Below are 45,429 nucleotides of genomic sequence, written 5' to 3' on the forward strand. Positions count from 1 at the left end.
CCCCTCAGGGGGCCGGCCGCCTTGCGGCTGGCAAAGCCAGACCGCGGCTTCAACTGGTAAAGACGGGGCCTCGCTCGGGGCGGCTGCGGTCAGAGCTTGACCCCCGCACCCTTCACGGCGGGCGCCAGCACCGCGACCTGTTCCCTCACAAATCCGGTGAACGCGGCCGGGCTCATGGCCTGGGTGGTGATGCCCAATTCCAGCATCTTCTTTTTGATGTCCGCCGTGGCGAGAATCTCGTTGCACGCGGCGTTGAGCCGCGCCACCACGTCGGCCGGCATGTGCGCCGGCCCGCTCAGGCCGAAGAAGTTGTCCAGCACCAGCTTGCGGTAGCCGAACTCCACCACGCTGGGCACATCCGGCACCAGCGGCGAGCGGGCTGCCGAGGTCACCGCCAGCGGCACCAGCTGCCCGCTCTTGAAGTAGGGCACAAACGCCGTCAACACGTCGATGCCGATCGGGATCACGCCGGCGATCAGGTCCGTCGTCATGGGCGCGCCGCCGCGGTAGGGGATGTGCTGCAGGTTCACGCCCATGGCTTTTTTCATGAGCTCGCCATAAATGTGGCCTATGGAGGCCGGACCGCCGGACCCGAAATCCAGCCGCCCCGTCTTGCGCGCCTGCGTTTCCACGTCGGTGATGGTCTTGATGGGCGCATGCGGGTTGGCCATGACCACGCAGGGCGCGTTGCCGATCAGCGCGATGTGGGTAAAGCCATCGACCGGGTCATAAGGCTGCTTTTCCAGCGCGAAAGGGCCTATGGATACCGGCGTCGAGTTGCTCAGCATCAGCGTGTAGCCGTCGGCCGGCGCCTGCGCCACCACCAGCCCGCCCACGCTGCCGCCCGCGCCGGGGCGGTTGTCCACCACCACCGCCTGCCCCAGCTTCTTGCCGAGCTGCTCGGCCATCACACGCGCCACGATGTCGCTCGCGCCGCCGGCCGGGAAGGTCACGACGATCTTGATCGGCTTGTCGGGCCAGGCCGCGAAGGCGGGCAGGGCGAGGGAGGCCGCGCCGCCGGCGAGCGCCTTGAGCAGGCTGCGCCGGGGAAAGCGGCCTGCGGCCTGGGTGGCTGTCTGGAACATGGAGTACTCCTGCATACGATGGTGTGCAAGGTTGTATGCAAAATTTGTGCCCTTGTCCGAAACTGGCGCTGCGTGTGACGCGGCTTGCCGGTTTACCGCCAGAGATCCCCGCTGACGGGCACATCTTTGGCCATGCGGCTTTCCAGCCCGGCATCCTTGTGCGCGGCGCGCACGGCTTTCCAGGTTTCGCTGCCGGCGGGAAGATCGGTACGCGCGGAGATCAGGGCCTGGAACGAGATGTGGCCCACACCCGTGAAAGAGGCCTCGGCGCGCAGGATGCCGCTGCAATTGAGGGTCTCTCCCGGCTCGATAAGCCCCGCAGGGCAAACCTCGATGTGCACGTCGCCGGGTTTCAACGCCGACGGCCGCATATTCGGCAAAGGGTGGAGGTTCAAGGTGATGCGCGGCTGCGCAACGCGGATCGCGCGGCGGCCTGCGTTGGTGAGGGAAAAGGCGAAGGTGACGCTGTGGTCCATCCAGACGACCTTGGGGTCAAACCTGACCTGCAGCTTGGGGGCAAGCGATTCCGCCAGCTCATCCGCCGCGCGGGCCCGCTCCAGCCGTTTACGCTCCGCCGCCTGGGTGTCGTCCTTCGCGGGCGGCTTGGCGGCAGGCTCCGGAACAGGTTCAGCCACGGCGGCCTTGGCCTGCAGGTTCTCCGCCTTCAGCTGTTCCATGTTGGCGCGAAGTGCCTCGGTCTGGGCTTTCGCCTCGGCCAGGCGCAGCTCGAGTTGCTGCTGGTTTTTCTGGTTCTCCTCCATCAGCTTTTGCATCAGCAACCGGGACTCTTTCTGCGCCCTGGCTGCGGGCCGGTCGATGTAGACGTACCGCGCGACGCCGCCTCCCGCGAAGATCAACAGGCACAGCAGGAGCAGGAAAACAATGGTGTCATACCTGCGGGATCCACCGGCGGTTTTGCGGGGAATGGGCGGCATGCTTTTGTGGGGCGAGGCAGGTCTGGGGCTGGGCATGAAGGGGTACCGCGCAAAGGAGATGGCAAGAGAAAAGAGGGGAGGAGGAAGGCAGGAGGGCGGGCAATACCGTAGCAGGTGCCGCTCACCACTTGCTGCGCACGCCCATCTGCAGGGCCAGGTTGCGCCGGCGCGCGTTGTGCTCGGCCTCGAGGTCCGCGAAGAGATCGAGCGTGTCCTGGAGGCGGCCCGAAACGCTCACCCCCGCCACCAGGGTATTGGCATTGAGCGCCACGCCCGCGATCTGGAACGGATAGGCCGCGCCGGCGCCCTGCAGCTGCGCCGTCATGGGCGTGTTGTAGTTGCCGAACTCATGAATCCACACCAGCCGCGGCTCCACGCGCAGCCCGCCCACGTCAAAACCGGCTTTCAAGCCCAGCAGCGACCTGGCCGAGCCCACGCTTTGCGCCGACACCGCCAGATTGAGCGCGCCCGCGCCTTGTTCGGTAAAACCATCGGTGCGGTTCAGGCTCAGCGACAGCGCCGCCGTGGGCTGTAGCGTCCAACCGGGCAACTCGATGCCGTAGCCCACTTCCCCATATGCCGTGGCGGTGCTGCTGTCGAAGTCGGACGACGCGATGCGGCCGATGGGCCCCACGACAATGCCGCGGTCCATGTGGTTGCTGTGAAAGGCCAGGCTCACCAGGCCGTTCACGCGCCACGCTCCCTCGGTATAGCCGGCATACATCGCCAGCGCGCCGCTGCGGGCCCTGCCCTGGTCATAAGTATCGAAGCCGACTCTGGATGTGCCCGCCGTGAGGGCGCCCCCCACCATCAGGCCGGGGCTCACTTCGGCGTCATAACCCGCGCTTATGCCGGTGCTGTCCAGGCGGCTGGCCATGGCGTTGCCGTCGCTGTCGGTGGCTTGCCGGCCGCCGTAAGCGCGCAGCCAGAAGCCGCAGCCGTCCCCGGCGGCCTGGAAGCGTCCGCCCAATACGGCCCCGCGCGAAACGTCGTCACCACCGCAGACGGGGTTGCGGCTGTTTCGGCCCACGCGTGACTGCAGCTGGTCGCCGAAAGCGGCGGCAAAGCCCGGGCCGGCGCGGCGCAGCGCCACCAGATTTGCTCCGCCGATGGCGTCAAACGCGGCGAGCGCCTGGGCCACCGACAGGCTGTTGACGGCGCCGAGCACCGTGGCCATGTCCCCGGCCGCGCCGCCGCTGGCGTTCTGCAAGGCGCCGGACGCGGACTGCTGGTTCGGCGTCGTGCCCGGCAAGGCGTTGTAGGGCACCTCATTGCGGGCCAGCGTCAGGAAGACGTTGTCGGCATCGTAGGTGAGCGAGGGCGCAAGAAACGCCAGGTTGGTGCTCACGCCGGCAAAGGTGCCGGTGCGCCCGCCCGCGGCGTTGAGGATGGTGTAGCGCGTGGCCAGGGAGTAGGTGCCGGCGCTGGCCAGCACGCTCACCGCGCCGCCGTTGATGGTCACGGTGCCGGTCGCATTGGTGCGGTCGTTGCCGCCTGCTGGGTTGACTTCAACGCTGTAGGTGGAGCCGGCCTGGAAAGTGAGGTTGCCGTTGACGGTCAGGGTGCCGATGGAGTTGCCGGGCGCCAGTGTGCCGCCGGCCTGGATGTTGGCGTTGCGGACCGAGCCCGTGCCGCCCAGCGTGCCGCCGCTCATCACCTGCACGGTGGAATTGGCCAGCGTGCCGTTGATCGACAACGTGCCGCCTGTCACGGTGGTGCTTCCGCTGTAGTTGTTGGTGCCGGAAAAGGTGACGTTGCCGCCGCCGCTTTTCAGCACAGGGCCGGCGCCGCTGATGGCGCCCGCGAACGTCCCGTTGCCTGCCTGGGAAAACTCCAGGCTTCCGTGGTTGGTGATCAGGCCCTGCAGGCTGGCGGTGGTGCCGCGCAGGCCGCCGCTGGTGATGATGGTGCCGCCGCTATGGGTGTTGGTGCCCGACAGCGTCACCGTACCGCCGCCTTGCTTGATCAGGGAGCCGTTGCCGCTGATGGACCCCGCGTAGCTGCCGTTGCCGGACTGGTCGAAGGTCAGCAGGCCTTCGTTGCTGATGTTTCCCTGCAGGCTGGTGGTGGTGCCGGTCAGTTGGGCATTGCCTCTTACAAAGGTGCCGCCGGTGTAGCTGTTGGCGCCCGTGAGTATCGTCGCGGCGGAACTGGCGCCGGTCACGTCGACCGACCCGACGCCCGAGATCGCGGCGGAAAAGGTGTAAGGCGTGCTGTCGTTCTGGTTGAACAGGACGGTGGAGCCTGCCGTACCCAGCACCACGGCATCGGCGTCCAGCGTGCCGCTGGGACCCATGTTGCCGATGCCCAGCGTCCCGTTGCCCACGCGGCCCAGGTGCAAGGTGCGCGTGCCGCCGACAGTGACGGTCGCGCCGGACCGGATACTCAGGAGCCCGTCGCCCTGGTTGCCGACCACAAACTGGTCGCCCGCGGCCAGGCTGGGCGGCGCAACATGGAGCGTGGCGCCCGCGCCGCTGATGATGATCTGCGCTCCAGTCGCCGCGTCGCCCACGCTCACCCGCGTGGCCGTCACGGCCCCGTCAATCAGCAGTGATGCCGTCGTGCCCGGCGTTGGTGCCGTGCCCAGCCGGACAGTGCCGGCGGCAAGGGTGCCTGCGGGATGGACGACAACCTGGCCATGGCCCTCGACCTGCAGCGTGCCCGCCTGGGCCGCCCCGCCGATATCAACCTGTTCGTTGGTCGGGACCTGTACCGTGCTGGCGCCGGTGGGCGTGCCGCCGCTCCAGTTGTTCGCGTCGTTCCAGTCCTGGTTGGCGGCTGGGGTAAACACATTCGTTTGAGCCCGGCCTGTGCCCGGCGCCAAGCCGGTCAATGCCAATGCCAGACAAAGCGGAGTCAAGTGTGAAGGAAACTTCGGGCAGGAATTCATGCGGGCGCAGTCGTCGTTGTGTGAGGGTCAAGCCACGACTGCGCGGGCGGAAATCCGGAAGACGTCCGCACAAGCCATGAGCCCGCTTTTTTTGATACGAGTACATGGCTTTGACTTTGCTTTACGTTACATATTTTTGCAAGTAAGGCGTTTGGCCGAAATCTCGCATGCGGCCATGCCGATAGCGGAACGAAAGAATTAATCTGATCGCGCTACGCCAGCCGGGCCTGCGAGCGTCCGCAAATTTTTAGTCCATGACCTCGCGCACGGGGAGTGCCGGGCCGCGGCTTCACCGTGCCTACCAGCGGCTGCGCAAGCCCACCAGCACAGCCAGGTTGCGCTGCGCCGCGTTGAACTCGGCCTGCACGTCCGCAAAAAGATCAACGCCTTTGCCGATGCTGCCGGTCGCGCCCAGGCCCAACACCAGCGTGTCGCGCTTGAGGGCTGTGCCGGCAATCTCAAACGGGAAAGCCGTCGCGGCGCCTTGAAGCTGTGCCGACATGGTTTTGTTGAGGTCGCCGAACTCGTGCGCCCAGACGACCCGGGGTTCAAAGCGGATGCGCCCCGCGTCGAAGCTGGCCGTCGCGCCCAGCAGGGACTTGCCGGAGTTGACGGTTTGGCCCGCGACCTGGAGGTTGAGCGCACCGGCTCCGGTTTCGGTAAACCCGTCGGACTTGCTGCGGCTCAGCGACAGGCCCGCCAGCGGGCGCAAGGCCCAGCCGTCCATGGCGATGGTGTAGGTCGCCTCGCCGTACGCCGACAGCGTGTTGCTGCCGAAGTCGCCGCTGGCGATGCGGTTGACCGTGCCGAAGGCGATGCCGCGGTCCATGTGGTTCTTGCCCCAGCTCATGCCGGCCGAGCCGCTGAAGGTCCAGGCGCCGGTGACGTAGCCGCCATACACCGCGACAGCCGTGCCGCGGCTCTTGCCGCTTTCGTTGTTGTCGGTAGACAGGCGCGAGGTGCCGCCGGTCACGGCCGCGCCCAGGCGCAAGCCCTCCTTGACGTCCCCATCAAAGCCGACGCTCAGGCCTGAGCTGCGCAGGCGGCTGGCCGCCGCGTTGCCGTCCGTGTCGGTATTGCCGTAGCCGCCGTAGCCGCGCGCCCACAGGCCGCTGCCCGTGTCCGGCGCGGCGGGCATCGCCGCCGCACTGCCGGCGAGCGAGAACTTCTGCCGGGGCGCATCGGAGGCCGGCGCCATCAGCTCGGGCAGTGTGTCGTTGGCGGCCAGCAGCAGCGGCCGGTCGCTGAAGGCATTGGCCAGGGTGCTGTTGTCGCGGCCTTGCACCGCCGCCAGACGGGCCTGCAAGCGGCCGTTGAAGCTGGCGGCAAAGCCGGCGGCGGCGCGGCGCAGCTCCACGATGCCGGCGCCGCTGGCGGCGTCAAAGGCGGCGCGCGCCTGCGGGGCGGACAGGCTGTCGACGGCGCCCAGCACCGTGCCCATGTCCCCGCTGGCTCCGGCCACCGCATTCTGCAGGGCCATGCCGGCGGCAATCTGGTTCGGCGTGATGCCGACGCTGGCGTAACTGACGCTGTTGCGTGCCAAGGTCAGGAAGACGTTGTTGGCGTCATAGGCCAGCGACGGCGTCAGGAATGCCAGGTTGGAGGTGGCACCGGAAAAGACCCCCGTCCGGCCGCTGGCCGCGTTGAGGATGGTGTAGCGGGTGCTCAGCGAATAGCTGCCGGCGCCGGCCTGCACGTCGACAGTACCGCCGTTCAGTGTGGCGCTGCCCGTGGCGTTGATGCGGTCGTTGTTGCCGGCCGGGTCGACTTCGACGCGGTAGATGGACCCGGCCGCAAACGTCACGTTGCCGTTGACCGTCAGCGTGCCGATGGAGTTGCCCGGCGCGAACACGCCGCCCGCGGCGATGGCGGTGCTTCCCACCGTGCCGCTGCCGCCCAGCGTGCCGCCGTTGTTGACGGTCACGGCCGAGTTGGCGATGCTGCCGTTGACCGACAGCGTGCCGGCATTGACGGCGGTGGCGCCGCTGTAGCTATTGACGCCGCTGAGCACGAGCTTGCCGGCGCCCGTCTTGGTGAGGGAGCCTGTGCCGCTCATGGCGCCGGCGTAGGTGCCGGTGGCCGCCTGGTCAAAAGTGACGGCGGCGTTGTTGCTGATGTTGCCCTGCAGGCTGGTGGTGTCGCCTTGCAGTGTTCCGCCGTTGACGGTGGTGCCGCCGGTATAGGTATTGGCGCCCGTGAGGATGGTGGTGCCGGCCCCGGTTTTGGTGAGGGAGCCGTTGCCGGATAGGGCCGCTGAAAACGTCGTGGTACCGGTGTGGTTGAACTGCACCGAGGAGCCCGCCGTGCCCAGGATCACGCTGTCGGCCGTCAGCGTGCCGGCGCCCGCGCCGCTGCCGATGAAGAGCGTGCCGTTGGCCGTGTCGCCCACATGCAGGGTGCGCGTGCCGTTCACGGTGACGTTTGCGCCCGCATCGATGTGCAGTTCACCCGCGCCGTTGCCGCCTATCTCAAAGCGCTGCGCCTGCCCCAACCCGAGCGGCGCGAGCGTCAGGCTGGAACCCGCGCCGGTGACCGTGACGATGCCCTGCCGGGGTGCGTCTCCCGCGAAAAGGTGGGCGGCCGTCACCGTTCCGCCCGCCTGTATGGTGAGCCTGGCGGCACCGGCGCCGGTGGTTGTTCCCAGGTTGATGATGTCGGTGATAACCAGAGACCCGCCCGTGGTGACGATGACCTCGCCGCTGGTTTGCACTTCCAGCGTCTGCGCCGTGCCTGCGCCGCTCAGCGTGACCTGGTCGCCGGCATTGGTCAGGCGCGCGGTGGTGGCCGCGGTGGGAGCCCCGCTGGTCCAATTGCCGCCAGTGGTCCAGTTACCTCCGGCGCCGGCACTCCAGTCGGTGCTCTGGGCGAAGCCTGTGCCGGGCGCCGCGAACAGGCCGGCAAGAACAAGGGCCGCGCTCAGCGGGTGCAGGTGGACATTCAGACGTGTTTTTTTCACGAAGCGATCCCTCGGGGTTGCATGGTTCTTATGACCGCGCTCCGCGGAACGGGCGGCGCCAGCTTAGCCGATGTGTTGCCGCGCGCGCAACCGTTCCATGTCATCCGTAACGGGGGCTGCTCAGGTGGAAAACGCCTTTTCGGCGGCGCGCAGCACCGCCTGCCGCAACCAGATGTGGGCGCTGCGCTGCTGCGAGCGGCGGTGCCACACCGCGTCCACGTGCACCGGCGCCACGTCGAAGGGCAGGGGGCGCAGCACCAGTTGTTCGGCGATGCCGGTCACGCGCACGAAATGCCGCGGCAGCACGGTCAGCAGGTTGGAATTGGCCACCACGCGGCCTGCGGTGAAGAACTGGTTGACGGTCAGCACGACGTGACGCTTGCGCCCCAGCGAGGCCAGGGATTCGTCGATGAAACCATAGGGCCGGCCTGAAAAACTCACCAGCATGTGGCGCGCGGCGCAAAACTTGTTGAGCGTGAAGGGGCCCGTGGCCAGCGGGTGGTCCCTGCGCATCGCGCAGACGTATTCGCCGTCATAGAGCCGCTGGTTCGAAAACGGCAGGGGTTCGCCGCTTTGCTCGCTCGCCGTCAAATCGGCCACCAGCGAGGGAAAGTAGCCGACGGCCAGGTCGCAGGTCTCTTCGTCAAGCAGGCGCCGCGGGTCGCGGGTGGTGAGCGGCACCACGCGTATGGACACGCCCGGGGCTTCGCGGTCCAGTGTTTCGACCAGGCCGGGCATCACTTCGGCCGCCGTTGCGTCGGCCATGGCCAGCACAAAGGTGGTGTTGGCCGTGCCGGGCACAAACTCGTTGGGAACCAGCGACTCCTGCAGTTGCCGCAACGCTTCGCGCACGGCGGGCCAGATGGCCAGGGCGCGCGGCGTGGGCGCCATGCCCTGCCCGCTGCGTTGCACCAGCTCGTCGCCCAGGGTCTCACGCAACCGGCGCAAGGCGTTGCTGACGGCCGGCTGCGTCAGCGACAGGTTGCGCGCCGCCCGCGTCAGGCTGCGCTCGGCCATGACCTCGTCGAACACGCGAAGCAGGTTCAGGTCCAGTGTGCGGAAATTGAGGGGATTGAAGGTTTCGGCGGCCATGGTGGACGTGGTGGGTGTCGTTGAAGGGGCGAAATACCCAGGTTATCACTGGTATGAATGAATCACATCATAAAGATAAAGTTGAATAACATCAGTGATAACCCTAATATCCCCTTACCCGCTGCAAATTTGAATCAGCGGTAACAGTTAACCAACGGGAGTCCACCATGACCAGCTTCGTCAATATCAAATATTCCACACAGCATCCCGGCGTTGTCCGTGCTGAGTCGGCCTTTGGTGCCGTACGCCAGCTCGGTCAGGCCTTCTCCGGCACGCGCGGCCTCGCCACGCTGCTCCTGTCCGCCGTGGCCGCCGCCATCATGGTGGTCGCTTACCAGGTGATGGACAGCGTCACCGAAGGCCATTTGCTGGTGATGTGGATTGCGTTGTGGGCCGTCGCCTTCGCCGCGCTGGCCATCTTTGCCGGCACCGCGCGCAACGTCGCCGCCCGCGTGAAAGCCGGCCTGGACGGCTGGTCGCGCAGCCTGGCTGAAGCCCGCGCCGACCAACGCCTCTGGCAAGCCGCCAAAAGCGACCCGCGCGTGATGGCCGACCTGCAAATGGCCCTGCAACGCTCAGCCGACGCTGAAGTGGTGGCGCCTGCCGCTCCCGCCTTCAAGGCAGAGCTTCCCGAGTCTTCCAGCATCCCCTCGTTGGCGCGCGCCTATCACCGCGGTTATTACATCTAAGCCTTACGCGCTGGAACGGCGCGCCGGCCAGGCGTCGCCCACAAAAAAGCCACCTTGTCAGGTGGCTTTTTTTTGCCCTGGCGCCGGCTGGCCCGGGGGCATCAGGCGCGGCGCAGGTCGTGCGCCGTGCCCGCATGGTCTTGCCGGTCAGGCAGCCAGGCGGCGCTCGATCGCGGCTTTGGTCTCCCCCAGCTCTTTCGGCAGGTGATGTTCGAGTTGCTTGAACAGTTCGGCGTGCAGTTCCAGTTCCTTGAGCCAGGCGGCCTTGTCGATGCTGGTCACGGTGTTGAACTGCTCGGCGCTGAAGTTCAGGCCGGTCCAGTTCAGGTCTTCGTAGGCGGGGCTGATGCCGGTAATGTGCTCGGAGCCCTTGCCCGTGCCCTCTATGCGGTCGATCATCCACTTGAGCACGCGCATGTTCTCGCCGTAGCCGGGCCAGACGAACTTGCCGTCATCGCCCTTGCGGAACCAGTTGGTGGTGTAGATCTTCGGGATCACCGCGCCCGTGGCTTCGAGCTTCTTGCCCACATTGAGCCAGTGCTGGAAGTAGTCGCTCATGTTGTAGCCCATGAAGGGCAGCATGGCAAACGGGTCGCGGCGCACCACGCCGGCCTGGCCGGTGGAGGCGGCCGTGGTTTCCGAGCCCATGGTCGCGGCCATGTACACGCCTTCGACCCAGTTGCGCGCCTCGGTGACCAGGGGCACGGTGGTGGAGCGGCGGCCGCCGAAGATGAAGGCGTCGATCGCCACGCCCTTGGGGTCGTCCCAGGCGTCGTCGAGCGCCGGGTTGTTGATGGCGGCCACGGTGAAGCGGGCGTTGGGGTGAGCGGCCTTGGCGCCGGTTTCCTTCGCGATCTGCGGCGTCCAGTCCTTGCCCTGCCAGTCGATCAGGTGATCCGGCTGGCCGCCGGTGTCCTTTTCCATGCCTTCCCACCACACGTCGCCGTCGTCGGTCAGGGCCACGTTGGTGAAGATGACGTTTCTGTCCAGGCTCGCCATGCAGTTCGGGTTGGTGTGGAAGTTGGTGCCCGGGGCCACGCCGAAATAACCCGCTTCGGGATTGATGGCGTAGAGCTTGCCGTCGGCGCTGGGCTTGATCCAGGCGATGTCGTCGCCGATGGTGGTGACTTTCCAGCCGTCAAAGCCGGCCGGCGGCACCAGCATGGAGAAATTGGTCTTGCCGCAGGCGCTGGGGAAGGCGGCCGCCACGTGGTATTTCTTGCCCTGGGGGTTGGTCACGCCGAGGATCAGCATGTGCTCGGCCAGCCAGCCTTCGTCGCGGCCCATGTTGGAGGCGATGCGCAGCGCGAAGCATTTCTTGCCCAGCAGCGCGTTGCCGCCATAGCCGGAGCCGTAAGACCAGATTTCGCGCGTCTCGGGGTAGTGCACGATGTATTTGGTCTTGTTGCAGGGCCACTTCACGTCTTTCTGGCCTTCAGCCAGCGGCGCGCCCACGGTGTGCACGCAAGGCACGAAGTCGCCGTCCACGCCCAGCACGCCGAACACCGCCTGGCCCATGCGCGTCATGATCTTCATGTTGACCGCCACGTAAGGGCTGTCGGAGAGTTCAATGCCGATGTGCGCGATCGGCGAGCCCAGCGGGCCCATGCTGAAAGGCACCACGTACATGGTGCGGCCCTTCATGCAGCCGTCAAACAGGGGCTGCAGCGTCTGGCGCATTTCGGCGGGCGCCATCCAGTTGTTGGTGGGGCCCGCGTCTTCCTTTTTGGCCGAGCAGATGTAGGTGCGGTCTTCCACGCGCGCCACGTCGCTGGGGTCGCTCTGCGCCAGGAAGCTGTTGGGGCGCTTGGCTTCGTTGAGTTTTTTGAAGGTGCCGGCGTCGACCAGCTGCTGGCACAGGCGCTGGTATTCGGCGTCGCTGCCGTCGCACCAGTACACGTCGTCGGGCTTGCACAGGGCCACCATGTCGGCGACCCAGGCGATCAGCTTCGCGTTCTTGACGTAGCTGGGTGTGTTGAGCTTGAGGCCTTGCATCACGGGTTGGTTCATCGAAAAAACTCCAAAGTTAAAAAGCGTTATTTCGGGAAACGTCGCGCGGCAACCAGGCGGGTGACATCGAGACGTTTGTCGGAATAAGGCTTGGGGGCTTACCGGGGGACAGCTCACACGCAACAAACAAGTCCCGGTCGGCGGGCGGAGCCGCAAGCTGAAGATGCTGCGGCGCAAGGTCAAAAAAAGCGGTTTATCGGCTGCTTTTTCGTCTTCCACGGGTCGGCCAGAGAATTCATTTTAAGAACATAGTCCCGAGTTACCTCGCAGTTACCGTCAAAAGTTATGCATAACCTGCATGAGGTTATGCATAGACCATACGGGGGTTCCGGCAGTCGTGACAAGGAGATGGGGAATGCCGCGAAGGGCGCTTTTGCCGCAGTTTCACGGGCGCTTGGCGGGTGAAAGGGCCGGAGAAACTGACGATCGGGGCGCGGGGCCCGGAAACAAAAAAGTCCGCACGATGCGGACTTTTGGGGTGGAGGCGGAAGAGCCTCAGGCCATGTAGATGGCGATAAAGGCCAGCAGGAACATCAGCACGCCGCCAACGACCGGCAGAACAATGGGGATCATCGGGACGATGGCGTCAACGGCTTCCTGCTCCTGGGCGGGCGTGGCGCTGTCGTGGGCGGCATTGGTGGTGTGGTCGGCTGGACTGGACATGGGGGGTTCCTGAATTGCTTGAAAGTCTGGGCAGATTTTACCTGCATGCCGCGCCCCGGCGGCAAAGAACTCGCCGCCGGCAGTTGCGTTACCCTTTGGCCATGCCTTTTTGTGGAAGGAATGCATGAAATCCCCAGCCTTATTTCGACTCCTGCCGGCCGCCGTGTCCGCGCTGGTCCTGCTGTCCGCCTGCGCCACCGGCGGGCCCAACAGCGCCTCGGCCAGGCCGGTGCTGTACCCCAACGCCACGCTGAACCGCGTCGGTGATGCCCAGGGCAAGGCCGAGGCCAATGCCTGCATGTCGCGGGCTTCGGCCGCCGGGCTCAGCCCGACGCAGAGCGGCAACGAAGTCGGTCGCCGCGCCGGTGAGGGCGCGGCCGTCGGGGGCGTGGCTTCGGCCGTGGGGGCGCTGATCACCGGGCGGGGCGGGGAGGGCGTGCTGCGCGCCGGCGTGGGAGGGGCGGCGGTGGGCGGCTCGGCGGGCGCCGTGTCGGGTGCCTTCCACAACGACAAACCCAACAGCACCTACCGCAGCTTTGTGCAGCGCTGCCTCAGTGAAAAGGGCTTTGAGGTGATTGGCTGGAACTGAACCGCCGCAGCATCGCGCTCAGTGCTGCTCCGAGGCCTCGAAGCCGGCGGCGTTGACCGCCGCCAGCACCTGCTGGATGTGGTCGCGCCCGCGCGTCTGGATCACCAGCTCGATCTCCACGTTCTGCACCGAGAGCATGGTGAAGGCGCGCTGGTGATGCACTTCGTCGATGTTGGCGCCGGCGTCGGCCACGGTGGCGGTGATCTTCGCCAGTGAACCGGGAATGTCGCGCACGCTGACCTTGATGCGCGCCAGGCGGCCGGCGCGCACCATGCCGCGCTCGATGATGGCGGCCAGCAGCAGCGGGTCGATGTTGCCGCCGCACAGGATCAGGCCGACCTTTTTGCCGGCAAAACGCTCGGGGTACTTGAGCAGCGCCGCCAGCCCGGCCGCGCCGGCGCCTTCGACCAGGGTTTTTTCAATTTCGAGCAGCATGACCATGGCCTGCTCGATGTCGCCTTCGTCCACCAGCACCAGGTCGTCCACCAGTCTGGCGATGATGGCCTGCGGAATGATGCCCGGCGTGCCGACGGCGATGCCTTCGGCAATTGTGCTGGTGCCCTGCGGGTGTTTGGTGCCCTTGATGGCGTTGACCATGCCGGGAAAGCGGGAAGTCTGCACGCCGATGATCTCGATGCCGGGCTTGATGGCCTTGGCCGCCGTGGCCGTGCCCGCGATCAGGCCGCCGCCGCCCACGGCAATCACCAGGGTGTCCAGGTCCGGCACGGCGTGCAGCATCTCCAGCCCCACGGTGCCCTGGCCCGCGACGATGGCTTCGTCGTCGTAGGGGTGCACAAACACCAGGCCTTCGCGTTCGGCCAGCAACAGGGCGTGGGCGCGCGACTCGTCCAGCGAGTCGCCGTGCAGCACCACCTCGGCGCCAAAACCGCGCGTGCGCTCTATCTTCACGCCCGGCGTGAAGCGCGGCATCACGATCACCGCCCGCAGGCCCAGGCGCTGCGCGTGGTAAGCCACACCCTGGGCATGGTTACCCGCGCTCATCGCGATCACGCCGCGGCGCCGTTCGTCGGCAGACAGTTGCGCAAGCTTGTTACAAGCGCCACGCTCCTTGAAGGATGCGGTGTACTGCAGGTTCTCAAACTTGAGGAAAATCTGCGCGCCCGTCAGCTGCGACAGCGTCCTGGATTCCACACAAGGCGTATCCAGCAAATGGCCCTGCAGGCGCTGGGCGGCCTGTTCGATGTCGGTAAGGCTGAGCATGAAGTTCCTCTGCGGCAATGATGAGATGGGTGAGATTGTGCCGGGCCATTTTCCACGCGTTCGGGGCCGGTTCTGTGGCGCATTACAAACGGCCGCTTTCAAGTAGTGTCTTCCATGATGCTTCAAGCTGCGTTATGGTGGAGTCTCATTGAACCCCTTGGCGCCCCGGCGCTCATAGCAGTGTGATGAAACAAGGTTCCAGCATGTCAACCAGCGGTGTAGTTGCAATAGGTGCGATAGGTGCAATAGGGAGGTTTGTCCATGAGCAAGCGTTCCGTTAGCGAGCAGCAGTGGCTGCTGTCCCCCGGGCTCAAGGAAGCGCCGGTGCTGGACATGATGTGCTCGCATTTCGTGCTGACGCTGGCCGCCCGGCAAGGCGCCAAGTTCAACGTTCGGCGCGACCTCAACAGCCTGCTGTCGCTCTCGGGCCGGCACCTGGTCTGGCCGCTGCCCGCGCTGCAGCGGCTGCGTGAATTCCTGGTCCGCCGCTGCAAGGACAACGAATTCTGGCGCGGCCACGAAAGCCTGACCGACGCCGAATTCATGGCGCGCCACGGCGCCTGGCGCGGCCCCTACGAAGAGGGCACGCTGTTCTTCTACCTCGATGAACACGCCAAGGACCAGCCCAAGGACCTGCTTTCGGTGCTGGCCGCCACTGGCGAGTGGCTCACGCAGGCGCTCAAGAAACAATCCACCCTGGTCGAAAAAAACATCGACGCGCTGGCCAACCTGCTGCAGCTCAACCGCGCCGAGCGAGCGCTGCTGCTCTACGGCACGCTGGCGCGCTACCAGCGCGACCTGCGCTCCCTGCTGGTCGAGTTCAAGGTCAACAACGCCCCCGAAGCCTATGCCGCCATCGCCGACGTGGCCGGCGTCAAGGCGCCTGAAGTCGCCGAGGCGTTGCGCGCCGGCTCGCGGCTCGAACGCATAGGCATGGTCGAGAACCTGATCTCCGAGCACAACATCACCGACCTCGCCGACTTGATGAAAGTCAGCGAGAAGCTGCCGCCCGTGCTGATGCGCGAATACCGCGACCAGAACGAACTCATGGCCGTCTTCACCCGGCCGGCCGCGCACAGCAGCCTGGGCCTGGCCGATTTCGCCTTCGTGCAGGAAGACGCGCAGGTGCTGGTGTCCCTGCTGCGCAACGCGGTGGCCGGCAAGGAGCAGGGCGTCAACGTGCTGCTCTACGGCCCGCCCGGCACCGGCAAGACCGAGCTGGCCAAGGTCGTGTCGCAGGCCGCCGGCCTGGACCTCTTCGAGGTTGAATACGCCGACCGTGACGGCAACTCGCTGAGCGGGCGCGACCGCTACCGTTCGCTGCAGATCGCGCAGGTTTTCCTCAAAGGCAGCACGCACTCGGCCCTGCTGTTCGACGAAGTCGAAGACGTGTTTCCGCCCATCTCCAGCGAAGCCGCGCAGTTGATGGCGCGCTCCGAACAGATGCCGGTGCCGGCCAGCGGCTCGGTCAACGGCAAGGCCTGGGTCAACCAGATCCTCGAATCGAACACCGTGCCCACGCTCTGGGTCACCAACCGCATTGAACAAATCGACCCGGCCTTTCGCCGCCGCTTCGCCTACCACCTTGAACTGAGGTCACCGCCGCCCGGCGCGCGCGAGGGCGTGGTGCGCAAGACGCTGGAAGGCGTTCAGGTGAGCGACGCCTTTGTGGCCAAGCTCACGGCGCGCAAGGGCCTGACGCCCGCGCAGATACGCACGGCCGTCCGCTTCGCGCGGCTGGCCAGCGCGCCCGAGGACAAAATCGACGTGCAGGTCGACGCCGAAGGCATGGGCGCCATCCTCGCCGGCGGCCGGCCGCTGCTGATGGAGTCGCTGATAGAGCGGCAGCTCAAGAACGCCGACGTCGCGCTGGGCAACAAATCCGAGACGGCGGGGCGCCGCAGCGTCACCACCTACGACCTGTCCATGCTCAACGTCGAGTCGCGCTTTGAAGTGCCGCGCATCGTCGAGGCGCTCAAAAGCCGCGGCCACGGCAGCCTGTGTTTCTACGGCCCGCCCGGCACCGGCAAGACGGCGCTGGCCGAACACATCGCCAAAGCGCTGGACCTGCCCCTCATCATCAAGCAGGCCAGCGACCTCATGAGCAAGTACGTCGGCGAGACTGAGCAGAACATGGCCGCCATGTTCCGCGAGGCCGAGGCCGAAAAAGCCGTGCTGCTGCTCGACGAGGCCGACAGCTTCCTGCAGGACAGGCGCGGCGCCCAGCGCACCTACGAAGTGACCGAGGTCAACGAAATGCTTCAGGGCATGGAGCGCCACAACGGCATCTTCATCTGCACCACCAACCTGTTCGACAGCCTGGACCAGGCGGCGCTGCGGCGCTTCACCTTCAAGATCAAGTTCATGCCGTTGACCCGCGAACAGCGCGAGAGCATGTTTGTGGTCGAGGCACTGGCCGGTGACACCGCCTTGTTGACCGGAACCCTGCGCGAACGCCTAGGCAAACTCACGCAGTTGTGCCCCGGCGATTTCGCGGCGGTCAAGCGCCAGGTCGACATCCTGGCGGCTGAGTTCTCGGCCGAGGAATTCCTCGCGCAGCTGGAGGCCGAGCACCGCATCAAGCCCGAGGTGCGCGAAGGGCGCAACATGGGCTTCCTGCAGTAGTCGCTGCGTCCCGTGGTTGCGGGTTCACCGCGAACCCATCATTTCCAACTATCTTTAACCGGAAAGCTTCGTTCGCAAGCGGGTCCGGCCTGCCTAGAGTCGGCACTGGCGCATTGCAGCTTCAAGCAAGCAGATGCAAGGGCGGAACTTCAGGAGCAGGCAATGGGAACACGCGATTGGGATTTGCAGCAGCTGTCGAACGCGGCAGGCGCGGTGCGGCACGAGGTGGACGTGCTGGTGATAGGCGGCGGCCCCGCCGGCGCCTGGGCCGCCATCAGCGCGGCGGCCACGGGCGCCTCGGTGCTGCTGGCCGACAAGGGTTACTGCGGGACCTCGGGCGCCACCGCGCCTTCGGGCACCGGGCTGTGGCATGTCTCGCCCGACGGCGCCGCGCGCGAAGAGGCCAAGGCCAGCCGCCTGGCCATGGGCGGCCACCTGGCCGAACACGCCTGGATGGACCGCGTGCTCGCGCAAACCTGGGCCAATGTGGACCTGCTCACCGAATGGGGCTATCCCTTCCCGGCCGATGCCGACGGCCGGTTGCGCCGCACCTCGCTGCAAGGCCCCGAATACATGCGGCTGATGCGCAAGCAGGTCAAGGCGGCCGGCGCGCGCATCATCGACCACAGCCCCGCGCTCGAATTGCTGGTCGATGAGGGCGGCACGGTATGCGGCGCCACCGGCGTCAACCGCCAGAGCGGCGAGACCTGGGTGGCGCGCGCGGGCGCGGTGGTGATTGCCACCGGCGGCTGCGCTTTCCTCAGCCGCGCGCTGGGCTGCAACGTGTTGACAGGCGACGGCCACCTGATGGCGGCCGAAGTCGGCGCCGAGCTCTCGGGCATGGAGTTTTCCAACGCCTATGGCCTGGGCCCGGCGTTCTCGTCGGTCACCAAATCGCTGTTCTACAACTGGGCGACCTTTTATGACCAGGACGGCTCGCCGATTGAAGGCGCGGGCTCCTCGCGCGGGCGCAGCGTGATCGCACAGACCCTGCAGACCCGGCCGGTCTATGCCTGCCTGGACAAGGCCGACGCCGACATACGCGCCTGGATGCGCACGGCCCAGCCCAACTTCTTTGTCTCCTTTGACCGGCAGGGCATCAACCCTTTCACCCAGCACTTCCCCGTCACCTTGCGGCTTGAAGGCACGGTGCGCGGCACAGGCGGCCTGCACCTGGTGAGCGAGAGCTGCGCGACCACGGTACCCGGCCTCTATGCCGCCGGCGACGCGGCCACACGCGAACTGATCTGCGGCGGCTTTACCGGCGGCGGCAGCCACAACGCGGCCTGGGCCTTGTCCTCGGGCTTCTGGGCCGGTGCGGGCGCGGCCGACTTCGGCCGCAGTGCGCGCAGCACGGCGCAGCGCGTGGCCTTGCGCGCGGGCGGCGTAGCCCTGCAAGGCCAGGGCAGCCACGCGCCCGACAGCGCCGAAGTCATACGCGCCGTACAGGCCGAAGTCTTTCCCTACGAACGCAACTGGTACCGGCGCGGCGACCTGCTCGAAGATTCGCTGCAGCGGCTCGACGCCCTCTGGCATCGCCTGCGCGCGGGCGCGCCCGCGGCCAATACGCAGGAGGCGGTGCGCGCCCGTGAAGCCGCGGCCATGCTGGCCACCTCGCGCTGGATGTACCGCAGCGCCCTGCAGCGCACCGAAACGCGCGGCATGCACAGGCGCAAGGAACACAAGGCCAGCGACCCGGCGCAGCGCCACCGGCTGGTCAGCGGCGGGCTCGATGAGGTCTGGGTGCGCAAGCATGCGGTGGACGACGCGCCGTCTGCGCACGCGCCGCTCGCCGCGCAGACCGTACAGGGAGTGGCGGCATGATTGAAATCGTCAGCGCCACCCGCTGCACCGCCTGCAACATCTGCGTGCATGCCTGCCCCACGAATGTGTTTGACATCGTCCCCGGCGGCCCGCCGGTGATCGCGCGCCAGGACGACTGCCAGACCTGCTTTATGTGTGAGCTCTATTGCCCCGAGGACGCGCTTTACGTCGCGCCGATTGCCGACCACGCCTCGGCGGTCAACGAACATGCGGCGGACACGCAGGCCCTGATGGGCAGCTACCGCAGCGCCATAGGCTGGGGCAAGGGCCGCCAGTCCACTGCCCGGGCCGACGCGAGTTTTGAACTTCTACAACGGGCGCACTGAGGCGCCGACCCAACTGATATGACCGACCTGAAATTCCCATTGACCCGTTTGAAGACGCCGCGCCGCCGCCTGCTGGGCGCCGCGCTCGCGGCGGCGGCCTCGCTGGCGCTGCCCGTCCTGGGCCGCGCGCAAGCCGCCTCCCCTCAAACCTTGCGCCTGGGCTTTATCGGCCCCGGCAAAAAGCCCGCCTCGGCCACAGGCTGGGCCTTGCAGCAAGGCCAGTTGCAGCGCGAACTGGCGCCGCTGGGTTTTGGCGAGGTGGTCACGCGCGTGTTCCCCAACGGACCCGACCTCAACGAAGCCTTTGTCTCCGGCAACCTCGACGTCGGCATCTACGGCGACACACCCGCCGTCGTCGCGCGCGCCCAGGGTTTTGAAGGGCGCTTGCTGGGCTTTGACAACGTGGGCATGAACGTCTGGCTGCTCACGCCGCGCGGCGGCGTCAAAACCGTCAGGGAGCTTGAAGGCAAAACCGTGGGCGTCGCGCTGGGCTCCTACATGCATCGCTACGTGCTGGGCCTGCTCAAGGAAGCGGGCCTGCTGAAAACCGTCAAGGTGGTGCACATGCTGCCGCGTGACGGCGAGCCCGCGCTGGAGCGCGGTGCCGTGGCGGCCTTTGCCGCACCGATCAACACCGGGCCGCTGCTGGCGTCACGCGGCTACCCGGTGATCGACGAAGCCGAAAAGCACCCGACCCTGCGTGGCACCTCGGTCATCATTGCCTCGCCCAAATTGCTGGCGGCGGCGCCCGGCCTGCCGGCGGCCTGGGGCCGCGCGCGGACGGTGGCGCTGCAGGACATACGCCGCGACAGCGCGGCGTATTACGCCTTTCACGCCGAAGCCAGCGGCTTTCCGGTGGCGGCGGTGAAAGACTCTTATCCGCTTTCGCATTTCCCCGACACCGCTTACCCGGCCGAAGGCCTCAAGCTGATCGAGGAAGTGAAACGGTTTTTGCTGGCCGAGAACCTGATACGGCGGGACTTTGCCGTGGCGCAGTGGGCTATCGCCGGAAACGACTAAGCCGGTTTATACACAGGCCAGGCTGGCCTCGTGTTTCTTGCGGATGGCCTCGCTGACCTGCAGCTGCGCCTGCCGCACGATGCGGCCGTCTTCCATCCACAGCAACTGGCCCGGCTGCATCTGCTGCCAGTTTTCGTTGCGCGTCAGCGGCTGGGTGGCGACCACGCAGAGGCGGTCTTCCGGGTTGTTGGTCTGCGCAAAGTCCATGCTGAGGTCGGCGTCCACCAGGCTGGCATTCGAGAACGGCCATTCGCGCACCAGGTACCACAGCTTTGTCGAGCAATGCGCGTACAGCGACTGGCCGTTGGACAGCAAGTAGTTGAAGACGCCGAACTCGGCCGTGCGCTCGCTCATGGAACACAAGGTGTCGAACACGATGTCGGCCGAACACGGTTCGCGCGGGCTGATGCGCTTGAGTTCTTCCATCAGCGCGCAGAAGGCCCGCTCGCTGTCGGTGGTGCCCACCGGCTGGTAGTTGCCGGCGGATTCGGGCTGGTAGTCGATCAGGTCGCCGTTGTGGGCGAAGAGCCAGTGGCGGCCCCAGAGTTCGCGGGTGAAGGGATGGCAGTTTTCCAGCCGCATCGGGTCGCCCTGCGTGGCCTTGCGGATGTGCGAGACCACGTTGCGTGACTTGATGGCGTAGTGCTTGAGCATTTCCGCGACTGGGGAACTCGATGCCGGCTGGGCATCGACGAACAGGCGGCAGGCCTTGTCTTCAAAAAAGCCGATGCCGAAGCCGTCCGCATGGTGGTCGGTCAGGCCGCCACGCGCGGCGAATCCGGTGAGCGAGAACCGAAGGTCCGCCGGTTTGGCCGAATTCATTCCCAGGAGTTGGCACATGGGGATAGTTTAGTGCCCCAGAATCTTGGACAGGAAATCCTGGGCCCGGTCGGTCTGCGGATGGTTGAAGAACTCGGCGGGCGCGTTCTCTTCGACGATCTGCCCCTGGTCCATGAAGATCACGCGGTCGGCCACCGCCTTGGCAAAGCCCATTTCATGCGTCACGCACAGCATGGTCATGCCCTGGTTGGCCAGCTCCATCATCACGTCCAGCACTTCCTTGATCATCTCCGGGTCCAGCGCCGAGGTGGGCTCGTCGAACAGCATGATCTTGGGCGTGAGGCACAGCGCGCGCGCAATCGCCACGCGCTGCTGCTGGCCGCCCGACAGCTGCAGCGGGTATTTCTGCGCTTGCTCGGCGATGCGCACGCGCTCGAGCTGGTGCATGGCGCGCTCGATCGCGTCCTTCTTGGACAGGCCGGCGACCCAGGTCGGCGAGAGCGTCAGGTTTTCCAGTACCGTCAAATGCGGGAACAGGTTGAACTGCTGGAACACCATGCCGACCTGGCGGCGCACCGCGTCGATCGCCTTGATGTCGTCGCCCAGCACCGAGCCCGCGACGGTGAGCTTGCCTTCCTGGTAGTCTTCCAGCGCGTTGATGCAACGGATGAGGGTGGACTTGCCCGAGCCCGACGGCCCGCAGATCACCAGGCGCTCGCCTTGCTTCACTTCCAGGTCGATGTCGCGCAGCACATGGAAATTGTTGCCATACCATTTGTTGACCTTGTCAAAGCGGATGGAGGGATCACTCATGTTCTTGTTCCTGTTCAACGGGCTTTGCCCACGGCGAGACGGCGTTCTATCCACAGGCTGTAGCGCGACATCGCGAAGCAGCAGGTGAAATAAATCGCGGCAATGAAAATATAGGCTTCGATCTTGAAGGGCCGCCAGTTCGGGTCCGAGCCCACCGCCAGCGACAGCGCGCCGGTGAGCTCGTACAGCGACACGATGGTCACCAGAGAGGTGTCCTTGAAGAGCGAAATGAAGTTGTTCATGATGCTGGGCACCACGGTGCCCAGCGCCTGCGGCAGCACGATCTTGATCTGCGTCTGCCAGTAGCCCAGGCCCAGGCTGGCCGCCGCCTCGGTCTGGCCCTTGGAGAGCGACTGCAAGCCGCCGCGCACGATCTCGGCCATGTAGGCCGCGGCGAACAGCGTGATGCCGACGATGACGCGCACCAGCACGTCGGGCGACTTGCCGATGGGCATGAACAGCGGGAACATGAAGCTGGCCATGAACAGCACGGAAATGAGCGGCACGCCGCGTATCAGCTCGACGTAGATGACGCACAGCGTGCGTATGGCCGGCATGTTGGCGCGGCGGCCCAGCGCCACCATCACGGCGATCGGGAAGGCGATGGTCATCGAGATCACCGTGAGCATCACCGTCAGCGGCAGGCCGCCCCACTGGTCGGTCGTCACCTTGGTCAGCCCCAGGACGCCGCCGCTCATCAGCGTGAAGAAGGCGGCCAGCACGGCCGCCCACAGCAGCACCAGCCAGGGCTTCCAGAACCAGCGCACGCAGCTGGCCACCACCAGGCCCAGCAGCAGCACGGTCGCCAGTTCCGCGCGCCAGTGCTCGGCCTGCGGGTAGCGGCCCAGCAGGATGATGCGGCCTTTTTCGCGGATCACGCCCCAGCAGGCGCCCACGCCGCGCGCGGCCTGGCAGGCGTCCGGGTCCGCCGCGGTGACGGCATGCAGGATGCCCCACTGCACGATGTTCGTGGCCGCCCACACCAGCACCGCGAGCACGGTGAGGGAAATCACCGAATTGCCGATGCTGGAGAACAGGTTGTTGCGCAGCCAGGGGCCGAAGCCCTCCATCTTGACGGGGGCCGGGCGCGCCGCGATCGGCACAAAAGTGTTGTTATTGCTCATCGCTCAGCGCTCCTTGATGGCGGCACGGCTGTTGAACCAGTTCATCAGGCCGGACGTCGCCAGCGAGGTGCTCAGGTAGATCAGCATGATGATGGCGATGCACTCCACGGCCCGGCCGGTCTGGTTCAGCGAGGTGTTGGCGATGGAGACCAGGTCCGGGTAACCCACGGCGACGGCCAGCGAGGAGTTTTTCGTGAGGTTGAGGTACTGGTTGGTCAGCGGCGGAATGATGACGCGCAGCGCCTGCGGCAGCACCACCAGCCGCATCGAGTGGCCGCGCGACAGGCCCAGTGAGGCGCTGGCCTCATGCTGGCCCAGCGACACCGAGGCAATGCCGGCGCGCACCACCTCGGCCACGAAGGCGGAGGTGTACAGCACCAGGCCCAGCAGCACCGCGAGGTATTCGGGCGACAGCGCGCCGCCGCCTTCCACCTGCGATTCGGTCAGCAGCGGCAGATTCCATTCGTTGGGCGCGCCGCCGGCCAGCCAGCCGATGAGCGCGCCGCCCACGACCAGCGCCAGCGACACCCAGAAAACCGGCCGGGGCTTGCCGGTCAGGTCGAACTGCTTGCGCGCGCTGCGCGCGTACAGCACGCTGGCCGCGACACCCACCAGCGCGCCGGCGAGCGCCAGCGTCTGGCCCAGGCCCCACACGGGCGAGGGGTAGGACAGGCCGTTCTTGCTGACGTAAACCCATTTGCCGATGTGCAGGGCCTGGTCCACGGCGGGCAGGTATTCGGTGAACAGCAGGTACCACATCAGCAGCTGCAGCAGCACCGGGATGTTGCGGAAGGTCTCGACATAGCCGTAGCACAGCGCCCGCACCAGGGCGTTGCGCGAGAAGCGGCCCACGCCCAGCAGCGTGCCCAGGATGGACGTCAGCACGATGCCGACCACCGCCACGCGCAGCGTGTTGACCAGCCCGACCAGGAAGGCCTTCCAGTAGGGGTCAATGGAGTCGTAATTGAGCCAGCCTTCGCCGATGTCGAAGCCGGCCGGCTGCAGCAGGAAGTCGAAGCCGCTCTGGATGCCGCGGGTCTTCATGTTGGACATGGTGTTGCTCACCAGCAGCCAGACCAGGAAGACGATCAGGCTGACGGCGGCTACCTGGTAGACGATGGCGCGCGCCTGTTTGCTGCGCCAGGAAAAATGCTTGCGCCGCAGGGCGGGTGCCGGGCGCGGGGGAATCAGGGAGTGCTCGGACATAAAGGCGGTACCCAAAAAAAGCGGGCCGCTCGACCACGGTTGGTTGCGAGCGGCCCGTTGCGTTAGCGCATCGGAATCAGGCGATCAGGTCAGCGCACCGGCATGGCGTACATCTGGCCGCCCTTGTTCCACTGGTTGTTCTGGCCGCGCGGCAGCGCCAAAGGCGTCTTGGGGCCGACGTTGCGTTCAAAGATCTCGCCGTAGTTGCCGACGGACTTCACGGCGCGCACCAGCCATTCCTTGTCAAGGCCCAGCAGCTTGCCGGTGTCCTCGCCGCTGCCGGTCAGGCGCATGACCACGGGGTCCTTGCTGTCCTTGGTCATGGCATCGACGTTGGCCTGGGTCACGCCGTACTCTTCGGCCTCGACGAGGCCGTAGATCACCCACTTGACGATGGCGAACCACTCGTCGTCACCGCGGCGCACCATGGGGCCCAGCGGCTCCTTGGAGATCAGCTCGGGCAGGATCAGGTGGTCGGCGGGAACCTTGGCTTCCTTGTTGCGCACCGAGGCCAGGCCCGAGGCGTCGGTCGTGTAAGCCTGGCAGCGGCCCGAGAAGTAGGCGGCGTTGACGGCCTCCTGCTTTTCAAACACCACGGGCTTCATGTTCAGGTTGTTGGCTTTGGAGAAGTCGGTCAGGTTCTTTTCGGTCGTGGTGCCGGACTGCACGCAGACCGTGGCGTTCTTCAGCGACTTGGCGCTTTTGACCTTGCTCTTCACGGGAACCATGAAACCCTGGCCGTCGTAATAGGTCACGGCGGTCATGTGCAGGCCCAGCGACGCGTCGCGGGTCAGCGAGAAGGTGGTGTTGCGCGAGAGCACGTCGACTTCGCCGGACTGCAGCGCGGTGAAGCGCTGCTGGGCGTTCAGGGGAACCCACTTGACCTTGTTGCCGTCGCCCAGCACGCTGGCGGCAATCGCCTTGCAGACGTCGACGTCAAGGCCGGTCCAGGCGCCGTTGCTGTCGGCGGAGGAAAACCCCGCCAGGCCGACGTTGACGCCGCAAATGACCTGTCCGCGCGCCTTGATGGCGTCCAGTGTCTTGCCGGCATGGGCGGGTGCCATTGCCGCGAGGGTGAGGCTGGCGACAGCCAGCGTGGCAAGTCCATGTTTTTTAGCGATTTTGATCACGGGATTCTCCAGTCAGTGAAACTTTTGTGGTGCAGCACGATGCGTGCCAGCGTCGAAATGCTAACCCAAGCATTGCGCGCCCCAAGGGGGTGCAATCGCCTATTCGCTCGGGATAAACCCTTGCGAAAAATGCGTCATGAGCTTAAGAACCTGTTCACGGTCTAAACGGGGCCGCGCAAGCCCCGTCTCGGGATGGGATGCTAGGCGCGGCGCGCCGCCCATAGCATCGCTATGGGCCAGCGCCGCAACACCGCAGACCGCCCGAGAAGGCGCTTGCCCTCCGGGTTGGGATGAAATCGGGCGATTGAGCCACCCGGTCCCCTGCATGGGCATTAGCCCATGCGGCGTGCCCGGTCGGCCCACTCATCCCGATTGCATCCCAACGCGGCCCCGTTTAGACCGTGAACAGGTTCTAAGGACATGTACGTATGCCGGCCTTGCATGGATGCAGCGGCGTCGCCAAAAAATCGGCCGTGCGGGAACATGGTGGCGCCGGTTGGGTCGCCCCAAAACCGGGCGCTTGATGCCCCCGGAACAGACACACCTGCGCCAAACCCATGCGGTTTTTCAGCGGGCCAAGGGAAAACCCTTGCCCACTAAAGCGAGCCTAGCTTGTCGCCGCGCACACCCGCAGCACCTCGGCGCCGTAGGCTTCCCGCTTCTTGACGCCTATGCCGCTGATGCCGTCCAGGTCGTCCAGGCTTTGCGGCGCGCGTTCCGCGATCGCGCGCAGCGTCGCGTCGTGGAAGATCACGAAAGCCGGCAGGTTGTGCTCGCGCGCGACTTCGGCGCGCCAGGCTTTGAGGCGCGCCAGGCGTTCCAGCGCGCCGGCGTTGAGCGCGGCTTCGGCCAGGCCCTTGACCGAGGTCTTGGTCACGCGCTTGCCGCGGCCGCCGGCCTTGGCGCCCGCAGCGGCCTGCTCGCGCAGCACCACGCTGACTTCGCCCTTGAGCACCTGGCGCGCGTCGGGCAGCAGCTGCAGCGTGCTGAAGGCCTCGGCGTCCACGCGCACCATGTTGCGCGCGATCAGCTGGCGCAGCACGCCGCGCCACTGCGCTTCGGCTAAATCCGCGCCTATGCCGAAGGTGCTGAGCTTGTCGTGCCCGTACTGCGTCATCTTCTCGGTGGTCTTGCCGCGCAGGATGTCCATGATGTGGCCGGCGCCGAAGCTGATGCCGCTGGCCTGCTGCACGCGGTAGATGCAGCTGAGCATCTTGCGCGCGGCCTCGGTGGCGTCCCACACGGCGGGAGGGTTCAGGCAGTTGTCGCAGTTGCCGCAGGGCTGGCTGTCCTCGCCGAAGTAGCCCAGCAGGCTGACGCGGCGGCAGCGCGTGTCCTCGGCCAGCGTCAGCAGCGCGTCGAGCTTGCCGCGCATCACCTGCTTGAAGTCCTCGCTGGCGGCCTCGCTGGTGTCTATCATGCGGCGCTGGTTCACCACGTCCTGCAGGCCGTAGGCCATCCAGGCGTCGGCGCTCTGGCCGTCGCGGCCCGCGCGGCCCGTTTCCTGGTAATAGCCTTCGATGTTCTTGGGCATGTCCAGGTGGGCGACGAAACGCACATCGGGTTTGTCGATGCCCATGCCGAAGGCGATGGTCGCTACCATGACAATGCCGTCCTCGCGCAGGAAGCGGTCCTGCCGCTGCTGGCGCAGGGCCGAATCAAGCCCCGCGTGGTAGGCCAGCGCCTTCAGGCCCGCGTCCTGCAGCATGCCGGCGATCTCTTCCACGCGCTTGCGCGACTGGCAGTAGACGATGCCGGCCTCGCCCTCGTGCTCGGTTTCAATGAAGCGCAGCAGCTGGCGCGTCGGGTCGGTCTTCTCGACGATGGTGTAGCGGATGTTGGGCCGGTCGAAGCTGCTGACGAACTGGCGCGCGTCCTCCAGCTTGAGGCGTTCGATCATGTCCTGGCGCGTCAGCGCGTCGGCCGTGGCCGTCAGCGCCATGCGCGGCACGTCGGGGAAGGTCTCGTGCAGCAGGCTCAGAGAGCGGTATTCCGGCCGGAAGTCATGGCCCCACTGGCTCACGCAGTGCGCCTCGTCGATGGCGAACAGGCTCAGCAGCCCGCGCTCGTGCAGCGAGGCCAGCAGGCCCTTCATGCGCGGCGTGTTGATGCGCTCGGGCGCGGCGTACAGCAGCGTCAGCTCGTTGCGCAGCAGCTGCTTTTCAAGCTGGCTGCTTTCGTCGAAGCTCTGCGTGGAGTTGAGGAAAGCCGCCGACACGCCGGCCTCGTGCAGCGCGCCCACCTGGTCGTGCATCAGCGCAATCAGCGGCGAGATCACGATGGTCACGCCGTGGCCGGCCTGCTGCCGCACGATGGCCGGGATCTGGTAGCACAGCGACTTGCCGCCGCCCGTGGGCATCAGCACCAGCGCGTCGCCGCCGCGCACCACGTGGTCCACGATGGCTTCCTGCGGGCCCCGGAAGCTGTCGTAACCGAAGACTTCGGCCAGCACATGCAGCGGGGTGGAGGCGGAGGAAGGGGTAGTGACGGGGAGTGAGGACAAGGTCGGAATAGGAATTGATGCGGTGAAAGCTGTCGCCGGACGCGGGAATGGCGAAGGCTACATCTGCTCCCAGGGCAGGCCGTCAAAGCGCCAGCCCGAGAGCGAGGAACGCCGGAACTGCTCGTCGAGCTCACCCTCGAAGCCGTGCACCACATGCTGCACGTCGCTGAAGCCGGCCGCTTCCAGCGCCTTGCCCGCGTCCAGCGTACGCTTGCCGGAGCGGCAGATCAGCAGCACCGGCTGCGCCTTGCTGGCGGCCTCGCGCGCCACGGCGTCGGCGAACTTCTGCGCGTCGGGCTGCAGGTCGGGGTACTCGTACCAGGGCACGTTGACCACGCCCGGCGGTCGGCCCACGTACAGCGACTCGATTTCCATGCGCACGTCCACGAACAGGGCGTCGGGGTGAGCCTGCAGCCAGGACCAGGCTTCTTTGGGTTGAAAATTTTTCATGATGGTGAACCCTCGTATTGTCGGCGAAAGAGGGGCGGCTTCACCGGCGGGCAGGCAGAATGCCGCATCCGGAAAATAACAGGGACAAATTCATGAAAAGGCCAAAAAGGATTGCAAGGTGTGTGGCCGCCTGCCTGGCTGTGTGGTGCATGGCGGCGGACAGCCATGCATTCGACACGCCGCCGCAGATGGAGCCCAAGCGGCGGCAGCTGTTCGAAATGATGCAGTTCACGCCTGCGTTCCGCGAACATGGCATTGCCCACGCTCAGGCCCTGCAGGTGGCGAAAGAGATTTTCCGGCGGTTCGGAATGCTGAATCGCTGTCCAGTCGCATTCACCTCTGTAGACGGAATGCTTTCCCCCAAATACCGCCAGGCCGTTGAGCAAACAGCGGCGAAAACCCGGACACTCGTGACCGGCGCGAACCAGGAGAACTTTGCCTATCTGGCAGGCGCCCCGATGTGGGCGTTTGACCAGCTGTCGGAACAGGAGGTCGACGGCTTCCTGGCGATCAGGGCTGCCGAAGGGGCGACCGAAGCCTTTGCATCCCTTGCGCGAGCCACATTCCTTCAGCAATTTCATCTGATCAGCTCCGACATTGAAGCGGGGATGGCCGAGCCCGCTTCAGTGATCTGGCTGAAAGACTATTTCCGGCGGGAAGGCGCACTGGACCGCCTGGAAGCTCTCGTCGACGAGCTGGTGCCCGCAGCGTCGGTAAATTTCAGGCGGGCCGGCAATTTCAGCGACCACACGCCGGCAGATGCGCAATGGCTTCGTGCGCTCGCGCTCCAGATCAGGTACGCAGCGCCGCAGCTGGCCGAGCGGCTTTTTGCGCAGGAGACGCCCGGTACCCGGCTCATGGTGGCAACCATCCAGGCTCAGCGCCCCTTTGTGTTGCTGGCCAGTGCGGAGGAGCATGAAGCCGCCGGCATGAAGTTCCAGCTCAGGGTGATGGCCGCACTGCAGCTGGTGCGGCCCGATCCCTCATCGCCCCTGGACAGCGCCATCGAGCGGCAGGCGCCGGCAGGCGTGGCCGGGGCTTATCCCGAAGCGCCGGGCTTTCTCGACGGCGTGATCATGCCGATGGGCCCGCGCCAGATGGTCGGTGACCTGGGTTACAAGCTATGCGGCGCAACGCCGCCCCAATGACCATGCCGAAAGGCAGGCTAGGCATGGTTGGTAAAATCATGGCATGAAGCCGATCATCTACACCCGCGGGCAGCAACTGCCGGCCATCCTGGAACAACGCATCGCCATCCTTGACGGCGCCATGGGCACCATGATCCAGCGCTTCAAGCTCAACGAGGCCCAGTACCGCGGCGAACGCTTCAAGGACTTCCACAAGGACGTCAAGGGCAACAACGAGTTGCTGAGCCTCACGCGGCCCGACGTGATCCAGGACATCCATGAAGGCTACCTGGCCGCGGGCGCCGACATGATTGAAACCAACACCTTCGGCGCGACCACGGTGGCGCAGGGCGACTACGACATGGCCGACCTGGCCGTGGAGATGAATTACGAGTCGGCCCGCATCGCGCGCGCCGCCTGCGACAAGTTCTCCACGCCGGACAAGCCGCGCTTTGTGGTCGGCGCCCTGGGCCCCACGCCCAAGACGGCCAGCATCAGCCCCGACGTGAACGACCCCGGCGCGCGCAACACCAGCTTTGAGGAGCTGCGCAAGGCCTATTACGAGCAGACCGAGGCCCTGGTCAAGGGCGGCAGCGACGTGCTGCTGGTCGAGACCATCTTCGACACGCTCAACGCCAAGGCGGCGCTGTTCGCCATCGACGAGTACTTCGACAACTCCGGCGAGCGCCTGCCCCTGATTATCAGCGGCACCGTGACCGACGCCTCGGGCCGCATCCTGAGCGGGCAGACCGTGACCGCCTTCTGGCACAGCGTGCGCCACGCCGCGCCGCTGGCCATAGGCCTGAACTGCGCGCTGGGCGCCACCCTGATGCGCCCCTACATCCAGGAGCTGGCCCGCGTGGCCGGCGACACCTTCATCAGCTGCTACCCCAATGCCGGCCTGCCCAACCCCATGAGCGACACCGGTTTTGACGAGACGCCCGACGTCACCTCGCGCCTGCTGCGCGAGTTCGCCGACGAGGGCCTGGTCAACATCGTGGGCGGCTGCTGCGGCACCACGCCCGACCACATAGGCGCCATCGCCCACGCCGTGGCCCCGGTCGCCGCGCGTTCGCGCCAGCGCGGCGCTTTCTACAAGGAAGCGGCCTGAACTCCCGTTAAGCCAAGGGGCTTAACCGTGGGCGCCAACATCCCAAAGCGCTTAAGCGCTAAGTGTTCACGCGGCCGGCGCCTGGTGAAATACCCGGCGGCGCGTCACATTTAACGGCTATAGTCAGGCCCGTTTTTCCATCATCCGGCACCGCGTCTGCGGCCGCCTCGTGGCTGAACACTCACATCAATAACAAAGGAAATCATGAACGTGCGTTCATTCATCAAGCTCGCCGCGGTAGTTGCCGTGGCTACCGCGGCCCTGGCCGCCCAGGCGCAACTGGTGCCGCAAAAGCCGGTCACCCTCATCGTCCCTTACCCCGCCGGCGGCCCGCTGGACAATGCCGCCCACATCCTGGCCGCCCAGCTGCGGCCCCTGCTCAAGACCGAAGTGATCGTCGACAACCGCCCCGGCTCGGGCGGCAACGTGGGCGCGGCTTTGGTCGCCAAGGCCCCGGCCGACGGCCACACGCTGGTGATGGGCGCGGTGGCCACCCATGCCATCAATCCCTGGCTCTACCCCAACATGCCCTATGACGCGCTGAAGGACTTCACGCCCATCACGCTGGTGGCCCGTGTGCCCAATGTGCTGGTCATGAACGCCGAGACCGCCAAGCGCCTGAACATCAAGGACACCAAGGACCTGATCGCCTACGCGCGCAAGAACCCCGGACGCCTGACCTACGCCTCGGGCGGCAACGGCAGCGCCGGCCATCTCGCCGGCGAGCTGTTCAAAAGCCTGGCCAAAATCAGCGTGGTGCACCTGCCTTCCAGCGGCTCGGCCCAGGCGCAGGCCGGCCTGCTGAGCGGCCAGGCCGATCTGCTGTTCGACAACCTGGCGTCGGCCAGCGCCAACATCAAGTCGGGCAAGCTGGTGGCTTTCGGCGTGACCACCATCAACCGCTCCAGCAGCTTCACGGAAATCCCGACCATCAACGACGTGCTGCCGGGCTTTCACATCAGCACGTGGTTCGGCATCTTCGGCCCCGCCAACCTGCCCAAGGCCACCACGGACCAGTTGCAAAAGGCCTTCGCCGCCGCGCTCAACACGCCCGAGACGGCCGAAAAGTTCGCACGCATGAGCGCCACCCCCAGCCCCATGACTTCTGCGGATTTTGCTTATATGGTCATGAAGGAACATGCTGACTACGGCCGCCTGATCAAGGTCGCCAAGATCAAGCTGGACTAAGCGCCACTCAAAAAGCCCTCCTGGCGTTGTTGCAGCCGCCTTGCCGTGCTGGTGCACTGTCTGCGGCGTCGCGCCTAGCCAGGACCGCTTCGCTGGGCTTTGTGAGTGGCTCCGGCAGACACCCCGATTCCCCGGGCATTTGTCGCGGGGAATGGCACAGGACGCTTTCAGCCCTTAAAATAGCGGCAACCCAAGGAGCGTTGCAGCGGACCTTAGCGTCCGTCAGGCTTGGGTTACGGGCGGCCCTTTCGGCGCGGCCTGCTGCAACGACGCTCACCTTGGCCATAAGGTGAGTCCGTGTCCCAAATCGAAAATTCCGTCTCCGTTCCCCCCATGAAGCTGTCCGGCCTGGAGCCGGTCGCCATTGGCGCGGGCACCCTGTTCGTCAACATCGGCGAGCGTACCAACGTCACCGGCTCCAAGGCCTTCGCCCGCATGATCCTGAACGGCGAGTACGAGCAGGCCCTGGCGGTCGCCCGCCAGCAGGTGGAAAACGGCGCGCAGATCATCGACATCAACATGGACGAGGCCATGCTGGACAGCCAGGCCGCCATGGTGCGATTCCTGAACCTGATCGCCAGCGAACCCGACATCGCCCGCGTGCCCATCATGATCGACAGCTCCAAATGGAGCGTCATCGAGGCCGGCCTGCGATGCATCCAGGGCAAGGGCATCGTCAATTCGATCTCGATGAAGGAGGGCCTGGAGCCCTTCAAGCAGCAGGCCAAGCTGCTCAAGCGCTACGGCGCGGCGGCCGTGGTCATGGCCTTCGACGAAAAAGGCCAGGCCGACACCTACGAGCGTAAGGTCGAGATCTGCGAGCGTGCCTACCGCGTGCTGGTCGACGAGCTCGGCTTTCCGCCCGAAGACATCATCTTCGACCCCAACATCTTCGCGATCGCCACCGGCATCGAGGAGCACAACAACTACGCGGTCGACTTCATCAACGCCACGCGCTGGATCAAGCAGAACCTGCCCGGCGCCAAGGTCTCGGGCGGCGTGTCCAACGTGTCCTTCAGCTTTCGCGGCAACGACCCGGTGCGCGAGGCCATCCACACCGTGTTCCTGTACCACGCGATCCAGGCCGGCATGGACATGGGCATCGTCAACGCCGGCATGGTCGGCGTCTATGACGACCTGGACCCGGTGCTGCGCGAACGCGTGGAAGACGTGGTGCTCAATCGCCAGCCGGTCTACAAGCCCGGCGAGGCCGAGCTCACGCCCAGCGAACGCCTGATCGAAGTCGCCGAAACCGCGAAGAGCGGCGCCAAGGACGACAGCAAGCGCAACGAATGGCGCGCCTTGCCGGTGCGCCAGCGCCTGTCGCACGCGCTGGTCCACGGCATGAACGAACACATCGTGCCCGACACCGAAGAGGTCTACCAGCAGATCCTGGCCGAAGGCGGCCGGCCGCTGCACGTCATCGAAGGCCCGCTGATGGACGGCATGAACATCGTCGGCGACCTGTTCGGCCAGGGCAAGATGTTCCTGCCCCAGGTGGTCAAGAGCGCGCGCGTGATGAAGCAGGCGGTAGCCCACCTGCTGCCCTACATCGAAGCCGAAAAGCTGCTGCTCGAAGCGGCCGGCGGCGACGTCAAGACCAAGGGCAAGATCATCATCGCCACCGTCAAGGGCGACGTGCACGACATCGGCAAGAACATCGTCACGGTGGTCCTGCAGTGCAACAACTTCGAAGTCGTCAACATGGGCGTGATGGTGCCCTGCCATGAGATCCTCGCGCGCGCCAAGGTCGAGGGCGCCGACATCGTCGGGCTGTCCGGCCTGATCACGCCCAGCCTGGAAGAGATGCAGTACGTCGCCGCCGAGATGCAGAAGGACGACCACTTCCGCATCAAAAAAATCCCGCTGCTGATAGGCGGCGCCACCACCAGCCGGGTGCACACGGCCGTCAAGATTTCGCCGCACTACGAAGGCCCGGTGGTCTATGTGCCTGACGCGTCCCGCAGCGTCAGCGTGGCGCAAAGCCTGCTGTCCGACCAGGCCGCCAAATACATCGAAGACCTGTACACCGACTACGACAAGGTGCGCACCCAGCACGCCAACAAAAAGCAGGTGCCCATGTGGCCGCTGGCCAAGGCGCGCGCCAACGCCACGCCCATGGACTGGGCCGGCTACACGCCTCCCGTACCCAAGTTCATCGGCCGGCGCGTGTTCAAGAATTTCGACCTGGCCGAACTCGCGCAGTACATTGACTGGGGCCCCTTCTTCCAGACCTGGGACCTGGCCGGCCCTTTCCCGGCCATCCTCAAGGACGAGGTCGTGGGCACCGAGGCCGTGCGTGTGTACGCCGACGCGCAGCGCATGCTCAAGCGCCTCATCGAAGGCCGCTGGCTCACCGCCAACGGCGTGATGGCGCTGTACCCCGCCAACAGCGTGGGCGACGACATCGAGATCTACACCGACGAGACGCGCAGCCAAGTCGCCATGACCTGGTACGGCCTGCGCCAGCAGACCGAAAAAACCGCGATCGAGGGCGTGATGCGGCCCAGCCGCTGCCTGGCCGACTTCGTGGCGCCCAAGGGCATTGCCGACTACATCGGCGTCTTCGCCGTGACCGCCGGCATAGGCGCCGAGAAGAAAGAGAAATACTTCCTCGACGACCACGATGACTACTCGTCCATCATGCTCAAGGCCCTGGCCGACCGCCTGGCCGAGGCCTTCGCCGAAAGCCTGCACCAGCGCGTGCGCAAGGACTTGTGGGGCTACGTGCCCGCCGAGTCGCTGGACAGCGAAGCGCTGATCGCCGAAAAGTACCAGGGCATACGCCCCGCGCCGGGCTACCCGGCCTGCCCGGACCACAGCGTGAAGAAAGAGATGTTCGAACTGCTCAAGGCCGAAGACATCGGCATGGCGCTGACCGAGAGCCTGGCCATGACGCCGGCCGCCAGCGTCAGCGGCTTTTACCTGAGCCACCCGCAAAGCACTTACTTCAACGTCGGCAAGATAGGTGACGACCAGCTGCAGGACCTGGCACAGCGGCGCGGGCTGAAGGCCGATGAGTTGCAGCGTCTGCTGGCCCCCAATCTCTAGGCTGCGCGCCGGCCGTTTTCAATCGTGTTTACCGCAGCTTTGCCGGAAAACAAGCCGCGTTTACATAAATACACCGTTGCCTGCAAAAGCGTGTTTACCTTCGCGGCATGGGAAACGTTGAACAGGCACTGCGCAACGTTGCGCCAGCGATTTGATTTCACCTGAGGGAATTACCATGAACACATCCACCGAAACGCTCCAGCCCGGCCAGCAGGCCTCGTCGGCCAGCAAACCCTTGTGGGCCGCCGTCGGCATCCTGGGCGTCGCTGTCCTGGCCATGGGCGGCACCATGATTTACCAGATGCGCAACCCGGCTGTTGCCACGCCGGTGGCGCTCGCGGCCCCGCAGGCCGCAGCCCCGGTGGCGCCGCCGCCGCCCGTGGCCGCAGCCGCCACCGCGGCCGACGACCTGGCTGAAAAGCCCGCCGCGGCCCCCGCCAAACCCGCGCCCGTGCCCGCCAAAAAAGTCGCCAAGCCCACGCCCAAGCCGGCGCCCGCGCCAAGCTATGCCGGCGTTTCACCCGCACCCGGCGCCTATCCCGCACCCGCCTATCCTGCGCCGGTTCCCGTCGTTTCGATCTGCCATGTGTGCGGCTCCATCGAGTCGGTCACGCCGGTTGAGCGTTCCACCAAACCCGCCGGTGTCGGCATCGGCACCGTGGCCGGTGGCGTGCTGGGCGCCGTGCTCGGCAACCAGGTCGGCCATGGCGGCGGCCGCACCGCGGCCACCATCCTGGGCGCGGTGGGCGGCGGTTTTGCCGGCAACGCGATTGAAGGCCAGGTGCGCAAGGAAACGGTTTACCAGGTCGGCGTGCGCATGGAAGACGGCTCGCAGCGCCTCGTCGAAGTGGCCCGGCCCCCCAGCGTGGGCAGCCGCGTGACGGTGGAAGGCAATGTGCTGCGCACCAATGACGGCGCGACCTACGGCCCCAAGCCACCGCCCGCGCCCGTCGCCGCCCAGCCCGCGCCTTCGCCTTATTACGGCGGCCACTGACCCGGTAGCCTTTACCGATCAAAAACCCCGCAACGCCGCCCCGGCATTGCGGGGTTTTTGCTTTGCGCGAGCCCGTGACGGGTCGATGCCATCCCGCAGGCTTGGCGCTATGATGACCCGGCCCAATCACAAGGAGGATCGCATGCGGCACTTTCTTCTGGTTCTTCTGGCCCCGCTCACTTTTTTTGCCGGCGCTCAAGCCCTTGCGGCCGGCCCCAGGGCCGGCCTCGACAATCTGGACTTCGCCGGCGCGCGCGACCAGCACACCCCCGTCCTGCTCAGCGCCGCTTCGCGCCCCGTGCCTTTTCGCGGCGCCGACGGCCGCGTGCACATCGACTATGAACTACAGGTGACCAATGCGCGCGCCGTGCCCGCCAGGCTGGTGTCGCTCGAAGTGCTGGACGGCGGCTCCGGCAAGGTGCTGGCCACGGTGTCCGGCGATGAGGTCGCCCGCACTTTCTCCCTGTTGGGCGGCACCGCCACCGAGAGCGTGGACGCATCGCAAACCGGCTTTTTCTGGATCGACGTGGTGCTCGAGCCCGGCCAGCCTCTGCCCAAAACCCTGTCGCACCGCGTGGTGACCGCCGGCTCCGAAGTCAGGCTCACGGCCGCCGTCAAACCCGCGAACGAAGGCATTGTGCAGACAACACAAACCGGCGGCAGCGTGGCCCTGAGCGCGCGGCCGGCGCTGCTGATAGGCCCGCCGCTGGAAGGCCCGGGCTGGGTGGCTTTCAACGGCTGCTGCAAGGAAGCCCCGCACCGGCGCGCCGGCATTCCCGTGAACGGCAATTTTTACGTGGGCCAGCGCTTCGCGATCGACTGGATCAAGCTGGACGCCAACGCGCAGCAAAGCAACGGCGACAGCAACAAGAACGAAAACTGGCCCACCTACGGGCAAAAAGCCATCGCCGTGGCGGACGCCAAAGTGGTCTCCGTGCTCGACGGCCTGCCCGAGCGCGTGCCCAACGCCTTGCCGCCCGACACCACCATGCAGAACGCCACGGGCAACCACGTGATCCTGGACCTGGGGCGCGGCTACTACGCGTTTTATGCGCACCTGCAGCCGGGCTCGCTCAAGGTGCGCGCCGGCGACCGCGTCAGGCGCGGCCAGGTGCTGGCGCTGCTCGGCAACTCGGGCAACACCACCGCGCCGCACCTGCATTTCCATGTGTCCGATGGCATGGCCCCGCTGTCGTCACAGGGCCTGCCCTACGTCATCGATTCGTTCATCGTCAAAGGCGTCGCTGTCGACGCGACCGAGCAGGGCAAGGTGATCGTGAAGCCGCTGCCCCAACAAGGCCCGCAGCGCGCCGCCTTGCCGCTGGATGCCTACGTCGTCGATTTCCCCTCCTTGAAATAAAGCCCGGCCGCGCCGCGCCGGGGCCGGCGGCGCGTGCCGATGAAGCAGAAGAAATATGTTCAGACTTGCGTTGATTCTTTTCGGTGGCGATGCGCTGGTCAAGCGCTGGAAAATCTTCATGGCGGCGGGTGTGTTGACCGCCCTCTTCGGTGCGATGTTGCTGATCGACCTGGTCGACGGCGTGGCCGACGTCGCCACCTGGGTACTGGGCGCGGTGCTGCTGGCCCAGGGCATCGCCGAGATGGTGGTGGGCGCCACCCACACGCAGGTGCGGCGCCGCTTCGAGATACTGCGCGGCGCGGCCATGGTGGTGTTCGCCTGCCTGGTGCTGGATTTCCCCTGGGACAATTCGATCGCCGCCGCCATCCTGTTCGCCGGTGCCTTCACCTTCAACGGCCTGGTCCGCATCGCCTCCAGCTGGCTGATCCGCTATCCGAGCTGGCGCAAGTCCAACCTCATGGGCTGGGGCTACCTGCTCATGGCCTTGCTGCTGCTGACCGACTGGCCAGTTCCCTCCAGCATGAACGTGTCCCTGTGCACCGGCCTGGCGCTGCTCGCGGGCGGCTACATCCTGATGCGCGGCGCCTGGCGGCTCAGGCGCCTGCCGCGCGGCTCCCGGCTCGCGGCCGTCGAACTTTACAGCGGCACCCGCGTGCTGCAGCCCGATGCGGCGCCGCCCAGCGCCGCGGTGCTGGCCGCCAACGCCGCCGCCGGCCACATGGTGGTGCACGTCTGGACGGCGGTCGATGCGGTCGAAGGCGACCAGGACCGCATACGCCTTCCGCTGATCGAGCGCTACATCGCCTCCATGACCAAAAAAGGCCGCGTCTCCACCGGCCACGTGGCGCTGGAATGCGAAGACGGCCTCTACATCAGCCACCACCCGCGGGTGCGCCTGGCCATCACGCAGGCCAACCTGGTCGAGCACCTGCGCGCCACCTCCGGCAACGACCACCCGGGCGTGTGGCTGCCCGGTTATGCCGAGGAAGCCGCGGCGACCCGGCCGTCCACGCACAAGATTCTTTTTCGCGTCTACAACCGCGCCTACCTGCAGGCCTTCTGGGACGCCTACCGCCAGGACGACACCTATAACCTCACTTCCCGCAACTGCTCCGTCGTGGTGACGCAGGCCGTGGACGCGGCCATGGAAGGCGTGTTCGCCGGCAAGCCGTTCTGGCGCACCCTGCTGCGGCTGGCCCTGCACCCCGACGTGTGGATGGCCGGCGGCGCCCGCGTGCGCGCCGAGGCCATGGCCTGGACGCCGGGGCTGGCGCTCGACTACGTGAGCGCGATCAGGCGCATCACCCACCCGCGCCACGACCTCAAGGTGCACCTTTCGCGCTGGTGGAAAACGCGCAAGGCGCGCAAAGCGCGCGCGAACTGAAGCCCCAGGCTCCTAGCCGCCGCCTTCCGGCTGCCCCGGGCCGGCCGGCTCGGACAGCGCCGCCTTCGCCGCCGCGGCGACCTCCTGCAACGGAGCCAGGTAGCGCTTGACCGCCTCCTCGTCGCTCATGGTCGAGCTGAACCAGGTCACGCCCACGCTGGCCACCACGCGGTGCGCATCAAAGACCGGCAGCGCCAGGGTGTTGGACACCGGCCGCACTTTCGGATCGCGCAAGGCATAACCCTGGCGGCGTATGAGTTCCAGCGTCGCATCCAGCGAGGCGCGGTTTTGTGCCGCGATGTTCTCCGGGTTGTCGGCCACGTCGAGCAGGGAGATCAGCGCCTCGCGCTCTTCGTCTTCGCAAAACGCGAGGTAGGCCCGCCCCAGCGCGCGTGTCAGCAGGCCCAGGCGCATGTCGATGCTGGAGTGCAGCAGCGCCAGCGGTGAATTGGGAATGGTGCTGTAACGAATCACTGCCGCGCCCTCGTCCGGCACCGCCAGCGCGGCCGGCCACTTGATGGCCTGGGTCAGCGCGTCCAGCAGCGGCGCCACCACCTCGACGATGCGCGGCTCGCTGTGGTAGCCGCTGGCCAGCATCCGGACTTTCGAGGTCAGCAAATAGCCGCCGGCCTTGGGCGCGCGCCGCACGTAGCCCAGGCCCTCCAGCGTCTGCAGCAGGCGCACCAGCGAGGGCTTGGGGACGTTTGTCTCAGCGTGCAACTGGGCAATGCTGCTGACCGGGTGGCGGTTCAGGCATTCGAGCAACTGCACCGCGCGCACCACGGCTTCGACGGGGGGGAAAGAGGCCATGCCCGCATTCTCGTCCATGGGCGGAGGGAGCCGCCACAGGGAGTACCCGTCTCGGGCCCGGAGCGGCTCTTACTGGCGGATCTTGCCCGTGCCGCTGATGATGCTCAGCTCCACAAACTTCGAGCCCGTTCGGCTGCCCGGTTTGTAGCCCACCACATAGCCGCCCATGTCGAAGCGGTCCATCGCGTCCAGGGTTCGGGCCATGCCTTCACGGGTGGGCTTGGCGCCCTGGCGGCGCACTGCCTCGACGATGACCTTGGCGGTGATGTAGCCCTCCATCATGGCGTAGCTCATGGGCACTTCGAGGGTCTTCTTCGCGGCGGCGGCCTCCTGGAATTCCTTGCTCAGCCGGTTGGCGATCTTGTAGGGGTTGGGCGTGACCTGGGCGATGGACACGCCCTGCATCTGTTCTTCGGCCAGCCGCTTGGTCAGCTGCTCGATGTCCACGCCGGAGTGGGCAAACAGCTGCGCGCCGGCGCGGCCGTAGTTTTCAATAAAGCCCGCGGCGGCGGCGCCCGTGGAGACCATGAAGATGGCTTGCGGCGCGGCGGTGGTCATCGTCTCGACGGCCTTGGCCACCTGCGAGGTGCGGGCCGGGTAGCTGGCTTTCGCGACCAGCGTGAGGCCGGCTTTTTTGGCGGCGGCTTCGGCGGCCGCCAGCAGCGCGGCCGCGCCCGGGCCCTCTTCATAAAAAAGGCCTATGCGCTTGATGCCCACGGTGGCCACGTGCTCGACGAAGCGGTCGAGCTCGTCCTGCAGCCCGGCGCGCACGTTGTAGAGGTAAGGGGTGTCGGGGCGTATCTGCGTGACGCGGTAGCCGATGAGCGCGATCTGGTTTTTCTCCAGCACGCCCGAGGCTGCCAGGTCTTCGATGTTGCTGTTGCCGAAGTAGCCCGCCAGCACCATGGGGTTGTCTTCGGCCAGCACCTTGCGGGTGAGCGCGACGGTCTCCGTCGGCAGGCCGCCGTCGTCCTTGCGGACCAGCGAGAAGGTGTGGCCGTTGACGCCGCCGCCCTTGTTGACGGCGTCGAAATACAGCTGCATGCCGGTGCCGTAGGCGCGGCCCTGGTTGGCTTCCAGGCCCGACATGGCGCAGACCTCGCCGACCACGACCTGCACCGCATGGGCCAGGGGCGCGGCGAGAGAGGCGAAGGCCAGGACGGCGGCGGGAAAGATGGCGTGAATGTTTTTCATGCGGGTCTCCTCAGGTTGTTGTTCGTCTGCCGGCCGTCGCATGCCGATGCGCGTCCTGCCGGTGTTGCTCCCAGCCGGCATGCTAACTCACGGAACGGCAGTCTGTCTGGCACCAAACGCGTCAATGGCGCCTTTGCGCAACAGTCCCTGGTCGGTGCCCACGACAAACCATTCGGCGCCGCGGGCGGCATAGCGCTCGCGCTCGGCCATGTTGCCGACCGCGATGGCGACCATCTTGCCGGCCGCTTTGGTCACCGCGATGATGTGGTCCACCGCGCGCTCCACCGCGGGCTCGGCCGTGTTGTCGAAACCCATGGACAGCGCCAGGTCGGCCCGGCCTATGAACAGCGCGTCGACCCCTTCGGCGGCGGCGATGGCCTCGGCCTCCTCGACCGCCCGGGCGCTTTCGATCTGGCACAGCAGCATGGCGCCGTCGCCCTGGGCCAGCGCCTGCTTCATGCTCAGGCTGCCATAGCCCGCCGAGCGCGGCGAGCTTGAAAAGCCGCGCTGCCCGCCGCGAAAACGCACCCTGGCCACCAGCGCGCGCGCCTGCTCCGCCGTGTCCACGTGCGGCACCACCAGGCCCGCGGCGCCCAGGTCCAGGGCGGACAGCAGCGTGGCCGCCTCGCTGTCGGGAACCCGCACCGCGACCGGCAGCCCGCTGGCGCGGCCCGCCAGCACCATCAGGTCGATGTCGCGGCGGTCGAAAGGCGCGTGCTCCGCGTCGACCACCACAAAATCCAGCTGCGACATCGCGAGAATTTCAATCACGTGCGCTGAAGCCGTCTTCACAAAGGTACCCACGTGGCTGGTGCCCGGCGCCGGGCGCACCAGGCGCGTGTGTGCATTGACCGTCATGCCGCGGCCGTTTCAGGCGCCGCGTAGTCGCCGGAATTGGCCACCCAGCCCTTGGCGATGAAGTCCGCGCGCGGCGGCGAGAACACGTCGATCAACAGGTGCCGGCCCGGGCCCACACCTTCGCTGGTGTGGATGGTGTGCACCGGCACGACCATCAGCGAGGGCGAGCCCAGCCGCGCGTGCTGGTCGTCCTGCCAGGCATCCGCGTCCGGGCCCCATTCCACCCGCAGGTGGTGCACGAAGTCGCCGGCCAGCGCCAGCGAGCCCTGCTCGAACGAGGTGTGCGAATGCGGGCTCAGCGCATGACGGTCGCGCGGACCTTCGTATTCGACCCAGTTGATGGACAGCGTCGCGGTCTGCAGCATCTTCAGGCGCGGCTTGTCCTTGGGGGCCGCGATCGAGTCGATGGAAAAAATGCGCACTTCAGCGGCATTGCGCAGCGCGCGCCAGGGCGGCCCCACGGGCGCGATGCGCGGGTCGGGCTCGGCATAGGCGGTCTCGTTGAGCGCGCCGGCCGCAACACCTTCGCGCAACGACGACAGCACCACGCAGGTCGCACCGGGCCGCAGGTCGAGTTGCCAGGCGCCCGGCGGCAGTATGCAGATGGAGCGGGCCGGCGCCTCGGCATCCGTCCCGGCGCCCGCAATGCCCACGGGCGCATCGAGCACGATGAGCAGGGCCTCGTCGGCCGATTCAGACGCGGCGCTGCTGCCGGCCGGCCCGGCCTGGTGCCAGGCGACGGCGAAATTCTGCGCGCGGCCCGTCCACTGCCGGGCGACCGTGGGCGTTGCGCCTGGAGGCTGGGCCAGGTCCAGCAGGCTGGGCGGGCGGGCCGCGGTGGGGGAGAGGGTTTCCATGGGATTGCTTTCAGGGGGTTGGCGAAGCCGGTGGTGCGACGGCGGCTGTCAGCCCGTGGTCGGGGTGCTGCTCTTGAACACGGCCTTGATGGTGCGCGACACGTAACGCCAGCGGCCGTCGGCGCCGCGCCGGCAGACGTCGTGCACGTCGGCGATCATGATGGCCGGCTCCGAAGGCAGCACCGGCTCGCCGTCAGCCGCGTGCAGCAGCAAAATCCAGTCGCCCGTGGCGTTGTCCGCGTCGTGCACGACCACGCGCTGGTTGGTGATGACGTGGCGCGCGGTGCGGGCTTTTGGGCGCGCCTGCCGGCCCTGGTAATACGCGAGGATGGCGACGCGGCCGCTGCGCTGTTGCAGGCTGGTGGTGAACACGCCGTCCTCGACGAAGAACTCATGCGCCCGCACGCCTTTTTGCCGGTCCACCTCGTACCAGTACTCGGCGTTCAGCGCCGCGACCTCGGTGGCTATGTTCAGTTTTTCCTGGGGTGTCATATGCGAGTGGAAGAGGTGTGATTAAAAGGATGTGGAAGAGGCGGCGGCCACCGGCGTAAAACCGAACAGCCGCGCCGGGTTGTCGCTGAGGACTTTGCGGCGGTCCGCCTCCGAGGGAAGCCAGCGCTCAAGCGCCGCCAGCAGCGTCGCGTGGTCCATGCGCTCCTTCGCGTGCAGGTAAGGCCAGTCGGAACCCCAGACGCAGCGCTCCAGCGTGAAGGCGTCCATCAGCGCCGCCACATAAGGGTCGGCGTCCTCGTAAGGAAAACCCTCCGAAAAACGGAACACGCCGGACAGCTTCACCACCGCCTGGCCGCCGCGCCCCAGTTCCAGCAAGGCCTTGAAACCCGGCTGGTCCAGCCCCGCGTTCAGGTCCGGGCGCCCGCAGTGGTCGACCACGATGGGCAGGCCCGCGCGCTGCAGTACCGCAAGCGCATCGACGAGGGTGTCGCCCTCGTAGTGCACCTGCGCGAACCAGCCGTGGTCGCGCGCGAGCCGCAGCGTGCGCTGCGCGCCGGACGCCGTCAGCGCCGGGCTGGACGGGAAGTTGAGGTTAAAGCGCAGCCCGATCACTCCCGCGTCCGCCATGCGCGTGAACTCCTGTTCCGGCGTGCCGTGCGCCACCACGGCCACACCCTTGAACTTGCCGGGAAAGCGCGCCAGCGTGCGCATCAGCGCGCCGTTGTCGGTGCCGTAGCCGCCCAGCGGGTTGACGAGCAGGCCGTGCGTGAAGCCGTGCGCGGCCAGCACGCAGGCGAACTGGTCGGCCGTGCCGACCTCGCAGGCCAGCGCATCGAAGCCGCGCGTGCCGTGAAAGGGGTGGTGCTTCAGGTCGTACACATGGGCATGGCAGTCGACACGCAGGGGCTTTGCGGCGCTGGAGGCTTGGGGCGGGCGTGTCAGGGTCTGGGACTGCATGGAGGGTTCAAGGCGGGCATGGGCTGGACGATAGGGGCGGCACCTGGCGGCGGCAAGGCGCTTGTGGGGAGATTTCGCTGCGCGAAAAGATGTGAAAAAAGTGCGAGGCCGGGGCCTGGGCGAACGGCGGCAGGCCCTCAGCTTTTGACCGTCGCCACCAAGGGCCCGAAGCGTGCGCTCTCTTCGGCAAGCACACGCGTCAGCACCTCGGCCGGCAGCACGTCCACCCGGGTGCGCGTCGCTTCCAGGGCCTGGCGGAAGGCCGGGTCCGTCGCCGCATCGGCCAGCACCGAGGCGAGCCTGGCCGCGACGGGCGCGGGCGTGCCCCTGGGCGCGTAAAAGGCAAAGTGGGTGGACACGTCCAGGTCTATGCCGGCCTCGGCCAGGCTGGGCACGTCGGGCGCCAGCGGGAAGCGGTCCTTGCTCACCACCACGACGGCGTTCACCGTGCCCGCCTCCACCTGCGGCATCACGGTGCTGGGCGCGCCTATCAGCGCGTCGACGTGCCCGCCCAGCAGCGACTGCATGGCCGTGGCGACGCCGGAGAAAGGAATGTGCGTCACGCTGCTGCCGAGCGTGCGCGCCAGCGCCTCCATGCCCAGGTGCGGCGCGGAGCCGAAGCCCGGCGAGCCGTAGCTGAGCGCGCCGGGACGGCTCTTGATGAAGTCGACCAGCCCGCGCAGGTCGCGTATCGGCGAACCCTTCTTTGTCGCGATGAGGTAAGGGATGGTCACCAGGTTGAGCAGCGGCACGAAGTCCGCCGCCACCGGCGCGCCCGCCTGCAGCCGCGGCGCGATGGTCAGCGCGCCCGAGCCGCAGAACAGCAGGGTGTAGCCGTCGGGCGCCGCGCGCTTGACCTTGGCCGCACCCACCGTGCCGCCGGCGCCGACGAGCGACTCGATCACCAGTTTCACGCCATGCTTCTTCTCCAGCGCCGGCTGCAGCGGGCGGATATAGCTGTCGGCCCCGCCGGCCGCATAAGGCACGATGACCTGGATGGGCCGCGCGGGAAACACGTCGGCGGCCAGCGCTTCGCGCCAGCCCAAGGGCAGGGCCGCGCCCGCGGCCGCGAGGGCAAAACTTCGTCTCCTCATGGGATGCTCCTGTTCAATCTGTTCGGGAGGGCGCGGGGCCGGCCGGTTGATAAATCAATTGGCCGCCAGTCCACGCCGGGTGTTTGCGCGCGGATCAGGCGCGAAGTGCTTCGTCGAGGACCGAGGTGTCGATCAAGGTCGCCAGCTGGCCGCGTCCGCGCGGCGCGCGGCCCGTCTCGCGCGCGACCCACACTTCTTCCTCCACCAGCACGTCGAGCAGGTTGCCCAGCAAGGTGCCGGGGTAGGTGTGGTGCGGCCACGAGCGTTCGACCGACTGCAGATCAAGGCGCGCCGCGCGCGCCACCAGCGGCCAGGCCTCGCGCGGGTCGCGCCGCAGCTGCTCCGATGCCACGATCAGCGACTTGACGAAGGCCACGATCCTGGGGCGCAGCGCACGGTCGGCCAGGTTGGCCTGCGTGCTGTAGAGGCTGAACTGCTCGCGGTAGCTGGCCGCGTCGAAGAACTCGACGGCGTCCTTGCCCAGCGCGTCCTTGCAGCGCTGCATCTCGGGTTCCCAGATCGTCACGGCATCGATCTCGCCCGCGAGCAGCGCCTGCCGCATGGCCGCCAGCGGCTTGCTGGTGCCCGAGACGAAGGGAACGATGCTCACGTCCTTCTCGCCGACGCCGGCGGTGGCCAGCATGCGCATCAGGTAGTAGGCCGACGAGGTGCGGGGCATGGTGCCTATGCGCTTGCCGCGCAGGTCGGCCAGCGTGTTGATGCCGGCCGACCTGCGCCCCACGATGCGGTACACGCCTTCGGCCACGGTGAAGATGATGCGCAGGTCCGGGTTCGCGAGCGAATAGCGCAGGCCCTGCGTTTCGGAGTTGGTGGCCACGTGCGAGCGGCCTTCGGCCTTCAGGTTGGGCAGGTCGCCGTCCTTGCCGTAGAGGCTCAGGATGCCGCCCTGCACGACCACCAGCTTGTTGCCGGCATCGCGGCGCTCGGCCGCCAGCAGCACGGGGGCGAACTCCAGCGTGTCCAGGTTGCCGTAGACGCGCAGCGCGGCCGGGTCTGCCGGTGCAGTGCCTGCGCCGCGTTGCGCCACCGCGCAGCCGCT

Annotated in this window: 36 protein-coding genes and 1 riboswitch; of the genes, 13 read left to right on the top strand and 23 right to left on the bottom strand. The window is 66.7% G+C overall.

Annotation, left to right across the window (positions count from 1 at the left end; genetic code table 11):
- Positions 1-89 precede the first annotated feature (89 nt).
- The 5 genes from ACLV74_RS14475 to ACLV74_RS14495 form a co-directional block, all read right to left on the bottom strand.
- Positions 90-1,085: a Bug family tripartite tricarboxylate transporter substrate binding protein gene (locus tag ACLV74_RS14475; RefSeq protein WP_411880095.1), complete on the bottom strand. Its 996-nt coding sequence runs from the start codon at positions 1,083-1,085 to the stop codon at positions 90-92.
- 92 nt (positions 1,086-1,177) lie between these two features.
- A complete protein-coding gene (locus tag ACLV74_RS14480; protein WP_411880096.1) occupies positions 1,178-2,020 on the bottom strand; it encodes a hypothetical protein in 843 nt (280 codons plus the stop codon).
- A gap of 121 nt (positions 2,021-2,141) precedes the next feature.
- Positions 2,142-4,811 (bottom strand): autotransporter domain-containing protein, encoded by a 2,670-nt coding sequence (locus ACLV74_RS14485; protein WP_411880097.1) that lies wholly within the window; start codon positions 4,809-4,811, stop codon positions 2,142-2,144.
- A 397-nt stretch (positions 4,812-5,208) separates the two neighbouring features.
- A complete protein-coding gene (locus ACLV74_RS14490; protein ID WP_411880098.1) occupies positions 5,209-7,866 on the bottom strand; it encodes an autotransporter domain-containing protein in 2,658 nt (885 codons plus the stop codon).
- A 120-nt stretch (positions 7,867-7,986) separates the two neighbouring features.
- Positions 7,987-8,958, bottom strand: a complete 972-nt coding sequence (locus ACLV74_RS14495; RefSeq protein WP_411880099.1) for a LysR family transcriptional regulator — start codon at positions 8,956-8,958, stop codon at positions 7,987-7,989.
- A 167-nt stretch (positions 8,959-9,125) separates the two neighbouring features.
- Between ACLV74_RS14495 and ACLV74_RS14500 the strand changes: the two genes are divergently transcribed.
- Positions 9,126-9,647 (top strand): hypothetical protein, encoded by a 522-nt coding sequence (locus ACLV74_RS14500; RefSeq protein ID WP_411880100.1) that lies wholly within the window; start codon positions 9,126-9,128, stop codon positions 9,645-9,647.
- 147 nt (positions 9,648-9,794) lie between these two features.
- Here ACLV74_RS14500 and ACLV74_RS14505 read toward each other — a convergent pair whose 3' ends face one another.
- Both ACLV74_RS14505 and ACLV74_RS14510 read right to left on the bottom strand, forming a co-directional pair.
- Positions 9,795-11,657, bottom strand: a complete 1,863-nt coding sequence (locus ACLV74_RS14505; protein WP_411880101.1) for a phosphoenolpyruvate carboxykinase (GTP) — start codon at positions 11,655-11,657, stop codon at positions 9,795-9,797.
- Positions 11,658-12,152: 495 nt separating this feature from the next.
- Positions 12,153-12,320: a hypothetical protein gene (locus ACLV74_RS14510; RefSeq protein WP_411880102.1), complete on the bottom strand. Its 168-nt coding sequence runs from the start codon at positions 12,318-12,320 to the stop codon at positions 12,153-12,155.
- 124 nt (positions 12,321-12,444) lie between these two features.
- Here ACLV74_RS14510 and ACLV74_RS14515 point away from each other — a divergent pair, with 124 nt between their 5' ends.
- Positions 12,445-12,909 carry a glycine zipper family protein gene (locus ACLV74_RS14515; protein ID WP_411880103.1) on the top strand — a complete coding sequence of 155 codons (465 nt, stop codon included), beginning with the start codon at positions 12,445-12,447 and terminating at the stop codon, positions 12,907-12,909.
- Between the two features lie 18 nt (positions 12,910-12,927).
- On the opposite strand, the gene ACLV74_RS14520 is transcribed toward ACLV74_RS14515, so the two are convergent.
- Positions 12,928-14,130: a threonine ammonia-lyase gene (locus tag ACLV74_RS14520; RefSeq protein WP_411880104.1), complete on the bottom strand. Its 1,203-nt coding sequence runs from the start codon at positions 14,128-14,130 to the stop codon at positions 12,928-12,930.
- A 261-nt stretch (positions 14,131-14,391) separates the two neighbouring features.
- On the opposite strand from ACLV74_RS14520, the gene ACLV74_RS14525 reads away from it, so the two are divergent.
- The 4 genes from ACLV74_RS14525 (at position 14,392) to ACLV74_RS14540 (ending at position 19,925) form a co-directional block, all read left to right on the top strand.
- Entirely contained in the window at positions 14,392-16,755 is a 2,364-nt protein-coding gene (locus ACLV74_RS14525) for an ATP-binding protein (RefSeq protein WP_411880105.1), read from the top strand.
- A 162-nt stretch (positions 16,756-16,917) separates the two neighbouring features.
- Positions 16,918-18,579 carry an FAD-binding protein gene (locus ACLV74_RS14530; protein WP_411880106.1) on the top strand — a complete coding sequence of 554 codons (1,662 nt, stop codon included), beginning with the start codon at positions 16,918-16,920 and terminating at the stop codon, positions 18,577-18,579.
- Positions 18,576-18,905, top strand: coding sequence for a 4Fe-4S dicluster domain-containing protein (locus ACLV74_RS14535; protein WP_411880107.1), 330 nt, complete (start codon positions 18,576-18,578; stop codon positions 18,903-18,905). The genes ACLV74_RS14530 and ACLV74_RS14535 overlap by 4 nt, the downstream gene beginning before the upstream one ends.
- An 18-nt stretch (positions 18,906-18,923) precedes the next feature.
- Positions 18,924-19,925, top strand: a complete 1,002-nt coding sequence (locus ACLV74_RS14540) for an ABC transporter substrate-binding protein (RefSeq protein ID WP_411880108.1) — start codon at positions 18,924-18,926, stop codon at positions 19,923-19,925.
- 6 nt (positions 19,926-19,931) lie between these two features.
- On the opposite strand, the gene ACLV74_RS14545 is transcribed toward ACLV74_RS14540, so the two are convergent.
- The 7 genes from ACLV74_RS14545 to ACLV74_RS14575 all read right to left on the bottom strand — a co-directional run bounded on the left by ACLV74_RS14545 (position 19,932) and on the right by ACLV74_RS14575 (position 27,931).
- A complete protein-coding gene (locus ACLV74_RS14545; RefSeq protein ID WP_411880109.1) occupies positions 19,932-20,765 on the bottom strand; it encodes a class II glutamine amidotransferase in 834 nt (277 codons plus the stop codon).
- 9 nt (positions 20,766-20,774) lie between these two features.
- Positions 20,775-21,518 carry an amino acid ABC transporter ATP-binding protein gene (locus tag ACLV74_RS14550; RefSeq protein ID WP_411880110.1) on the bottom strand — a complete coding sequence of 248 codons (744 nt, stop codon included), beginning with the start codon at positions 21,516-21,518 and terminating at the stop codon, positions 20,775-20,777.
- A 14-nt stretch (positions 21,519-21,532) separates the two neighbouring features.
- Positions 21,533-22,642: an amino acid ABC transporter permease gene (locus tag ACLV74_RS14555; protein WP_411880111.1), complete on the bottom strand. Its 1,110-nt coding sequence runs from the start codon at positions 22,640-22,642 to the stop codon at positions 21,533-21,535.
- Positions 22,643-22,645: 3 nt separating this feature from the next.
- Entirely contained in the window at positions 22,646-23,848 is a 1,203-nt protein-coding gene (locus ACLV74_RS14560) for an amino acid ABC transporter permease (protein ID WP_411880112.1), read from the bottom strand.
- Between the two features lie 89 nt (positions 23,849-23,937).
- Complete coding sequence (locus ACLV74_RS14565; RefSeq protein WP_411880130.1) at positions 23,938-24,912, bottom strand: amino acid ABC transporter substrate-binding protein; 975 nt, start codon at positions 24,910-24,912, stop codon at positions 23,938-23,940.
- 673 nt (positions 24,913-25,585) lie between these two features.
- The gene (gene recQ, locus ACLV74_RS14570; protein ID WP_411880113.1) at positions 25,586-27,481 is read right to left on the bottom strand and encodes a DNA helicase RecQ; all 1,896 of its coding nucleotides are present in this window, start codon (positions 27,479-27,481) and stop codon (positions 25,586-25,588) included.
- 57 nt (positions 27,482-27,538) lie between these two features.
- The gene (locus ACLV74_RS14575; protein ID WP_411880114.1) at positions 27,539-27,931 is read right to left on the bottom strand and encodes a rhodanese-like domain-containing protein; all 393 of its coding nucleotides are present in this window, start codon (positions 27,929-27,931) and stop codon (positions 27,539-27,541) included.
- Positions 27,932-28,023: 92 nt separating this feature from the next.
- Between ACLV74_RS14575 and ACLV74_RS14580 the strand changes: the two genes are divergently transcribed.
- From ACLV74_RS14580 to ACLV74_RS14610, 7 genes are all read left to right on the top strand, one after another.
- Positions 28,024-29,079, top strand: a complete 1,056-nt coding sequence (locus ACLV74_RS14580) for a hypothetical protein (protein WP_411880115.1) — start codon at positions 28,024-28,026, stop codon at positions 29,077-29,079.
- Between the two features lie 43 nt (positions 29,080-29,122).
- Positions 29,123-30,169, top strand: coding sequence for a homocysteine S-methyltransferase family protein (locus ACLV74_RS14585; RefSeq protein ID WP_411880116.1), 1,047 nt, complete (start codon positions 29,123-29,125; stop codon positions 30,167-30,169).
- Positions 30,170-30,373: 204 nt separating this feature from the next.
- Entirely contained in the window at positions 30,374-31,357 is a 984-nt protein-coding gene (locus ACLV74_RS14590) for a Bug family tripartite tricarboxylate transporter substrate binding protein (protein WP_411880117.1), read from the top strand.
- A gap of 186 nt (positions 31,358-31,543) precedes the next feature.
- A riboswitch (S-adenosyl-L-homocysteine riboswitch) is annotated at positions 31,544-31,639 on the top strand.
- 15 nt (positions 31,640-31,654) lie between these two features.
- Positions 31,655-34,408, top strand: coding sequence for a methionine synthase (metH, locus tag ACLV74_RS14595; protein WP_411880118.1), 2,754 nt, complete (start codon positions 31,655-31,657; stop codon positions 34,406-34,408).
- A gap of 175 nt (positions 34,409-34,583) precedes the next feature.
- Positions 34,584-35,402 (top strand): glycine zipper 2TM domain-containing protein, encoded by an 819-nt coding sequence (locus ACLV74_RS14600; RefSeq protein WP_411880119.1) that lies wholly within the window; start codon positions 34,584-34,586, stop codon positions 35,400-35,402.
- 142 nt (positions 35,403-35,544) lie between these two features.
- Positions 35,545-36,762 carry a M23 family metallopeptidase gene (locus ACLV74_RS14605; protein ID WP_411880120.1) on the top strand — a complete coding sequence of 406 codons (1,218 nt, stop codon included), beginning with the start codon at positions 35,545-35,547 and terminating at the stop codon, positions 36,760-36,762.
- A gap of 55 nt (positions 36,763-36,817) precedes the next feature.
- A complete protein-coding gene (locus ACLV74_RS14610; RefSeq protein ID WP_411880121.1) occupies positions 36,818-38,146 on the top strand; it encodes an HdeD family acid-resistance protein in 1,329 nt (442 codons plus the stop codon).
- Positions 38,147-38,158: 12 nt separating this feature from the next.
- Here ACLV74_RS14610 and ACLV74_RS14615 read toward each other — a convergent pair whose 3' ends face one another.
- The 8 genes from ACLV74_RS14615 to ACLV74_RS14650 all read right to left on the bottom strand — a co-directional run.
- Positions 38,159-38,956, bottom strand: coding sequence for a DNA-binding transcriptional regulator (locus ACLV74_RS14615; RefSeq protein ID WP_411880122.1), 798 nt, complete (start codon positions 38,954-38,956; stop codon positions 38,159-38,161).
- A gap of 69 nt (positions 38,957-39,025) precedes the next feature.
- Complete coding sequence (locus ACLV74_RS14620) at positions 39,026-40,150, bottom strand: ABC transporter substrate-binding protein (protein ID WP_411880123.1); 1,125 nt, start codon at positions 40,148-40,150, stop codon at positions 39,026-39,028.
- 87 nt (positions 40,151-40,237) lie between these two features.
- The gene (locus ACLV74_RS14625) at positions 40,238-41,008 is read right to left on the bottom strand and encodes an HpcH/HpaI aldolase family protein (RefSeq protein WP_411880124.1); all 771 of its coding nucleotides are present in this window, start codon (positions 41,006-41,008) and stop codon (positions 40,238-40,240) included.
- Positions 41,005-41,865 carry a hypothetical protein gene (locus ACLV74_RS14630; RefSeq protein WP_411880125.1) on the bottom strand — a complete coding sequence of 287 codons (861 nt, stop codon included), beginning with the start codon at positions 41,863-41,865 and terminating at the stop codon, positions 41,005-41,007. Before ACLV74_RS14630 ends, ACLV74_RS14625 begins: the two co-directional genes overlap by 4 nt.
- Before the next feature lie 48 nt (positions 41,866-41,913).
- Positions 41,914-42,357, bottom strand: a complete 444-nt coding sequence (locus tag ACLV74_RS14635) for a nuclear transport factor 2 family protein (RefSeq protein ID WP_411880126.1) — start codon at positions 42,355-42,357, stop codon at positions 41,914-41,916.
- Between the two features lie 21 nt (positions 42,358-42,378).
- The gene (locus ACLV74_RS14640; RefSeq protein ID WP_411880127.1) at positions 42,379-43,275 is read right to left on the bottom strand and encodes an amidohydrolase family protein; all 897 of its coding nucleotides are present in this window, start codon (positions 43,273-43,275) and stop codon (positions 42,379-42,381) included.
- 137 nt (positions 43,276-43,412) lie between these two features.
- Positions 43,413-44,369 carry a Bug family tripartite tricarboxylate transporter substrate binding protein gene (locus tag ACLV74_RS14645; RefSeq protein WP_411880128.1) on the bottom strand — a complete coding sequence of 319 codons (957 nt, stop codon included), beginning with the start codon at positions 44,367-44,369 and terminating at the stop codon, positions 43,413-43,415.
- Between the two features lie 94 nt (positions 44,370-44,463).
- The coding region (locus tag ACLV74_RS14650; protein WP_411880129.1) for an ABC transporter substrate-binding protein at positions 44,464-45,429 on the bottom strand (966 nt) is incomplete at its 5' end.

This window comes from Polaromonas sp. YR568 (assembly GCF_943369415.1).
Classification (GTDB): domain Bacteria; phylum Pseudomonadota; class Gammaproteobacteria; order Burkholderiales; family Burkholderiaceae_C; genus Polaromonas.

Bases quoted from the DNA above. Each gene is read 5' to 3' on its own strand.
- ACLV74_RS14475 (WP_411880095.1), bottom strand. From the start codon at position 1,085: ATGTTCCAGACAGCCACCCAGGCCGCAGGCCGCTTTCCCCGGCGCAGC.
- ACLV74_RS14480 (WP_411880096.1), bottom strand. From the start codon at position 2,020: ATGCCGCCCATTCCCCGCAAAACCGCCGGTGGATCCCGCAGGTATGAC.
- ACLV74_RS14495 (WP_411880099.1), bottom strand. From the start codon at position 8,958: ATGGCCGCCGAAACCTTCAATCCCCTCAATTTCCGCACACTGGACCTG.
- ACLV74_RS14500 (WP_411880100.1), top strand. From the start codon at position 9,126: ATGACCAGCTTCGTCAATATCAAATATTCCACACAGCATCCCGGCGTT.
- ACLV74_RS14505 (WP_411880101.1), bottom strand. From the start codon at position 11,657: ATGAACCAACCCGTGATGCAAGGCCTCAAGCTCAACACACCCAGCTAC.
- ACLV74_RS14510 (WP_411880102.1), bottom strand. From the start codon at position 12,320: ATGTCCAGTCCAGCCGACCACACCACCAATGCCGCCCACGACAGCGCC.
- ACLV74_RS14515 (WP_411880103.1), top strand. From the start codon at position 12,445: ATGAAATCCCCAGCCTTATTTCGACTCCTGCCGGCCGCCGTGTCCGCG.
- ACLV74_RS14520 (WP_411880104.1), bottom strand. From the start codon at position 14,130: ATGCTCAGCCTTACCGACATCGAACAGGCCGCCCAGCGCCTGCAGGGC.
- ACLV74_RS14525 (WP_411880105.1), top strand. From the start codon at position 14,392: ATGAGCAAGCGTTCCGTTAGCGAGCAGCAGTGGCTGCTGTCCCCCGGG.
- ACLV74_RS14530 (WP_411880106.1), top strand. From the start codon at position 16,918: ATGGGAACACGCGATTGGGATTTGCAGCAGCTGTCGAACGCGGCAGGC.
- ACLV74_RS14535 (WP_411880107.1), top strand. From the start codon at position 18,576: ATGATTGAAATCGTCAGCGCCACCCGCTGCACCGCCTGCAACATCTGC.
- ACLV74_RS14540 (WP_411880108.1), top strand. From the start codon at position 18,924: ATGACCGACCTGAAATTCCCATTGACCCGTTTGAAGACGCCGCGCCGC.
- ACLV74_RS14545 (WP_411880109.1), bottom strand. From the start codon at position 20,765: ATGTGCCAACTCCTGGGAATGAATTCGGCCAAACCGGCGGACCTTCGG.
- ACLV74_RS14550 (WP_411880110.1), bottom strand. From the start codon at position 21,518: ATGAGTGATCCCTCCATCCGCTTTGACAAGGTCAACAAATGGTATGGC.
- ACLV74_RS14555 (WP_411880111.1), bottom strand. From the start codon at position 22,642: ATGAGCAATAACAACACTTTTGTGCCGATCGCGGCGCGCCCGGCCCCC.
- ACLV74_RS14560 (WP_411880112.1), bottom strand. From the start codon at position 23,848: ATGTCCGAGCACTCCCTGATTCCCCCGCGCCCGGCACCCGCCCTGCGG.
- ACLV74_RS14565 (WP_411880130.1), bottom strand. From the start codon at position 24,912: ATGGCACCCGCCCATGCCGGCAAGACACTGGACGCCATCAAGGCGCGC.
- ACLV74_RS14575 (WP_411880114.1), bottom strand. From the start codon at position 27,931: ATGAAAAATTTTCAACCCAAAGAAGCCTGGTCCTGGCTGCAGGCTCAC.
- ACLV74_RS14580 (WP_411880115.1), top strand. From the start codon at position 28,024: ATGAAAAGGCCAAAAAGGATTGCAAGGTGTGTGGCCGCCTGCCTGGCT.
- ACLV74_RS14585 (WP_411880116.1), top strand. From the start codon at position 29,123: ATGAAGCCGATCATCTACACCCGCGGGCAGCAACTGCCGGCCATCCTG.
- ACLV74_RS14590 (WP_411880117.1), top strand. From the start codon at position 30,374: ATGAACGTGCGTTCATTCATCAAGCTCGCCGCGGTAGTTGCCGTGGCT.
- ACLV74_RS14600 (WP_411880119.1), top strand. From the start codon at position 34,584: ATGAACACATCCACCGAAACGCTCCAGCCCGGCCAGCAGGCCTCGTCG.
- ACLV74_RS14605 (WP_411880120.1), top strand. From the start codon at position 35,545: ATGCGGCACTTTCTTCTGGTTCTTCTGGCCCCGCTCACTTTTTTTGCC.
- ACLV74_RS14610 (WP_411880121.1), top strand. From the start codon at position 36,818: ATGTTCAGACTTGCGTTGATTCTTTTCGGTGGCGATGCGCTGGTCAAG.
- ACLV74_RS14615 (WP_411880122.1), bottom strand. From the start codon at position 38,956: ATGGCCTCTTTCCCCCCCGTCGAAGCCGTGGTGCGCGCGGTGCAGTTG.
- ACLV74_RS14620 (WP_411880123.1), bottom strand. From the start codon at position 40,150: ATGAAAAACATTCACGCCATCTTTCCCGCCGCCGTCCTGGCCTTCGCC.
- ACLV74_RS14625 (WP_411880124.1), bottom strand. From the start codon at position 41,008: ATGACGGTCAATGCACACACGCGCCTGGTGCGCCCGGCGCCGGGCACC.
- ACLV74_RS14630 (WP_411880125.1), bottom strand. From the start codon at position 41,865: ATGGAAACCCTCTCCCCCACCGCGGCCCGCCCGCCCAGCCTGCTGGAC.
- ACLV74_RS14635 (WP_411880126.1), bottom strand. From the start codon at position 42,357: ATGACACCCCAGGAAAAACTGAACATAGCCACCGAGGTCGCGGCGCTG.
- ACLV74_RS14640 (WP_411880127.1), bottom strand. From the start codon at position 43,275: ATGCAGTCCCAGACCCTGACACGCCCGCCCCAAGCCTCCAGCGCCGCA.
- ACLV74_RS14645 (WP_411880128.1), bottom strand. From the start codon at position 44,369: ATGAGGAGACGAAGTTTTGCCCTCGCGGCCGCGGGCGCGGCCCTGCCC.